Source organism: Nonomuraea sp. CX421, assembly GCF_059358955.1.
In genome coordinates, this window is sequence record NZ_JCADBK010000035.1 from 1 (window position 1) to 53,518 (window position 53,518).

The following is a 53,518-nucleotide window of genomic DNA, read 5'->3' on the forward strand; positions in this document are numbered from 1 at the left end:
CTACGTAGCCCGCGAGCTCTATCGACTCATCACATCAAACGATCAAGAACACGTCGCTTGACATCCATAGGAGCATCCCGCCCGGCGAGGCCCGGTCCCCGCTTCGGGGACCGGGCCTCGCGCCGCGCGACGTCCCCCGGCCTGCCCCTCGGCGGCCGGAGGACGCGCGATCCCGTCACCCCAGGAACAAGGCGGTGACGAACTGCAGCAGGTGCCACGCCACGAACGCGCACAGCGAGCAGAACGCCCATTCCTTGGCCCGTGAGACGCGGGACACCCAGCGGAGCGCCTCCACCGAGTCCCGCCGCGGCCGGACCGTCCTGGCCAGGAAGTACGCCGACACCAGCCAGGCGACGGCCGAGGCCACCGCCAGCCCGAGCGAGAGGGCCAGCAGCGGCGGCGAGGAGGGCATGGCGTCGGCGGGGGAGAGCTGCCGGCCCCACAGGGCCAGCAGTCCGGCGAGCACGGAGAGCGTGATCCGCCGGTCCTTACGGGCCTGGCGCTTCAGCCAGCGCAGGTCTCGGCGCAGTTGGTTCTTGGTCAGTTGGCTCTTGGGGAGCATCCGGATCACCTCCGACGGAGTAGCTGGGACACCAGCTAACGGGAGGAGCCGGGAGGGAATCTGCGACCTCGGGTCGCGAAATCTACGACATTTCGCGGAGTTCGGTGGCCGCCCGCTTCAGCTCGGCGAGGTCGCCCACCTCCTCCAGGATCCGCACCGCCTCGGTCAGGTGCTGCCTGGCCTGCGCGAAGTCGCCGAGGCGGCGGGCGATCAGGCCCAGGGCGCGCAGGGCGCAGCCCTGGTCCCGCCGCGTGCCGCAGGCCAGGTGCACGTCCCTGGCCTGGGTGGCATGGGTCAGCGCCTCCTCCGGCCGCCGCAGGTCGAGCAGGATCATGGCCAGCGTGGTGAGGGCGGCGGCCCAGCGGTCACGGGTGCCCGTCTTGTGCTGCAGCGCGGCCGTCGTCCTGGCGTACTCCAGCGCCTCCTCCGGCCGGCCCGCCGTGTGCAGGGCCTGCGCGATCGAGAGCAGCGCGCTCGCCTCGTTGTCGCGCATCTCCTTCCTGATCGCGAGCGACGCCCTGGCCGCGCGCAGCGCGTCCTTGTGCCGGTCGAGCGACAGGTACGTGTAGGCCAGCGTCTCCTGCACGTCGGCCTCGGCCCGGCGGTTGCCCATGCCCTGGACGATGTCGAGCGCCTCCAGCGCGTACACGAAGGCCACCTGCGGGTCACCCTGGCGGCGCCGGACCCGCGCCAGCCGGTTGAGCATCCGCGCCTCGACGGGCGGGTCCTGGATCACCCGGCTGATGGCCAGAGCCTGGTTCAGGTAGTCGTCGGCGCGCAGGTAGTCGGCCAGCCGCCAGTGCACCAGCCCGATGTCGCCGAGGGTCTCGGCCTTGCCCTGCTCGTGATGGAGCTCCCGCTGCACGTCCAGCGCCAGCTCGTAGTGGTCGAGCGCCTCGTCGTAGCGGGAGCCGTTGCGCGCGATCCGGCCCAGCGTGCACAGGGCCCGGCCGCATCCGTGCTGGTCGCCGGTCGCCGTGTAGCCGGCGAGGGCTCGTTCGGCGTCGCGTTGCGCGTCGTACGGCAGCCGGAGCGTGTCGTAGATCTCGGCCAGGCACAGGAGGGTCTCGGCCTCGGCATGCTCGTCGCCGAGCTCGTGGCAGATCGACAGCGCCTCCAGGCCCTCGGCCAGGGCGGCTTTCGGCGCGCCGAGGTGGTGGCGCACCCTGGCCAGGATGATCAGGCTCTGCGCGGTGCCCCTGCGGTCGCCCAGCCGCTCGCGTACGTCCAGGGCCTGACCGGCGTGGTGCAGGGCGAGTTCGTGGCGTTCCTGCGACAGGTGCAGGCACGACAGGGTGTGCAGGCAGTCGGCGACCCCGGTCAGGTCGCCAATCTCGTGGTACAGCTCCAGGGCCTCGCCCGCGCACTTCAGCGCGTCGTCGTTGTGGCCCGCGATGCCGTGCACCTCGGCCAGCTCGTTGAGCGCGCGGGCGCGCCCCTCCCGGTCGTCCAGCTCGGTGAAGTCCGCCAGCGCCTCGCCGATGTAGCGGGCGGCCTGCGTGGACGGGCCGATGTCGTGGTGGATGGAGCCGAGATGGCTGCGCATCCTGGCGATCGCCCGGCGGTTGCCGATCCGCGCGGCCGAGGTCAGCCCGGCCTGCTGGATCTCCAGGTTGTTCTCGTAGTAGCGCAGCCGTTTGAACGGCTCGAACACGGCCGCCGCGAGCTGCCAGGCGATGCCGTGCGCGTCGGTCTCCTCCGCGAGCCGGACCGCCGAGACCAGCGAGCGCCGCTCGGCCTCGAACCACTCGCGCGCCGTGGCCGGATCCGTGGCCACGGCCAGATAGTGGTCGAGCAGCCGCACCCTGGCCTCCCGCACCCCGGCCTCGGCGTGCCGGCCCAGCTCCCTGGCCAGCCCCTTCACCAGGTCGTGCACGCGGTAGCGCGGCCCGGCGATCGGCTCGACCAGGTACGCCCGGTGCAGCCCCTCCACGGCGATCACGGCCTCGCTCACCGAGCAGCCGAGCGCGGCGGCCAGCACCTCGGGCGTGAAGTCGCGGCCGGGCAGCAGGCCGACATGCCGGAAGGCCCGCCGCTGCGGCGGGCTGAGCGACTCGTAGGCCAGGTCGAGGGCGGACCGGAAGGCCTCCTCGGGATCGCCGGAGAACGGCGGGCGCCGATCGGGCCGGCGCAGCTCCCGCACCCGGGAGGCGACGCTGAGCTCGGGGTTCTCGCTCAGCTTGGCGGCCGAGATCCGCAACGCGAACGGATGGTAGGAGCAGACCCGGGCCAGCTCGGCCAGCGCGTCGCGATCGGCGGCCCGGGGCGAGTCGGCGCCGAGCACGGACACCAGCAGCGCGACGGCGTTGCCCGGGTCCAGCACCGGCAGGTCCATCAGGTCGGCGTGCCCGGTGGCCCGCAGCGGCGCCATCCTGGTCCGGCTCGTCACCAGCACCACGCAGTCCTTGCTGCCCGGCAGCAACGCCCGTACCTGGGCCGGATCGGCGGCGTTGTCCAGGATGAGCAGCAGCCGCCGCCCGGCCAGCCTGCTGCGGTAGAGCAGCATCAGCTCGGCCTCGTCGGAGGCGGGCATGTGCTCACGGACGCCGAGCGAGCGCAGGATCTGCCCGAGCGCCTCGGCCGGGGTCATCGGCGGCTGGCTGGGCGACTGGCCGCGCAGGTCGATCACGATCTGCCCGTCGGGGAACCGCTCCTCGTGCAGGTGTCCCCAGTACGTCGCCAGCGTGGTCTTGCCCACTCCCGGCAACCCCTGGACGACCATCGTGTTGGTCCGGTTGGGCCGCTCCAGCCAGGAGGTGAGCAGGTCGAGGCTGAGCTGCCGCCCAGTGAAGTCGGGCACGGCGGCGGGCAACTGGGCGGGCCTCGGCACCTCGCCCACGGGCAACGGCTCGGCCTGCGCGCCCGGCCGGGTCAGGAACGGCGTGACCTGGCCCTCCCACGGGGCGGAGAGGTGCTCCCAGCCGCCCGCGACGGTGCGCAGGGCGGCGGCGTCCACGATCCGAACCCGCCGGTAACCGGGGCGTTCCAGCCAGCCTCGCCGTACCCACTGGGCGACCTGCCGCTGCACCACGTCGGGCGCGCTGCCGACCAGGTCGGCCAGGGTCTCCACGGACAACGGCGGCGCCGCGTCCGAGGCCAGCCCGTAGCGTCCGTCCAGGTGCAGCAGCCACACGGCCAGCCGGGCCGCCACGGGCGCCCGCGCGAGCGCCTCGTGCCGGCGGGCCGCCAGGTTGCGGGCGAACAGGTCCTGTACGAGTGCGGTGGCCACCGCCGGGTTGGACGAGGCGTGCTCGCGCAGCGCCCGGATGTCGATCGGCCACGCCCGCACCTCGGTCAGCGCGTCGACCCGCACCCGCTCGCCCGCGCTCCAGAAGGCAAGCTCGCCCACGAGATCGCCGCCGGCGCGCAAATCGTGAATGGTCTCGCGTTCGCCCGGCGGTGTGTATTCGCGGGCATAGCCGTGGTCGATCAGGTAAACGCGGTTGGCCGACCGTAACGGTGAACAAATGCAGTCATTACGTCGATACACGCGGGGCCGGGCGGATTCGTCGACCAGCGCTCTGAACAAGCTCACGGAAACACCACCAATCCGGGGGGACGGCGGTGTCCACAGCATGACGGTCAGGGGCGGCGAAGCGCCGATCACGTCACATCAGTGCACCCTGGACTCGGCACCCTGTCAACGGGCTACACGTGAGCGGGGTCCGCGCGATCGGGGACGAAGCGGTAGCCGACATTGCGGACGGTGCCGATGAGCGACTCGTACTCGGTGCCGAGCTTGGCGCGCAACCGCCGCACGTGCACGTCGACCGTGCGGGTGCCGCCGAAGTAGTCGTAGCCCCAGACCTCCTGCAGCAGCTGGGCGCGGGTGAACACGCGCCCCGGGTGCTGGGCGAGATACTTCAGCAGCTCGAACTCCTTGAACGTCAGGTCGAGCACCCGGCCGCGCAGCCGGGCCGTGTAGGTGGCCTCGTCGATCGACAGGTCGCCGCTGCGGATCTCGTCGGGCACGTCCTCGCCGCCGGCCTGCGAGATGCGGCCGGTCGCCATGCGCAGCCGCGCCTCGACCTCGGCCGGCCCGGCGGTTTCGAGGAGAACGTCGTCGGCGCCCCATTCGGCGGTCATCGCGGCCAGGCCGCCCTCGGTCACGATCACCAGCAGGGGGCAGTCGATGCCGGTCGTGCGGATCAGCCGGCACAGGCTCTTGGCCTGTACGAGCTCCTTGCGGGCGTCGACGAGCACGGCGTCGGCCGGTGGCGCGTCGATGAGCGCCGAGGCCTCCGCGGGCGCGACGCGGACCGAATGGAGCAGCAGGCCCAACGCCGGCAACACCTCGGCGGACGGCTCGAGGGCGTTGGTCAGCAGGAGCAGGTTGCTCATTACGGCCTCCTCAAACACGACGGGACCCGGGGGCTACGTCGCCCAGGTCCCGTAGGCGAGGATATCCCACGAGAAGAATGCGTCCATTACGGGTCCACCTGGTGAACAGCGATTCTCCTGAAACACTGACGTTCACGATGTCGCACAATGAAGCGGACTCGATTGTGAGGTTCCCATGGCTAGGGGAAAAGTTAGGTATTGGGCTGCGGCGAAGGAGGCCGCGGGGTTGGCCGAGGAGCCGTTCGAGGCGGCGACACTGGGCGAACTCATGACGAAAATCACACAGGATCGCAGCGATCTGGCCCGGGTCATGAGCCGATCCTCGTTCCTGGTCGACGGCTCCCCGGTGGGCAGACGCGCCCACGACGAGGTGCGACTCCACGACGGCGCGACGGTCGAGGTGCTGCCGCCCTTCGCCGGTGGGTGATCAAGCGGGCTGGTGGGGCAGATGCCATGCATCGATAAGCTCATGACCCCCGCTTGAGACAGGGAGCCCGATGCGCAAACTGGCTGTGTTCCTGATCGTGCTGGCCCTGATCGTCGTCGTCCTCGACCGGGTGGCCGTCGCCGGCGTGGAGCGAGACCTGTCCAACCGGATCGCCGCCGCCGCCGACCTCAGCGGCACCCCGACGGTGACGATCGAGGGCATCCCATTTCTCACACAGGCCATCTCCGGCCGCTATCCCGAGGTACGGTTCGATCTCGGCACGCTCACCTACGGCGGCGTGCCGGTGAAGAACCTGCGAGGTGCCGCCTACGACGTGACCGCTCCCCTGGCCGATGTCATCCAGAACACCGCCGACATCAGGGCCGAGCGGCTGACCGTCACCGGCACCCTGACCAGGGAGACGATCGACAAGTACGCGCCGCGCGGCGTCAAGATCTCGGGGAACGGCCGGCGGCTCGTCGCGTCCGGCGAGGTGAGGGTTGGCGTGAACCAGGTGAAGTTCGACGCGGAGATGCGGGTCGACGTGGCCGACGGCGGCATCCGGCTGCAGGCGGAGAAGATCCAGGGCGTGCCCGACGCGCTGGCCAAGTTCGTCAGCTACACGATCCCCTTCCAGGGCAAGCTGCCCTTCGACGTCAAGGTGACCGGGGTGAAGAGCGTGGCCGACGGATTGGAGTTCTCGGCCGAAGCGACAGACGTGCCGCTTCGTGGATGAGGCTGAACCGGTCGGCCCCGCCGTACGTGAAGAGGGCGTGAGTCCAGCTGGCACCGCCGACGAAGAGCTCGTGCGGACCCTTTTCGACGATCACGCCGGGCCACTCTACGGGTACGTACTGCGACTTACCGGTGATTCCGGACGTGCGGAGGATGTGGTGCAGGAGACGCTGCTGCGGGCGTGGCGGCATCCCGACGCGCTCACCGGGCGGCCGATCCGCGCCTGGCTGTTCACCGTCGCCCGCAACCTCGTCGTCGACCAGCACCGCGCCCGCAAGTCGCGGCCCCAGGAGACGGGAGACGAGGCGCTGGCGGTCGTTCCCGCCGACGACGAGCTGGAGCGGGCGGTCGAGTCGTGGGCCGTGGCCGAGGCGCTGGCCGTGCTGCGGCCCGAGCACCGCGACGTGCTGCTGGAGGTCTACTACCGGGGGAGATCGGTGAAGGAGGCGTCGGCGACGCTGGGCATCCCGCCGGGCACGGTCAAGTCACGCACCTACTACGCCTTGCGGGCGCTCAAGCTCGCCCTGGAGGAGCGGGGGCTGGCGCCGTGACGTGCGAGGAGGTGCGACTCTCGCTCGGCGCCCACGCGTTGGGCGCGCTGGACCAGGAGGAGGCGCTGCAGGTCGATCTGCACCTGGCGACCTGCGAGGAGTGCGGCGCGGAGCTGCTCGACCTCGAAGGGGTCTCGGCGTTCCTCGGCAAGGTCTCCGAGCGTGACGTGGAGCTGGTGGCCAGCCCCCCTCGGCAGGTCCTCGACCGGCTGCTGAACGCGCGGGCCAAGCGCCACCGCAGGGGCCGCGTGCTGCTGGCCGCCGCCGCCTCGGTGGCGGTGCTGGCCGTCGGCGGCACCGTCTGGACGGTCTCCGCGCAGCGCACGGAGGTGGGCACCACCGTCGCCGCGCCCGAGAGGTCCGTTTCCGAGACGTCGGCCGACCCGACCGGCTCAGCGGACGCCTCCGACACGGCCGTCCAGGCCGAGACCAGAATCCTCGCCGAGCCGACCCCCAGCACCCTGCTCAAGTCGGCTCCGCCCGAGGACGCCGGCGGCCGCGAGTTCCCCGGCGCGAACGAGGCCAGGGGCTACTACGCCCACGTGACCGCGTTCCCCGGTGAGAGTGGCACCCAGCTCGCGGTGCGGGTCACCGGGGTGCCCGAAGGCACGACGTGCCGGCTGCTCGTCATCGGCCGGAACGGCGAGCGCGACTACACCGACGCCTGGACGGTCGACCGCGACACCTACCGGAACAAGACCGTCTTCCCGCGCCACACCCGCATTCCGATGACCGACATCGCCAGGTTCGACCTGCTCGACCCGTCGGACAAGGTGCTGGTGCGGGTCAAGGCGCCCGCGCGGAAGTAATCCGGGCCGCCCGTGGTTGCACCCTCCGATGACTGGTGTGTGGGTGGTTCTGGCGACGCTGGCGCTCGGCCTGGCGATCGGGGTGGTGAGGATGCTCCGTGACGGACGCGTGCGCGACCGGCCCGGCGACCGGCTGACCGAGGCGTCTCTCGGGGCGCCGCTGGGGGAGCGGGCGACGCTGCTCCAGTTCTCCACGGCGTTCTGCCAGCCGTGCCGGGCGACGCGGCGGATCCTGGCCGACGTCAGCGCCGTGGTGCCCGGGGTGACGCATGTCGAGATCGACGCGGAGTCGCGGCTGGATCTCGTCCGTGAGCTCGACATCATGCGCACGCCCACGGTCCTCGTCCTGGACGGCGACGGAAACATCGTGAAGAGGGCGTCGGGACAGCCGCGCAAGCAGGACGTCCTCGCCGCGCTCGCCGGAGCGGTGCCTGACCCGGCTTCTCATGCTCCGTCTCACGAATCGGACGAGAAGTGACAGATGTCGAGACGCCTAGTAGTGTCGGGCCCATGAACCCATCGACAGAGCTGCTGACGAAGCGGCGCGCGGTTGATTTCTGCCGCGTGGCCACCGCGCTCTGTCGTGCTGCCTGAGGACGGTCTCGCGCGGATTTCCGATCCGCCCCACATCCGACCCTTCAGGAGCATCCCACGATGCGTGCCGATCCTAGAGCGTTGCGCTTCGGCGCGGCCATCACCGCACTGGTCCTCGCCCTCGTCCTGGTGACGGGGAGCGCCTGGCTGCTGGCCGCCCAGGCAGTGGTGTTCGCGTGCGGAGCCCTCGGGCGTCAGCCGTACGGGATGCTCTTCAAGGCGCTGGTCAAGAGCGCCCCGGAGGAGACCGAGGACGCCCGGCCGCCGCGTTTCGCGCAGGTCGTAGGGCTCGTCTTCGCGGTCGTGGGCCTGGTCGGATTCCTCGCCGAGATCACCCCGCTCGCCCTCGTGGCGACGGCGGCGGCTCTCCTCGCCGCCTTCCTCAACGCAGCCTTCGGATTCTGCCTTGGCTGCGAGATGTATCTGCTTGTTCGACGTCTACTGCCCGCCGCCAAAATGGAGGTTTCGAAATGAGCCGTTCCGCCGCCCTGGTGGACGCTGACTGGGTCGAGGCCAACCTCGACACGCCCAACGTCGTTCTCGTCGAGGTCGACGAGGACACCAGTGCCTATGACAAGGGGCACATCCGTGGCGCCGTGAAGATCGACTGGAAGCAGGACCTGCAGGATCCTGTCCGCCGCGACTTCGTGGACAAGACCGGTTTCGAGACGCTGCTCTCCGAGCGTGGCATCTCCAACGACGACACCGTGGTGCTCTACGGCGGCAACAACAACTGGTTCGCCGCCTACGCCTACTGGTACTTCAAGCTGTACGGCCACGGCGACGTCAAGCTGCTCGACGGTGGGCGCAAGAAGTGGGAGCTCGACTCGCGCGAGCTGGTCAAGGAGGTCCCCGAGCGGGCCAAGACCCAATACACCGCCCAGGACCAGGACACCTCCATCCGCGCCTTCCGCGACGACGTGCTCGCCTCGATCGGCAAGCTCAACCTGGTCGACGTGCGCTCGCCCGACGAGTTCACCGGCAAGCTGCTCGCCCCGGCCCACCTGCCGCAGGAGGCCGCCCAGCGCGGTGGCCACGTGCCCACGGCCCGCAACATCCCATGGTCCAAGGCGGCCAACGACGACGGCACCTTCAAGAGCGACGAGGACCTGAGCGCCCTCTACGGCGAGGCCGGTGTCGACTTCGGCAAGGACACCATCGCCTACTGCCGCATCGGTGAGCGTTCCGCGCACACCTGGTTCGTCCTGCACGAGCTGCTCGGCCAGGCCAACGTGAAGAACTATGACGGTTCGTGGACCGAGTACGGCTCGCTCGTGGGCGTGCCCGTCGAGTTGGGGGAGGCCCGCTGATGACCACCGCGCCAGGGTGCGGAGCACCCGAACAGACGGTCGCGCTGCCGACCGGCATCGACCTGGCCGGTCAGGCCGTGATCCAGGGTGTGGTCACGGGCGCCGGCACCGCCTACGCGCGGCTGCTCGACCGGTCCGGTGAGTTCACCGGTGAGGTCGTGGTGTCCGACGAGGGCGTCTTCCGCTTCTTCGCCGCGCCCGGTGACTGGACCGTCCGCATCATCGCGGGCGGCGGGTTCACCAGGGACGTCCAGGTCGAGGCCAAGCTGGGCGAGGTGTCCCAGCTGGCGGTGGCCGTCTGACCACTGCTCGTCCGAGAGGGCCCGCGCCGGCAACGGCGCGGGCCTCTTCCGTGTCCGCTACCGGCCTTGCCGCGCCGGGTGGCGCATCAGCAGCGTGGCCCGCACCTCTTCGAGGCCGATCGCCCGATAGCCGTGGGGCACGTCCGACCGCCACGCGATGTGGTGCCCCGGCCCGGCCGTGAGCGGCGCCTCCAGCGGCCCGGCGATCAGCGTGCCGCTGAAGACCGTGAGGTGCTCGCTCACCCCCTCGCGGTGCGCCCGCGACGTCTGGGTGGTGCCGGGCGGCACCCGGAGCCGATAGAGCTCGAAGGTCGCCCCCTCCTCCTCGAACACCTCCAGCAGCGCCGCCTCGATCACGGCGCCGCGCACCAGCCTCGGCTCGGGCGGCGTGTCCAGGATCGCGCCGATGGGCACGCCGAGCTGGGCGGTGACCGCCCAGAGCGCCTCCAGCGTGATGTCGCGGGTGCCGGTCTCGACGCCGGACAGCATCGCCTCGCCGATGCCCGCCCGCCTGGCGAGCTCCGACAGCGACACCCCCCGCGCGTGGCGCAGCCGCCGCAGCCGCTCCCCGACCAGGCGAGGGTCGGGGTCGAGCGCGGACAGAGGTTCCATGCCGCCATGGTCCCGCAGGGTTCGCGCCGATGCGCCGGAGGTCCCGGAGATGTGACGGTAGGGATTCCTGACCCTCGTCGGGGCTCCGCCTGCCGCCGTTCGTGGTGGCCGCGGGTTGCCGGTCCGGGCTGCGACAGAACAGGCAGACCGCTACGATTCGGCAAATGTCAGGTTCGTCAGGAGTGGCGGCACCGCCCCGACCGGCGCCCTACTCGGCTCAGAGGATGCCTTCGCCGTTCTCGCTGCCCGCGCACACCCTGCGCCTGCTGGGGAAATGCGCGTTGCCGCTGATCCTGTGGTTCTCCGCCGGCCAGCTGGTGCGCTTCGTGCTGCTGTACGGCGCGACGGAGGTCGCGTACGGAGACTTCCGCCAGGTCCGCCTCGTGGCCACGATGACGCTCCTCACGCTCGTCGTCCTGGCGGCGATGACGGTCGTCACCGGCATGCTGCACAGCCTGCGCGGCGCGCTGTGGGAGATGCGCGCCCGTGCCGCCGACGGCGTGCCCGACGAGCGCTTCTTCCGGGCCCTGGACCGGGTCGCCCCCGCCTTCGCCGCGCTCTACCTGGCCTGGGGCTTCCACGTGGAGGACGCCCGCGATTTCCAGCAGATGGACCTGCTCCACCACTTCCACGACCTGACCGACGCCGCCTGGTTCGGTGAGGAGACGCAGGTCGGCGGCAGTTTGATCGATCTCGACTGGCGGGTGTCCCTGGGCGCGATGGTCGTCGCCTTCGGGTTGAAGACGCTGTTCGCGAAGCTGGTGGAGAAGGGCAGGAGCGGGTTCCACGGCTTCGCGGCGGCCTTCTCCGAGTTCGCCTTCGTCTTCTACGGGCTGAACGCCACGGTCGCCATCGCCGACGCCCGTTCGGAGTGGATGGAGAGCCGCGCCGTCGTGACCGGCACGGAAGAGGTCCTGGCGCAGGCCAAGGAGACCGTCCCCGGCTGGAAGGACGTCGGTGGCGCCATGGGCGAGATCTGGCCGCTGTTCGTCGACGCCGTGGTGATCCCGCTGGCCTGGCTCACCGTGGCGCTGCTGGTCTTCGGCGCCTTCGCCGACGACACCCGCACCCTGGTCAAGGGCACCCGGTTCGAGCGTGGGGTGGATCGCCTGGAGCAGAGCCACGACCTGACCCAGAAGTCGATCGACCGGGTGACCGGCGGTTTCCGGGACCGCTGGGTGCCGCTGGCCAACGCCTTCCGGCTGATCGTCAGGGGTGGCGCGCCCCTGTTCGGCATGATGTGCCTGTGTTACGTGGCCATCGCGGTGGGCGCGCGGTACGCCGATCGGGCGGTCCGGACGCTCATCGGCTCGCAGGTCGACTGGGCCTGGTTCCATCTCGGCCCGCCGATCGACTTCGTCCGCGATCTGCTGGTCACCGTGATCACCATGGCCCTGCTCGCGGCCACGTTCGACCTCGCGGCCACCCGGGCCAGGCTGCGCGGCCAGTCGTTCACCGTCTGAACCTCAGCACCTCGGTGTTCGGCTCCAGCGCCGCCACGGTGTCGCGCTTGAAGAGGTCCTCGGTCGGCGTGTCCGAGCGGTAGGTGCTCGGCCTGAAGGAGAGCTCGACCTCGTCCGCGAGCCGCGCGGGCACGATGGCCACCCCTTCCAGCACGTACTCCTTGCCCACGTCCAGCCGATCCGTCGGCCGGTCCGCGTCCAGCAGCTCCACGGTCCAGGCGCGTCCGGCGCGGTCCTCGAGCTGGATTTCGCCGGGCTCCGCGGTCATGGTCGCGCTGTCCTGGTCGACGACCTTCTCCCTGATGTCGATCTTCAGCCAGGCGACGTCGGCGCCGTGCCTGTTGTCGGCCGGCGGTTGCGTGGGCGCCACCGTGGCCTGCCACTCGATGCCGTGCGCCGTCCCGGCCTGCCCCGGGGCGACGGAGATCAGCCGGGTCTCGTCGGTGGCGACCTTCTCGTAGAAGAGGTAGCCGTCGTACGTGCGGACGGCGACGGCGGCGCCCGCGAGCAGCACCGCCGCCGCGGCGACCAGGAGCGTCCGGCCCCGGCGGCGCGCGGGGGGCGGCGCGGGCGGCTCGGGGGAGACAGGCGGGGGAGGCGCGGTGTCCCGCACCTTCGGAAGCGGCTGGGTGGAGCCGCCGGGCGTCTCCCGCGCCAGGGGCGGCCAGACCTGCTGGTCGGGGCGGGGAGCGTGGGAACGGGAAGGGGGCGGGGTGAGTGGGGGCCAGGCGCCGTCGCGCCGCCGGTCTTTCCTGGGCGAGAACCAGTCGCCGTCGTTCGCGCTCATGTCCCGCTCACTTCTTGACGATCGGGTAGACGTCCTGAGGCTGGGCGGCGAGCTTGCGCGCGCCCTCATCGTCCAGGCCGAGATCGACCTCGACCTCGGGCTGGTACGGCTCGACCAGCGCGGACGGAGGCAGGCCGAACACGATCCGGGCGCCTGGGAGCACCGAGGCCGGCACCTCGAAGAAGAACGCGCCGGTGACCCAGATGTCCGGCTGCACCCAGGCGGCGGCCAGCGTCGAGCCGGGGTCCACCCGGTCCGTGGCGGCGAACCTGCGCTCGTCGCCGGTCAGCAGCACGGGCTGGCCCAGGTGGTAGGGCTTGAGGCTGGACTTCGCCGAGGCGTTGACGATGAGGAACAGGTTGTCGGTCGTGACGGTCTTGGAGCTGCTCCGGATGGCCTTGGCCACGGCGAACGAGTTGAGCCGGACGGTGAAACGACCGGCGTCGACGTTCTTGCCCTTGTCTCCGGTGTACGTCAGCGGGGCCGTGTAGTCGTCCTCCGACAGGTGCAGCCCCTGCAGGCCGATCGCGCCCGCCACGAGCAGCAGGCCGATCGCGCCGTTGAGCAGCCGCGACCCGCCACTCCCGCGCCCCGGCCTCCTGCTCCGCCGGGCGGGTGCCGCGGGTGGCCGCTGCTCGGTGGCGGTCATGCGCCCGCGCCTTCCCGGACGGGCATCGTCACCCGGGCCCTGATCTCGGGGACGAGCCTGTCGCCGACCTCCTGGGAGATCATCGACCACTTCTCCGTGGGATCCTGGAAGCCCGCCTCGTACTCGAACGCCGCCACGTCGAGGGTCACCTTTTCGGGCGGTCGCTCGGTGTCCTTGAGCTCGTACCGGACGATGACCTTGGTGGTGACCCCGGGATGCAGCTGGCGGGTCTCGTCCTGGTCCTTGCTCAGGGCGAACACGAACGGTCCGGCGTCCTCGGGGAAGGCGGGAGCGATCTTGACGAGCGAGCCGGCGAAGAACGAGCTCGTGGCGGCACCCTCCGGTTCGCTGGGCGGCAGGCCGACCGGGGTCGTCTCGTCGCCGAGGTTGGTGACGTCGAAGACCAGCTCCAGAAACCTCTTGTCCTCCGCGAACGTCGACTCGGCCGGCTCCACCCGCACCCGCGACTCGACGAAACGGGTCGAGTAGCGGCCCTGGTCGAGCACCGCGCCCGAGGTGAGCTGAGGCGGGGCCTTGGGGGCGTCCTCGAGACCGCCCAGCAGAGCGGTGACCCCGATGACCGTGACGGCCACGAGGGCCAGCGCGGGCACCACCACCGGCCGTCTGGGCCTGCTGTGGCCGCCGGAGGGTTCCGTCATGGACAAGGATGGTAATAGGTCACGGTTGCCCCATCCGTCGCAATCCTTCCAACAGGCTGGCTGAATTGCCGAGAACCCTGCCGCTGCAGGGGTTCTAGCTCATACGCTGTCACGGAGCGGAGGGACAAGCCCCTACTACTAACGACATATCGCGGCCGGAGGGTCACGTGGTGGACGTGCATCCCGAGCATGCGCAGCTCCAGGCGGACCGCATCTACCTGGGCTGGCAGTACATCCTGCTGCATCCCGACCCCGGCCCCCCGCCGAAGCGCCCCTCGCCCGCCGAGGACGAGCCGGTCCCCGAAGAACCCGACCCCGACCGGATGCGCCGCGCGCGCCTCCAGGAGGACATGCTCAACCGGCCCGTACGGGTCTTCCGGATGCTCATGCTCGTGGTGACCGGGCTGATCGTCGGTGTGGCCGCCGCCGGCTACCTCAACTGGTCCTTCGCCCTGCTCGGCCTGGTCGCGGCCGGAGGCGTGGCTGCGATCTGCAGCTACGCCCTGCTCCAGGGCGACCGGGCGGTCCGCTACCGGGTCTACGAGCAACAGGTCCGAGACGACCGCAGGCGGCAGGAACGTGACAAGGAGCTGTTCCGCGCCCAGGAGGAGCACGCCCAGCGCTACCGCGAGTGGCAGGAGGTCAAGGACCGCCACGACCGCCAGCTGAGCTGGTACGCCGTGGCCGTGCCCGACGAGATCGACCGCATCGACGTGGCCGGCGGCACGCTGCCCGGCTGGTCCGCGCTGATCACCCTGCTCGGCGCGACCCGCCTCTACAGCGGCGGCCACCTGACCGTGCTCGACCTGTCGGAGGGGGCGATCGCCAAGGACCTCATCGAGCTGGCCCGCCGAGGCGGCGACGACCCGCTGGTCTGGGTGCTGCCGGTCGACCTGCCCCGCCTCGACCTGGGCGCCACGCTCAAGCCCGAGGCGTTCGCCGACGTCCTGGCGCACGTGGTGAGCGTGAGCGAGGAGCACCGCTCCACCCGCGACCTCAGCTTCGACAACGCCATCCTGGAGCGGGTGCTCGAAGTGCTCGGCGAGAACGCCACGATCAGCCAGGTGACCGCCGCGCTCCGGGCGCTGGCCCAGGTCGGCGACCCACGCGACGACCTGCGCTACGGGCTCATCACCGCGACGCAACTGGAGCGCATCGGCACCCTGTTCGGGCGCGGGGTGAGCGACCGCGTGGTGATCGAACGAGCCTGGGCGCTGGAGTCGCAGCTGCGCAAGCTGGAGACGCTCGGCACCCAGGCGGTGCGCCTGCCGCCCGCCAGGCTCCGGGTGGTGAGCATGGACCGGCAGGCGGGCGTGTTCGGCAACCGGGTGCTCGGCACCTACGTGGCCACCGCGCTGACCCACATCCTGCGCCAGTCGCCGGCCTCCGACCGGCCCTGGTATCACACGATCATCGTCGCGGGCGCCGACAAGCTCCGCGGCGACGTGCTCGACCGGCTCATGGACGCCTGCGAGACCTCCCGTACCGGACTCGTCCTGACCTACCGGTCGCTGACCCCGGCCGTCCGCGAGCGGCTCGGCCGCGGCCACGCGGCGGTGGCGTTCATGCGCCTCGGCAACGCCGAGGACGCCCGGGTCGCCAGCGAGCACGTCGGCACCGAGCACCGGCTGGAGCTGGCCCAGCTGACCGAGACGATCAGCGACTCGCTCCCCGGGCTCAACGGCGGCTACACCTCCACGATCTCCCAGGTCGAAGGCCGGGAGGAGGCGCACGGCGAGAGCCGCACCGACCTCGCCGAGGACATCACCGAGTCGACCCAGTGGGGCAAGACCGCCGACAAGATCGGCGAGAAGGAGCGGGTGCTGCAGCGCTCCCGGGAGTTCCTGGTCGAGCCGCACCAGCTCCAGCAGCTGCCCACCACGTCCGTCATCGTCACCGACGCCACCGCCAAGGGCCGGCGGGTGCGCCTGGCCGACGCCAACCCGGCCATTCTCACCTTCCCCAAGACCACGCTCGGCGAGCTGGAGGACGTACGCGAAGCCGTCCTCTCGGTCGACGGCCCCAAAGACCCCGAAGGCGACGGAGACCCCCCTCCCAACCTCGGACCGCCACCCGAGCGCCTGGACTGGCGCAAGCAAAGGCAATGACATGGTCAATGTCGAGGTGTCGTCCTGACGGTGGGCGGACTTTACTAAGAGACCGTCGTGGGGGGATGAAATGCAGCCGAGTGTTTCGCTGAGTGGGCCCTGGTACCGGATCCAGTCCATCGCCGCGCCGTCGCGAAGCTCATCGGCGGAGTGGGACTTCGTCACCGTCCTGCCCGCCGTGCTGTCGGCGGCGCAGCGCGACCGGCCGTTCGTCATCGGCTGGCTGTCGCGCGGCTCCGGCGCTCCGCTGGAGCTGATCACCAACGCCGGGCCGCTGTCGCCGCCGCGCCAGCCGCGCCGCTCACCCGACACGCCCGGAGCGCCGTCCGGGCCGCAGCCGCTGCTGTTCCCCGGCGGGGCGCGCGGGGTGCAGCTCGACGAGGAGTACCTCGCCGACCTGGCCGACCTGGTGTGGACGACGTGCCCCGGCCGCCAGGCGCCGCCGCTCGGCGGCCGGCGCGAGTTCGCCGAGCTCGACTCCGACGAGCTCAAGCGGCCCACGTTGTTCGAGTCGACGCTGGTCACGCTCATGTCGCGGCCGTTCGCCTGGCTGGTCGTGGCCGAGCCCACCGACCTGCTCGACGCCGAGGTGGCCCACCTGCGCACCCAGCTGAACGTGCTGCGCCAGTACGGCGACGCCTCCGAACGCTCCCGCTTCGACGCCGAACGGGCCGAACGCCGCATGCAGGAGCTCGACGCCTTCCGCGAGGCCGGGCTGTGGAACGTCCGCGTGCTGGCCGGCGGCGCCACGGCCGACGAGCTGCGCCAGATCGCGCCGGTGCTCGTCGGCTCGGTCGAGATGAGCCATCACCCCTACCGGCTGCGCAGCGCGCAGGGCTCGGTCTACGCCCTGTCGGAGGCGCTGGCGGTCACCATGCAGGACCCGGCCGACGGGGCCGCCGCGCCGTTCGCCGCCACGGCCGGGGCCCTCGCGGCGCTGGCCGGGCTGCCCCGGCGCGAGGTGCCCGGCGTACGCGTGCTCGACTCGGGGTTCTTCGACGTGACCTCCGAGACCGACGGCGGCGAGCTGGAGCTGGGCGAGATCCTCGACGGGCAGGACCGCGCGGTCGGCTCCTTCCGGGTGCCGCTGGCCACGCTCAACCGGCACGCCTTCATCACCGGCGCCACCGGCTCCGGCAAGTCGCAGACCGTCAGGCACCTGCTGGAGCAGCTCAGCCAGGCGCGCATCCCGTGGCTGGCGATCGAGCCCGCCAAGTCCGAGTACGCCGCCATGGCCGGCCGCCTCGCGTCACTGGGAGACCAGCAGGGCCAGGCGCGCGGCCGGCCCGCCAACTCCGTCACCGTGATCAACCCGTCCGCCCCCGGGGGCGTGCCGTTCAGCGTCAACCCCCTGGAGCCCGAGCCCGGCTACCCCGTGCAGGCGCACATCGACATGGTCAGGGCGCTGTTCATGGCGGCGTTCGACGCCGAGGAGCCCTTCCCGCAGATCATGTCGCTGTCGCTGCAGCGGGTCTACGAGGCCAACGGCTGGGACGTGGTCACCGGCGGCGCGGTCCCCGGCTCCAAGGTGCCGCCCAGCGTGCCCACGCTGGAGCAGCTGCAGCACCACGCGATGGACGTGATCAAGGAGATCGGCTACGGCCGCGAGGTGCAGGCCGACGTCGAGGGGTTCATCTCGCTCCGGCTGCGCTCCCTGCGGGTCGGGTCGGCCGGGCGCTTCTTCGAGGGCGGCCACCCGGCCGACATCGGCGGCCTGCTGAAGCGGAACGTGGTGCTGGCGATCGAGGACGTGGCCAACGACGAGGACAAGGCGTTCCTCATGGGCACGCTGATCATCCGCATCGTGGAGCACCTGCGGATGCGCGCCCGGCAGGAGAGGTCCACCGGCCTGCGGCACGTCATCGTGATCGAGGAGGCGCACCGGCTGCTGCGCGACCGCGGCGCCGGCCGGGCCGCGACCCACGCCGTGGAGCTCCTGGCCGGCATGCTCGCCGAGATCAGGGCGTACGGAGAGGGCATCGTGGTGGCCGAGCAGATCCCCACCAAGCTCGTCTCCGACGTGGTGAAGAACACCGCCCTGAAGGTCGTGCACCGCCTGCCCGCCGAGGACGACAGACAGCTCGTCGGCGCCGCGATGAACCTGAGCGTCGAGCAGTCCCGTCAGGTCGTCTCCCTGCAGCCGGGCTCGGCCGCGGTGTTCACCGACGGGATGGACCGGCCGCTGCGGGTCCGCGTGCCGCTGGGCGAGTCCCGTGAGAAGACGCTGCCCGGCCCGCCCCCGCCGATCCGCGGCCGCCGGTCGTCGGCCTGCGGCTCGCAGTGCCGCGCCGGCCAGGCGTGCACGCTGGTCGAGCTGCGCGAGGCCGACGTGCTCGCCGACGCGCCCGACTGGGCCTGGCTGCGCGTCTGGTGCGACACGGTCGTGCTCGCCTTCGTCTGCAACCGGCCGCTGCCCGGCGTGCCCCGCGCTCTGGCCGCCATCTGGTCCGACCTGCCCGTACGCCGCCGCGAGTGCCTGCTCGCCACCCTCGTCGAACGCTCGGTGCGGCGGCGGGCCTGGTCACTGCGGAGCTGGTTCGACCCCGCGCTGCTCACCGAGAAGGCCGCCGAGACCGCCACGCGGCTGCTCGGCGGCGTCGAGGGCGGCGAGCGGCCCGGCCCCACCTGGGTCATCCCGCAGGTGCGCTGGCTGCACGAGGTCGATCGGCTCTTCCCGTACGGCCGGCCCGCCCCCGACCTGCGCAGCCCGGCGCCGCCCATGGACTACGCCCTGTTCCGCCACACGCAGAACGGCGGCGGCCCGACGGAGCCCGCCCAGACCGAGTTGCTCGGCCACCGGGCCAGGGCGCTGCGCCACCATCCCCTGTCGATGGAGATCGAGCACAACCGGGCGCTGGCCTGGCGGGTCATCCTCGGCGACGACGAGAACGAGGGGCTGCAGCGAGACGTCACGACGGTCGCGATCGGCATCGACCCGGCGGCCCGGCTCCGGCACGTCGGCCAGACCATGGGGGCCGGCTGGCTCGAAGGCGTGCTGTCGTGGCCGAGCCGGTTCGTGCTGCCGTTCGACCAGGGCGGCGCGCCGGAGATCACCTTCGCCGATCCGGGCCGGCGCGCGGCGTTTTCCGGTGCGGCCCCCGAGTAGGGAGTGCCGCGGGTCGGAGGGCGACTAGGATCGATGTCCATGACCCAGCTTCCACTGCGGGCTCAGCTCGCGAGCGCCCTGGGACGCAGTGCGGCCACGCTCTCCAGGATGACCGGGCGAGGCGACGGTTCGGTGATCGGCGGACGGGTCGGCCTGATGCTGGAGCCCGATCTGCTCCGCAAGCTGGCCCGTGACCGCAAGCTGGCCCTCGTCAGCGCGACCAACGGCAAGACCACCACCACCCGGCTGATCACCTCCGCCCTGCTGGAGCTGGGCGAGGTGGCCACCAACGCGTTCGGCGCCAACATGCCGGCCGGCCACGTCTCGGCGCTGTCCCAGCACAAGGGCGCCCCCTACGGCGTCCTCGAGGTCGACGAGAAATACCTGCCCGAGGTGCTCGACACCACCGGCGCGGGCGTCGTCTGCCTGATGAATCTCAGCCGCGACCAGATGGACCGCGCCGCGGAGATCTGGCTGCTCGCGCAGAAGTGGCGCCGGGCGCTGTCCGGCAGGCCCACCCACGTCATCGCCAACTGCGACGACCCGCTCGTCACCTGGGGCGCCTCGACGGCGGCCCAGGTCACCTGGGTCGCGGGCGGCCAGCGGTGGAAGGAAGACTCCTGGTGCTGCCCCGAGTGCGGCGGCCCGCTCGACCGCAAGGACGCCGACTGGGCGTGCCGCGAGTGCACCTTCCACCGGCCCGAGCCGCACTGGGTTCTCGACGACGACGCCGTCCTCGACCCGCGTGGCCAGCGGTGGCTGCTCGACATCCAGCTGCCCGGGCTGGCCAACCGCTCCAACGCGGTCATGGCGCTGGCCGTCGCCGAGACGTTCGGGCTGCCGGTCGACCGGGCGCTGCCCAGGCTGCGCGAGGTCACCTCGGTGGCCGGCCGCTACACCACGGTCGAGCGCGACGGCAGGCACGCCCGGCTGCTGCTGGCCAAGAACCCCGCCGGCTGGCTGGAGGCGTTCGACGTCTCCGACCCCCGGCAGCCGATCATCCTGTCGGTCAACGCGCAGGGCCCCGACGGGCGCGACACCTCCTGGCTGTGGGACGTCGACTACCGCATCCTGCGCGGCCGTCCGGTGTTCGTCACCGGGGAGCGCCGCCTCGACCTGGCCCTGCGGCTCGACGTGGCCGACGTGCCGTTCGCGCTCTGCGAGTCGTTCTCCGAGGCGCTGGCCATGCAGCCGCCCGGCCCGGTCGACGTGATCGCCAACTACACCGCCTTCCAGCAGATCCGATCGGAGTTCGGTCGTGCCGTCTGACAGCGCCCTGCGCATCGTGTGGATCTATCCCGACCTCCTGAGCACCTACGGTGACCAGGGCAACGTGCTCGTGCTGGAGCAGCGTGCCCAGCGCCGGGGCATCGCCACCGAGACCGTGCACGTGCGCTCGGCCGACCCGGTGCCCGAGACGGGCGACATCTACCTCATCGGCGGCGGCGAGGACCGCCCGCAGATCCTCGCGGCCGAGCGCCTGCGTCGCGACGGCGGGCTGCGCAGCGCCATCGGCCGGGGCGCCGCGATGCTCGCCGTGTGCGCCGGCTACCAGATTATGGGCAGCACCTTCGGCGGCGAGGAGGGCCAGCCGGTCGACGGCCTCGGCCTGCTCGACATCGCCAGCTCCCGTGGCCCGGCCCGTGCGGTCGGCGAGCTCGTGGCGGAGGTCGACTCGGCCCTCGGGCTCCCCACGCTGACCGGCTTCGAGAACCACATGGGCGTCACCCGGCTGGGCCCCGGGGCCAGGCCGCTGTCGCGGACCATCAAGGGCGTCGGCAACGGCGACGGCTTCGAGGGCTGCTACGCGGGCCACGTCGTGGGCACCTATCTGCACGGCCCGGCGCTGGCCCGCAACCCCGCGCTCGCCGACCTGCTCCTCGGCTGGATCGTCGGCGAGCTGGCGCCCCTCGACGACACCCGCTACGAGCAGCTCCGCCAGGAACGCCTGGGCGCCGTCCTCAGCGCTTGACCGGCACGGAGGGCCGGGGTCAGTAGACCAGGGCCTGGGCGCCGTCGGCCACGGCCTCCTCGACGAAGGCGGGCGCGCCGGCGATGCGCACCCCCTCGATGAGGTCGTCGACCGTGATGTCACGACGGGCCGCGCACTGGGTGCACACCGTGAGCCGCCCGCCCGCGAGCACGGCGTCGAGCAGGTCGGGCAGCGGAGCCGCGTGTGGCAGGCCGAGATCCTTGGCCCGGCCGGGCACGGCGAACCACGACGCCTCCCCGGTCAGCCAGACGGAGACGGAGACCCCGCTCGCCAGCGCGGCCGCCGCGACCGTGAAGGCCTGGTTGCAGCGCTCGGGGTCGTCGGCCCCGGCGGTCACTTTGATCACCAGTGATCGTGCCATGCCCGTACCCTAACGCCCCGCCGAGACCGCTGCCGGGATGGACGGCGGCGGACGTGGACGGCGGCCCGGCGACTAGGGTGGTGACCCATGGAAGAACCTGAGATGCACGCCGATCTCGAGCCCATCGCCTTCCTGCTGGGCCGCTGGGAGGGCGCGGGCGTGGGCGGCTATCCCACGATCGACAGCTTCAACTTCGGCCAGGAGATCGAGTTCACCCACAACGGCAAGCCCTTCCTGTCCTACGTGAGCCGCACCTGGCTGCTCGACCAGGACGGCGACCGGGTCAGGCCGCTCGCCACCGAGTCCGGCTACTGGCGGCCGCAGCCCGAGCGCCAGGTGGAGGTGGTGCTCGCGCACCCGACCGGCATCGTGGAGATCTACGTCGGCGAGGTCGTCTTCCACAAGATCGAGCTGCGGACCGACGTGGTGGCCCGCACGGTCACGGCCAAGGAATACACCGCGGGGCACCGGCTCTACGGGCTGGTCAAGGGCAATCTGATGTGGGCCTACGACATGGCCGCGGAGGGGCAGCCGCTCACCTCGCACATGTCCGCAGAGCTGAAGAGGGTGTCATGAGCAGTCCGTTCACCGCCGAGGCGGTCGAGGCGATCAAGCGCCACATGAACGACGACCACGGCGACGACGCGCTGGTCATCGTCCGAGGGCTGGGCGGCCGGCCGGCCGCGACCCAGGCCACCACGAGCGGCGTCGACGCCGAGGCGATCGAGTTCACGATCGACGGCGACGAGCGGGTCAGGGTGGCGTGGGGCGAGACGCTGACCGAGCGGCAGCAGGTGCGCATGGCGGTCGTACGGCTCTATCGGGAGGCGTGCGCCGCGCTCGGCGTCGAGGCGCGAGGCGAGCATTGAGGGCGAGACGAGCACTGAGCGCGAGGCGAGCACTGAGGGGGCGCTGAAGGCGCTGGGAAAGTAAAAAAAGGGCCCCGGGCGAGCTTCCGCCTGTCGCACAGACGGGCCGGATGGACCATGGTCGGGAAGGGTTCCCGCCCTCCGGCTGCCAGGGGCCCCGGTGGTTGCCTCGAATTCGCCGAACGGCCGAGACTGGAGTCCGCGTCGTCAGCGGACAACCACCTCGCTAGCCCAACTATGAATCACCATTGTTTGGACCACCTCCTTTCCGCGTACTCACGAAGCTATGCGTTCTGCCGCGAAGAGGGCAAGCGATTAACGCTCGGCCGTAGACTCAGGGCATGACGGAGACGCAGTGGCACGAGCAACTCCGCGCCAAGGGCTACCGGGTGACTCCCCAGCGGCAGCTCGTCCTGGAGGCGGTCAAGGAGCTGGAGCACGCCACGCCGGAGGAGATCTGCGTCAAGGTGCGCGAGACGGCGCGCGGGGTCAACATCTCGACCGTCTACCGCACCCTCGAGCTGCTCGAAGAGCTCGGCATGGTGACCCACACCCATCTCGGTCACGGCGCTCCCACCTATCACCTGGCGGCCGTGGCCGACCACGTTCATCTGGTGTGCCGCGGCTGCGGCGTGGTGAGCGAGGTGCGGCCCCAACTGGCCGAGGGGCTGATCAAGGGGCTCGACGACGAGCTGGGCTTCCTGGCCGACGTCCACCATCTGACCGTCTTCGGCCGTTGCCGCGACTGCAGATAACCTGAGGGCATGCGTAGCCCTCTGCTCGATCTCCCCGGCGCCGTCCCCGCCGACGCGCCGGACTCCGACGTAGCCGCGCACTATGGCGACCTCTACGCCGAACAACGCGCGCTGGTCAAGGGCGAGGCGGTCGTCGACCGCAGCAACCGCGAGGTGATCCGGGTCTCGGGAGCCGACCGGCTCAAGTGGCTCAACGACCTGACCTCGCAGAAGCTCGACACGCTGGCCCCCGGCGAGTGGACCCAGACGCTCGACCTCGACCTGCAGGGCCGCATCCTGCACCACCTGACGCTGGTCGACGACGGTGAGAGCGTGCTGGCCCACGTCGAGCCGGGCACCGCCCAGAGTCTGATCGACTACCTCGACCGGATGCGGTTCATGCTGCGCGTGGAGGTGTCGCGGGCCGACGACCTCGCGGTGCTCTCCTCGGCCACCGAAGACTTCCTGGTGCCGCGCGCCGAGCTGGCCGACCACCTGGGCAAGCCGCTGGCGGGCCTGTGGGCGTACGAAGCGCTGCGCATCGAGGAGCACCGGCCGCGGGTCGGCTTCGACACCGACCACAAGACGATCCCGCACGAGATCGGGCTGATCGGCACCGCCGTCCACCTCACCAAGGGCTGCTACCGCGGCCAGGAGACGGTCGCCCGGGTGCACAACCTCGGCCACCCGCCGCGCCGCCTGGTCTTCCTGCATCTCGACGGCAGCGTCGACACGCTGCCGCCGCACGGCGCGCCGGTGATCTTCGAGAGTCAGGAGGTCGGCGTGGTCGGCTCCGCCGCCCGCCACCACGAGCTGGGCCCGATCGCGCTGGCGATGGTCAAGCGCACGGTGCCGGTCGACGCCCCGCTTCTCGCGGGTGGTGTCGCCGCCTCCCAGGAAGTGATCGTCCCGCCCGACGCCGGGCGCAACGTCACGATCGACCCGAGCCTGCGGCGCCGGCTCCGCTGACGCCTCAGACGTCCACGACGAGCGTGATCGGGCCGTCGTTGACCAGGGAGACCTTCATGTCGGCACCGAAGACGCCGGTCTCCACCCGGGCGCCCAGGGCCCGGAGCTCCTCGACCACCGCCTCGACCAGAGGCTCGGCGACCGGCCCTGGGGCGGCCGCCTGCCAGGTGGGCCGGCGGCCCTTGCGAGCGTCGCCGTACAGGGTGAACTGACTGATCACCAGGAGCGGCGCCGCGATGTCGGAGCAGGACTTCTCGCCCTGAAGGACGCGGAGGGTCCAGAGCTTGGCGGCCAGCCTCGCCGCCTCGGCCGCGGTGTCGGTGTGGGTCACGCCGACCAGGACGAGCAGGCCGGGCTCGTCGATCGCGCCGACGGTGCGCCCGTCGACGACCACGGACGCGGAGCTCACTCGTTGTACGACTGCTCGCATGGGATCCCATTCTGGCCCAGCTGGAACGCTCCGTAGACTCGCCCCGAAAGGGGAGGCGATATGTCGCTGGTGGTGGAGGTCGTCCGGTCCGGGTTCGTGGAGTCCAGGCACCAGGCCCGGATGCTGACCTTCGACGCCGACGGGCGGCCGGGTGAGACGCACGGGGCGGTGCACGTTCCGGCGTCGCCGCGGTCGTCGATGAAGCCGTTGCAGGCTCTCGGCATGCTGCGCGCCGGGCTCCGGCTCGATGGTGAGCTGCTCGCGCTGGCCTGCGGCTCGCACGCCGGTGAGCCGTACCACGTCGACGGCGCGCGGAAGATCCTGGCGGGGGCGGGGCTGGACGAGTCGGCGCTGCGATGTCCTGAGGACTACCCGGAGGACCGGGCGGTGACCGAGCGGAGCCGGGTCCGCATGAACTGCTCGGGCAAGCACGCGGCCATGCTCGCCACCTGCGTGGTCAACGACTGGCCGGTCACCGGCTATCTCGATCCGGCGCATCCGCTGCAGCGCGCGATCCGCGCCACGGTGGAGGAGCTGACCGGCGAACGGGTCGCGGCCTCGGGAGTCGACGGGTGCGGCGCGCCGCTCTTCTTCGTTTCGATGGTGGGCGTGGCCCGGGCGTTCCGCACCTTTCCGCTCGCCGCCGATGACTCGTTCGAACGACGGATCTATCACGCCATGACGGCCCACCCGGAGTGGACGTCCGGCACCGGCCGGATGGAGGCCACGCTGATGCGGGCCGTTCCGGGGCTGATGCTGAAGGCGGGCGCCGAGGCGTTCGAGGCGTTCGCGCTCGCCGACGGCCGGGTGGGGGTGGTCAAGGTCGAGGACGGATCGAGCCGGGCCCGCACCCCGCTGACCGTGGCCGCTCTGCGTGCTCTGGGAGTCGACGTCGACCTGCCCGCCACGCCGGTCATGGGCGGTGGCCGCCCGGTGGGCGAGCTGCGCGTCACCGCCTCCTGAGAGCTCCTGAGGGCTGCCCTGGTGCGCGTCGCGCACCGGCCCCTCGGGCGTGGTCCCGCACCGGCCTCTCGGACGTGTCACGGGCCGGCGTCTCGGGCGCGTCGCGCACCGGCCCGGGATGCGACCCGGGTGCCTTCAGGTGCGTCCGGCGCCGGCGGCTCGCAGGAGGTCGGCGATCTCGTGCTGGCCCTTCGCGACCGCGTGCTCCAGCGGTGTGACGCCGACGTTGTCGGCCAGGTCGGGGGCGGCGCCGGCGGCCAGCAGCAGCCGGACGATCTCCTGGTAGCGCTCGGACCCGTCGCCCAGGATGATCGCCTCCAGCAGGCCGGTCCAGCCCAGGTCGTTGACGTGATCGACGTCGATGCCCGTCTTGAGCACCTCGCGCACGTACTCGACGTGGCCCCGCTCGCAGGCGGGGAGCAGCGAGACCCCGCCGTAGCGGTTGCGGACGGTCAGGTCGGGCCCGGCGGGCAGCAGCGCGCGCATCATCGCCACGCTGCCGGTCACCCCGGTCACCAGCCACGGGGTGTCGTGCTGGGCGTCCGGCGCGTCGGGGTCGGCCCCGGCCGAGACCAGGATCTGCGCGACCTCCACGTGGTCGGCCGCCACGGCCAGCAGCAGTGCGGTGCGGCCCCGACTGTCGCGGGCGTCGACGTCGGCGCCTTCGATCACGGCCTCGCGCACAGCGGCGGCGTCGCCGGTCACGGCGGCTGTGAGCAGCTGTTCCTCGAGCACGCCTGATCCTTTCACGCCGGACCGTACGGCTACCCGCAGGACGCTCGTGACACGTCAGAGGGTGCGGAACTGGCGGCTGGCCGAGATCGCGCCCGAGGTCGTCGTGGTGAACGTACGCATCGACCCCGCGAAGTTCGACAGGTCCCACTCGGCCGGCCCGTGGTACCAGTAGAGGTTGTCGGCCTGGTGCCCGTTGCCGGTGACCGAGGCCACCACGCGTGACCAGTGCTCCACCCCGTCGAAGATGACGGCGTACGGCAGGTAGCGGGAGAACAGCTCCACCCGGTGCTGCTCGGGCACCTCGCCCAGCTCTCCGGAGAACAGATACTCGCGAAACCCCAGCGTGTGGGCCAGCGCGGCCGACCCCTTGGCGGTCTTGGCCGGCATGTACTGCCCGCCGACGGCCAGCGCGCCGCCCGCGATGATCACGGCCAGCCCCAGCAGCCCGTACGTGGTGAACCAGGCCAGCGCCACCGTGGCCAGCACGCCCACGCCGATGAGCACCACACCGATCAGCGTCCACCGGGTGCGCTCGGTGTCGGGGCGGCGGGCGAACCAGCCCTGCGTGACCACGTCGCGGTAGAGGGCGTCGCGGACCTCGCCCAGATGGCTGGCGAAGGAGCCCGACAGCTGCGACAGCAGCACGGCGTCACGGCCCTCGAAGATGGCGTCGTAGAGGGCCTGTTCGTACGGCAGCAGCGTGCCGGTCGGCGCTTTGGGCAGCCGTACCAGCATCCAGTCGGGCGCGTCGTAGGTCTGGCGTGGCTGCTCGTCGATCCGCAGGTAGCCGCGGACCGCCAGGTCCACGATGGTCGCCGTCACGTCCACCACGTCGGCCTGTTCGTCCACCAGCGTGCCGATCTGGCCCGGCCGGACCCCGTCGGGCGGGGAGAAGTGCCCGTTCTGCACCGGGTCGATCGCGCCCTTCTCGTGGTCGGCGACCCGGGCGTCGCGGCCGCGCGTCCAGTAGAGCAGGCCCAGGCCGCCGAGCATCAGCACCAGGAGGCCGGCCAGGGCGCCACCGGTGACGGTGTCGAGCGTGAAGGCGCTCGCCAGCGAGAAGCGCCTCTCCAGGATCGGCCCGCCGCCGCTCGCGCCCTTCGGGTAGCCGACGACGACGGTGAGCGCCTGGCCGGCGGCGAGGTTCTCCTGCTCGAAGTCGGCTTCGGTGCCGGTGTGGTTCATGGAGGCCGACGTGCAGCCGATGGCGGAGGTCAGCTCACCGGCGAAGCACGACAGCGCCTGCACCGGGCCCGGCCCGCTCACCTTGACGGTGGCCTTGGTGACGGGGGTGTCCCAGCCGTTGACCGCGAACCAGCGCAGCTCCTCGACGTCGCCCGAGGCGGTCACGGCGCCCTTGACGTCGTACTCGACGGTGGCCGGGGCCGTCACGGTGAGCACGTCGCCGGTCAGCTTGCCGCCCTTGACGTTGGAGATCTGGTAGAGCCGGTCGTTGTCGTCGTCGTAGCGGGTTCGGGTGAGGAACGTCCGCCTGAGCTCGCCCGTGCCTCCGGTGATCTTCTCGACGACGTGCAGCGTGCCACCCTTGCCGAGGGTCAGGGTGATCTCGTCGCTGATGCCGGCCTCAGCCATGGCGGGCGCGATGGAGGTCAGTGCCAGAACGGCCGCGACCAGTCCGGCCAGCGTGAGCCTGATTCCCGTCATGGCCGCAGATCGTAGCGGTTCGTCCCCTGTTGGGGTGAGTGAGCGACAGGTTCGTGATCAGTCGAGCGCGATGCCCACCGCTCGGCGCACGCTCGTCGGGGCGCCTCCCGGCGTTGGCCCGAGCAGCACTGCTTGACGGGCCGCGGTCGGTCGTGGAAGGACGGAGCTGACAGCGCTTCCCTCGCGCCAGGAGACCCGATGAACGAGGCCATCGAAGCGATCAGATCGGGCGACATGCCCACGTTCCGGCGCCTGCTGGCGGAGGATCCCTCGCTAGCGCGCGCCCGGCCCGACGGTCAGCGCACACTCCTCCACACGGCCACCGACTGGCCCGGTCACCTGCCGCACGCCACGGCGACGATCGCCGCGCTGGTGGCGGCGGGCGCCGACGTCGACGCGCCGTTCGCGGGCGATCACGCGGAGACGCCCCTGCACTGGGCGGCCAGCAACGACGACGTGGCCGCCGTCGACGCGCTGCTCGACGCGGGAGCGGACGTCGACGCGCCGGGCGCGATCATCGGCGGTGGCACACCGCTCGCCGACGCGGTGGCGTTCGGCCAGTGGGCGGCGGCCTGCCGCCTCGTCGAACGCGGCGCCCGCGTCGAGCCCCGGCACGCGGCGGCCCTCGGCCTCGCCGACCAGGTCACGGTCACCGATCAGGAAGAGCTCGACCTCTGCTTCTGGTACGCCTGCCACGGCGGCCGGCGCGAGATCGCGGAGCGATTGCTGGCCCAGGGCGCGTCCCTCGACTGGGTGCCGCCCTGGGAGCGGCTCACGCCCCTGGACGCGGCCGAACGTCACGGCTTCACCGACCTGTCGGCCTGGCTGCGTGCCCAGGGCGCCCGCCCGGCGGCCGCCCTGTAGCAACCGCTGTCGGGGGCTACGCGCGAAGGCCTCCTCACGCGGCAGGACGCGCACGTCGATGCGGCGGTCGGCGAGGATCTCGGCGTTGAGCGTCCATGCGATGCGTTGAGCGTTGTTGAGCGTCCGGGTGATGCGTTGAGCGTTTGGTTTCAGCGTCACGGAGCTCTCCCTCTTGCTATCGTCCTGGTGTTCGGATGGCTTGCGAGAACCAGGCCGCCATCCGTGGAAGAAGGTCAAGTCGGCAGCCTAGGACCATCGAGGTGGCCATGCGTGGCTTGGTGTGGCACCCCCTGCTCGCGCCGGTCGCGATTATCTTGGCGATTTGTACGGCTATAGCGGGATGTGCGGCCGATCCCGAGGCCCTGCGTCCGAGCACCCCGGCCGCCCCGTCGGGCCTCTTCACCTCCGGCCCCGTCGCACCCAGCGCCTCTGCCGGCCCGCCCCGATCCGAGGCCGATGTCCCTGGGGCCGGGGCAGGACACTCCGGGCCGTGGCCGGCGCCGGTGATGATGGTGATCGGTGACAGCTTCGCCGTGGGGTCCGGTCCGGTGCCCCGCTGGCAGGCCTACGCGTGCGAGGCCGCCCGTCTGCTCGGCTGGCAGCCGGTCATCGCGGGCGCGGGCGGCACCGGCTATCTCAGCAGGGGGCGCGCCGGCCGTACCTTCCAGGAGTCGTTCGAGGCGGAGCTGGCCTGGCGGCCCGCACCGGACGTGCTGGTCATCTCGGGAGGTCACAACGACCTCCGCTGGGCCACGCCGGACGTGCGCCGCGCGGCCGCGAGGCTGGCCGCCACAGCCGGGGCCCGGTGGCCGCACACGAGGATCGTGCTGATGGGCCCGATCTGGCTGGACACGCCCCCGCGCAAGGCCTATCGGATCCGTGACGCCGTGGCCGAGGCCGCGCGGGAGGCGGGGATCGGCTTCCTCGACCCGCTGGAGCGGCGCTGGATCACCGGCGCCCACGAGAAGGTGCTGCTGCCGGACGGCGTGCACCCGACGCGGTCGGGCCATCTGCTCCTGGCCCGATGGCTGGCAGGGGAGCTGAGCGCCTAGCCGGCTGCTACAGGCGTGGCTACGCGGTGTTCACCAGGGCCCGTAGGGGCCGCTGCTGCTGCCGCCGCGGCCCATGCCCTTGACGGCGGGCTTCACGTCGACGATGTAGATGACGGAGGCGATCACCGCGGCGATGGAGAAGATGCTGACGGCGCCGAGCCCGATGAACTGCGCGCCGCCGATCATCGAGAACGCCAGCAGGAACGACCACGCGCCGGCGCCGGAGAACAGGGTCGCCAGGCCGAGGATGATCAACCAGATGTTCTTCTTCAGCTTGCCCGCGGAGGTGAAGGCGGCCTGGTCCACGCGCAGCGCGTGGACCAGCGCGTAGACGGACATGCCGAAGATGCCGACGGAGAGCAGCAGGAAGAGAAGGTTGAGGCCACCGTTGATGAGGTTCATGTGTTCGCTCCGCCCAATGCTCGCGATGAATCGGCTTCAGCCTAACGGGCGTGCCCGTCCGGCGGGCACACCGGCGACGAAAGGCCCGCCTCCCTCTGGGAGACGGGCCCCACGCGTCGCCGGTCAGGCCTTGGTCTTGGTGGTGCGGGCCGGCTTCTTGACCGGGGTGGCGACGGGCGGCTCGGCGGCCACCGACACCTCCTCCAGCTCCAGCGCGGCCTCGCCGCTCACCTTGCTGACGGCCTTGCGGCCCCGGGAGGCGAAGTCCTCGTAGACCTCGTTGGCCCGGTGGGTGATCTGGTCGGCGTACTCGCGCGCCTTCTCGGGGAACTCCTTGGCGAAGCCCTCGGCCTTGCCGGCGTAGACGCGGGCCTTCTCCGGCAGGTCCTTGGCGAGGTCGGCGCGCCGCGACTGCAGCCTCTGCAGCTGCTCGGGCAGCTCACGCAGCTTCTCGACGGCGAAGTCGCCGACGCCCGCGACGGCGTAGAACGGCTTGGACTCGGTGAGCTTCTTGACTTCGGTGGTGAGCGGCATGGGTTAACCTTCCTTGGTTTCCTGGTTGACGGTGCCGTTGCCCCCGGAAGCCGCGTAGGGCTCAAGAGCGGCGAGGAATTCCTCCGGCAGCGGCGGCTCGTCGTCCGTCACGGAGTCGCCCCGGGGATGAGCCTTCTGGGAGGTCTGCTCGTCTTCGGGGTGCTTCTCCTTGCGGAACGACTCGTAGATATCGATCAGCACCTGACGTTGTCTCTCGGAGAGGTGCGCGTCGGCCCTGATGGCGGTCACCACGTCACTCGGCGTCTCCCGGTCCTCGATGAGGCCCGCCTGCACGTAGAGCGCCTGTGAGGAGATTTGCAAGCCCTTGGCGATCTGGTTGAGGATCTCCGCGCTCGGCTTGCGCAGCCCCCGCTCGATCTGGCTCAGGTAGGGGTTGGAGACCCCCGCCGCTGACGCGAGCTGGCGCAGGGAGATCTTCGCCTGCTGCCGTTGCTCGCGGATGTACTCGCCGATCGAGCCGACCTTCGGTAGTGCCATAGGGCTTATTCTGCCCCGCACTGCTTGCAATTGCAAACGGTCTGGTTAACACCAGCAAGCGTTAAAGCTGGTAGACCCACAGCAGGGACGCGGACGTGACCAATGTCACGGAGCAGGCCAGCAGCATGTAGCGCAGGCCCGGGGCCAGGTCGGGATCGGGCTTGATCAGGCGGTCCACCCGGGCCATGACGTGGTGGGCGTGCAGGCTGATCATGCCCTGGGGCGTCGGCATGGCGCCTGCCGTGCCGAATCTGAGCAGGGCGGTGGCGAGCCGGCGCGGTGAGCAGTAGCGGCGGGCACGGTCGTCGGCGGCCATCTCGACGAGCAGCTCGACCTGCGACTGGGCGTCGCTCACCACCTTGGACCAGGGCAGAGCCCGGCGCAGCGCGGCGAACGGCAGCAGGACGAGGTCGTGACGCTCGCGTACGTGGGCCGCCTCGTGCGCGAGGACGGCCGTCAGCTCGTCCTCTGACAGGAGCTTGAGCGCGCCCTCGCTGACCACCACCTGCGAGCGCAGGCCGGGCACGCAGTAGGCGGCGGCGCTCGGATGGTCGAGCACCCGCACACCCGGCACGACCGGGTTGTCGTGGGAGATCAGCGCGAGCAGCGTGCGGTGGCGCCTGCGCGCCCGCAACGCCTGCACGCCCGCGGTGAGCAGCACCACGACGAGCACGGTCAGGCAGGTGATGCCGGCGACCATGGCCACCAGGTGGGCCAGGTCCCACGGCTCGCCCGGAGCCATGCCCTGGGCGAACGCGAGCAGGCCCGGCAGCACGCCCACCTCGTAGGGCTGGACGGCGTAGGCGAGCATCGCGCCGGTGGTGGCCAGCCCCCAGGTCACGCCGAGGGACTGCCAGAGCAGGATCGCGACCCGGGGGGACCGAGAGGTCCAGCGGGCGGTCGTGAAACGCCAGGCCCCGAGCGCGCACGCCACAGCGAGCGCTGCCAGCGCCGCTGCCGTGATCACTCGTCCTCCAGCTCCGTGAGGGCTCTTCGCAGGATCTCCGCCTCCGGGCCGGACACGGCCTGGGCGAAGCGGGTGAGGGCGGCCGACCGGTCGCCCGTCATGTCCAGTGCTCCCAGCATAAGCTCGGCGACGTACGCGTCGCGGCTCTCCGCCGGAGAGTAGCGCCACGCGCGGCCGTCACGGGTGCGCTGGAGGAAGCCTTTGCGGGTGAGGCGGTCGAGGACGGTCATGACCGTGGTCGGGGCCAGGTCGCGGTCGGCGATGAGCCTGCCGACCTCGCGGGCGGTCAGTGGGGTGTCCTCCGCCCAGAGGATGTCCATGATGCTGCGTTCGAGCTCGCCAAGACCCTTCACACTCTCCAGCGTAGTACTACAACGTGTCGAGCATGCAGCGGGGAGCTGGGAAACCTAGTGGACGGCGGCCCAGGGAAGGGTGATCTCACCCAGGCGCCACCTGGCCACACCGCCGAGCGGCGGGTGCCGGAACACCGGCCACGACCCGCTCAGCGCGCTCACCGACGCCAGCCAGCGCTGCCGCAGCCCGTGAGCGCCGTAGGGGGCGCTGACCGCCCAGGCGTGGTCGAAATCACGCAGGAAGGCGTGGATCCGCTCGCCGGGCACGTTGCGGTGGATGAGCGTCTTGGGCAGCCGGTCGGCCAGGTCCGAGGGCCGTTCGAAGGCGTCGAACCGGGCGGAGAAGGTGATCGTGCGCGGCCCGCCGGGCGACAGGCCCACCCAGACCGCGCGGTGACCCGTCTCGGAGCAGGTGCCCTCCACGAGGGCGCCGCCGGGCGCGAGCCCGCCGCGCAGCACGTCCCACCAGTGCCACGCCTCCGCCTCGCCGTACTGGCGCAGCACGTTGAAGGCGCGCACCAGCGCCGGCGGGCGCGCGACCGGCAGCTCGAAGCCGCCGAGCGCGAAGCTCAGCCCCTCGCGTTCGTACGGCTTCGCCAGCGCGACCCGCTCGGGGTCGATCTCGATGCCCACGACCTCGACGCCGGGCACCACCCGGCGCAGCCGGGTGAAGAGCTCGAGCGTGGTGACGTGGGAGGCGCCGTATCCCAGGTCCACCACGAGAGGGCGTGAGGCGGCGCGGAGCATCGGGCCGTGCACGGCGGCGATCCACCGGTCGGCCCGCCGCAGCCGGTTGTGCGCGGTCGTGCCCCGGGTGATCGAGCCGGCCGGTCTAACCACTGACGCGGTGCACCTTGTGCTGGGCGGCCTGGGCGCGGGGGCGCATCACCACGCGGTCGATGTTGACGTGGGCGGGCCGGGTCACGCACCAGGCGATGGCGTCGGCCACGTCGTCGGAGGTCAGCGGGTCGGGCACGCCCTCGTAGACGCGGGAGGCGGCCGTGGCGTCGCCGCGGAAGCGGGTGACGGCGAACCCCTCGCTGCGCACCATGCCGGGCGCGATCTCCACGACGCGCACCGGCTCGCCGACCAGTTCCAGCCTGAGCGTGCCGGCCATCGAGGACTGGGCGTGCTTGGCCGCGACGTAGCCGCCCCCGCCCTCGTAGGGGGTGAAGCCGGCGGTCGAGGTCAGCAGCACCAGCACCCCGTCGCCGGAGCCGATCAGCCTGGGCAGCAGCGCCCGGGTCATGCGCAGCGTGCCGAGCACGTTGGTGTCGTACATCCGCTGCCAGTCGTCCACCCGGCTCTCGGCGACCGGCTCCATGCCCAGCGCGCCGCCGGCGTTGTTGACCAGCACGTCGCAGCGGTCGAGCGAGGCAGCGAGCGCGTCGACGGACTCCTGGGAGGTCACGTCGAGCGTGAAAGGCGTGATTGAGGGCACTTCGGCGGCGAGCTTGTCGAGGCGTTCGCGCCGTCTGGCGCCCGCCACCACGTGGTAGCCCTCGGCGGCCAGCCGGCGGGCCGTAGCCTCGCCGATGCCGCTGCTCGCGCCGGTCACCACAGCCGTCTTCGTCATGGCCTCCATCCTGCCAGGCCGTCCCAGAGCCACCCCCGCTGTCACCACATATCGGGAATGTCGAAAAGATCTGTGTAGTTGTAAGTCGCTTGGAGGTGGTGTCGGGTGAGGCGACGACGGGTCGACCGGGTCGCGACCATCAGCATGCACACGTCACCGCTGGAGCAGCCGGGCACCGGCGACGCCGGCGGGATGAACGTGTACATCGTCGAGTCCGCGAAACGGCTCGCCCAGCTGGGCGTCGAGGTGGAGATCTTCACCCGGGCCACGGCCAGGGACCTGCCACCGGTCGCCGAGCTCGCCCCCGGGGTCCTGGTCCGCCACCTGACCGCCGGGCCGTACGAGGAGCTGGACAGGGGCGACATGCCCGGTCAGCTGTGCGCGTTCCTGTCAGGGGTGCTGCGCACCGAGGCCATGTACGACCCCGGACGCTACGACGTCATCCACTCGCACTACTGGCTGTCCGGCCAGGTCGGCTGGCTGGCCAAGGAACGCTGGGGCGTGCCGCTGGTGCACACCATGCACACCATGGCCAAGGTCAAGAACCAGCTGCTCGCCCATGGCGACAAGCCCGAGCCGCAGGCCCGCGTGGTGGGCGAGGAACAGGTCGTGGAGATCGCCGACCGGCTCGTGGCCAACACCACCGACGAGGCCCGCGAGCTCATCGACCTGTACGGCGCCGCCGAGGAGCGCGTCGCGGTCGTGAACCCCGGTGTCAATCTCACCGTTTTCCAGCCCGCTTCACAGGCCATCGCCCGGCGACGGCTCCGGCTGCCGAGGGACGCCCGCGTCCTGCTGTTCGTGGGCCGGATCCAGCCGCTGAAGGCGCCCGACGTGCTGCTGCGCGCCGCCTCCCGGATGCTCATCGACGACCCCTCGCTGCGCGGCCGGCTGGTCGTCGCCTGCGTGGGCGGCCCCTCCGGCAACGGCCTGGCCAGGCCGTCCATCCTCACCGAGCTGGCCGCCGAGCTGGGCATCTCCGACGTCGTCCGGCTGGTGCCGCCGGCGCCGCAGGCCGAGCTGGCCGACTGGTACCGCGCCGCCGACGTGACCGTCGTGCCCTCCCACAGCGAGTCGTTCGGCCTGGTGGCCCTGGAGTCCCAGGCCTGCGGCACCCCGGTCGCCGCGGCGGCCGTCGGAGGGTTGCGCACCGCCGTACGGGATGGAGTGTCCGGCGTGCTGGTCGACGGCCACGACTCCGACGCGTGGGCGAGCGTGCTGCGCCGCTTCGTCACCTCGCCCCGCTGGCGCGACAGCCTGTCGACGGGCGCCCGCGCGCACGCGGCCGGCTTCGGCTGGCAGGCCACGTCCGCGCACCTGCTGGAGGTCTACGCCGACGCCGTCGCCCACCTCCGCCCGGTGCCCGTCGCGATCAGCTCGTAGGCTGTACGTCATGCGCGAAGTCGTCGAAGCCGCGCTCAAGGCCGCGGACGTCTCCTACGACGAGCCGCGACCCGGGGCGTTCCTGGCGAAGCTGCCCGGCCAGCACAAACTGGCCACCATGACCTGGCTGATCGTCGGCGAGCAGGCGCTGCACATCGAGGCGTTCTTCTGCCGCCAGCCCGACGAGAACCACACCGAGTTCTACCGCTGGCTGCTCGGCAAGAACGGCGGCATGTACGCCGTCCACTTCTCGCTCGACGCCGTCGGCGACGTCTACCTGGTCGGCCGGCTGCCGCTCTCGGCCATCACCGAGGACGAGATCGACCGCGTCCTCGGCTGCGTGCTCACCTACTCCGACGAATGGTTCGACCGGGCGCTGGAGCTGGGCTTCGCCTCCTCGATCAGGCGCGAGTGGGAGTGGCGGGTCAAGCGCGGCGAGTCGCTGGCCAACCTCCAGGCGTTCGCGCGCTTCGCCGACCCCGACCGCCCCTGACCGACACGAACCATAGGATTGGGCCCATGGCGACTTTGGTGCTGCTGCGACACGGCGAGAGCGACTGGAACGCGAAGGGCCTGTTCACCGGCTGGGTGGACGTGAGCCTGTCGGCCAAGGGCGAGGACGAGGCCCGCAGGGGCGGCGACCTGCTGGTCGAGGCCGGGGTGCGGCCCGACGTGGTGCACACGAGCCTGCTGACCAGGGCCATCCAGACGGCCCAGCTCGCGCTGGGCGAGGCCGGCCTGGAGTGGCTGCCGGTGCACCGCTCCTGGCGGCTCAACGAGCGCCACTACGGCGCGCTGCAGGGCAAGAACAAGGCGCAGACGCGCGAGGAGTTCGGCGAGGAGCAGTTCATGCTCTGGCGGCGCTCCTACGACGTGCCGCCGCCCCCGATCGCCGACGACGACGAATACTCCCAGGCGGGCGACCCCCGCTACGCCCTGCTGCCCCCGGAGCTGATGCCCCGCACCGAGTGCCTCAAGGACGTCGTCGACCGCATGCTGCCCTACTGGTACGACGCGATCGTCCCCGACCTGGCGGCCGGCCGCACCGTGCTCGTCGCGGCCCACGGCAACTCCCTGCGGGCCCTGGTCAAGCACCTCGACGGCATCGGCGACGAGCAGATCGCCGGGCTCAACATCCCGACGGGCATCCCGCTGCGCTATGACCTCGACGCCGACTACCGTCCGCTGCGGCGGGGCGGCGAGTACCTCGACCCCGAGGCCGCCAAGGCGGCCATCGAGGCGGTGGCCAACCAGGGCCGCTGAGCGGCCTCAGACCCTGTCGGCGGGGCGCGAGCCGGTCACCATGTAGACGACCGACTCCGCGACGTGCACCGCGTGGTCGGCGTAGCGCTCGTAGTAGCGGCCGATCAGCGTGATGTCGATGGCCGGCTCCACCCCGTGCTGCCACTCCTTGGCCAGGATGTCCTTGAACAGCCGGCGGTGCAGCCGGTCCATGGCGTCGTCGTCCTGGTCGAGCTCCATGGCCGACTCCACGTCCCGGGACGCCACGCAGCTGCCCGCCTTGGTGACCAGGTTCTCGGCGATCTGCCCCATCTGCACGATCGTGGAGCGCATCTCCGGAGGGATCGCCGAGTCGGGGTGCCGCAGCCGCGCGACCTTGGCCACGTGCACGGCCAGGTCGCCCATGCGCTCCAGGTTGGTGGCCATCCGCAGCCCGGTGATGACCATCCGCAGGTCCACCGCCACCGGTTGCTGCCGGGCCATCAGGTCGAAGATGGACGTCTCGATGTCGTCGAAGACCGCGTTCACCACCTCGTCGCGCGAGATGACGCTCTCCGCGAGCTGGAGATCGGCGTCGAGCAGAGCGGTCGTGGCCCGGGAGATGGCCGAGCGGACAAGCCTGGTCATCTCCACCAGCTTGTCGGTCAGGGAGTCGAGTTCCTCGTGGTACGCGTCGCGCATGCCGCCACCGTATTCGCGGGTCGATGAACGAACTTCGACACCAAGATGAACTTTGCGGGAAAGCCCCCTTCATCCCCTGGTGAGAGGTCTGTCGCCGACAAGCAGCCGCCTACCATCGAAGACATGAGTGAGATGGCCATGAGCTTCGCGGCCCTGGCCGGCTTCGTCGTGGGCGCCCTGGCTGTTCTCTTCTACCGCAACCAGATCGAGGCCCCCCGCCGGGCCGAGACGCCCGGGGAGACCGACCCCGCCGTGCTGCCGCAGGGCATCGCGTCGGTGCTCGCCGTGCTGCCGTCCTCGGCCGTGGTGCTCGACGCCCACGACCGCGTGCTGCGCGCCAGCTCGGCCGCCCGCGCGTTCGGTCTGGTCAAGGGCGACCGGCTGATGGCCGCCGAGCTCCTCGCCCTGGCCCGGCAGGTACGAAGAGACGGCGAGATCCGCGAGACCGAGATCGACGTGGCCGGCCACAAGTTCGGCCAGGAGACCACCAACTTCGCCGTCCGCGTGGCCCCCCTCGGTAGCCACGGCCAGGTGCTGGTGCTCGCCGAGGACCAGACCGAACGCCGCCGCGTCGAGGCCGTGCGGCGTGACTTCGTGGCCAACGTGAGCCACGAGCTGAAGACCCCGGTGGGCGCGCTCAGCCTGCTCGCCGAGACGGTCCAGGACGCCGCCGACGACCCCGAGGCGGTCACCCGCTTCGCCGCCCGCATGCAGCACGAGGCCGCCAGGCTCACCTACCTCGTACAGGATCTGATCACACTGAGCCGGATCCAGGGCGCCGAGGCCATCCCCACCCCCGGCCAGGTGCCCATCGACGAGGCCGTCCACGACGCCATCGACTACTGCAACACCCGCGCCGGCGCCAAGGACATCACCCTCGTCAGCGGCGGCACCGAGGGCCTGCGCATCTGGGGCGACGAGGAGCTGCTCGTCACCGCGCTGCGCAACCTCATCGACAACGCCATCGCCTACAGCCCCGAGCACACCCGGGTCGTCATCAGCACCAGGCCGGCGGGCGACTCCGTCGAGATCAGCGTCAGCGACCAGGGGATCGGCATCCCCGAGGAGGCGCTGGAGCGCATCTTCGAGCGGTTCTTCCGCGCCGATCCGGCCAGGTCGCGCGCCACCGGCGGCACGGGCCTCGGGCTCGCCATCGTCAAGCACGTCGCCGCCGCCCACGCGGGCGAGGTCTCTGTCTGGAGCAAGGAAGGCTCCGGCTCCACCTTCACGCTGCGGCTGCCCGCCTTCGGCGGCACCGCGGTGGCCGTACCACCCTCGATCTCCCTGGAGGCCGCCCCATGACCCGAGTGCTCGTCGTGGAGGACGAGGAGTCCTTCTCCGACGCCCTGTCCTACATGTTGCGCAAGGAGGGCTTCGAGGTCTCGGTCGCCGCGACGGGGCCCGAGGCGCTCGAGACGTTCGACCGCAACGGCGCCGACCTGGTGCTGCTCGACCTCATGCTGCCCGGCCTGCCCGGCACCGAGGTGTGCCGCTCGCTACGCCAGCGTTCCAAGGTGCCCGTCATCATGCTGACCGCCAAGGACAGCGAGATCGACAAGGTCGTGGGCCTCGAACTGGGCGCCGACGACTACGTCACCAAGCCGTTCTCGTCACGCGAGCTGGTCGCCCGCATCCGCGCGGTGCTGCGCCGCCAGGGCGACGCCGTGGAGGAGGTGGAGAGCGCCGTGCTCGCGGCCGGGCCCGTCCGCATGGACGTCGACCGCCACGTCGTGGCCGTGCGGGGCGACCAGGTGCAGCTGCCGCTGAAGGAGTTCGAGCTGCTGGAGGTGCTGCTGCGCAACGCCGGCCGGGTGCTCACGCGCGGCCAGCTCATCGACCGTGTCTGGGGAGCCGACTACGTGGGCGACACCAAGACCCTCGACGTGCACGTCAAACGGCTGCGCGCGAAGATCGAGTCAGACCCGTCCAACCCGCGCTGCATCCTCACCGTGCGGGGGCTCGGCTACAAGTTCGACGCCACCGACGGCTGACGGACCCCTGTTCCGGGCGCGGCTCACGCCGGGCCCGGAACAAGCGTTTCGGCGGGTCAGTGGGCGGTCTCCTCGGCGTGCTCGGCCGACGGCGTGGGCGTGGGCGTCGGGGCCGGGGTGGCGCCGGGGGCCGCGGGATACTCCGCGAACTCGCGGCTCCGGGTGACCACAGGGACGTTCATCGACACGCGCCCGGCGTTGGCGAAGTGGAGGTCCAGTTTGACGCTCTCGCCGCCTCTGAGGCTCTTGGAGAGGCCCTCCACCATGATCTGGGGCGTCGGCTTGCCCGTGTTGACGAGCTCATTGACGGGGAGCTGGATGGGCGCCGTCACCTTCACCGTGCCGAGGTCGCCGGCCGAGACCGCCTGCAGGGTGTCGGCCTTGTCCGCGGTGTTGAGGATGTTGAGGTAGATCGGGGCCGAGCCGCGCCACGCGAGCTGCGCGCCGGAGTCGGGGCCCAGGATGAAGGCCTGCGGGATGTGGATGTCGCGGGCGCCGTAAACGCCCGCCTCGATGAGCACGCCGGCCTCGTTGGGGGCGTACGCCTTGTTGGTGTCGGCGTCGAATCCCGCCGAACAGCCGGCGACTACGGGGGCCACCAGGAACGCGGCGGCGGCGACAATCCAACGACGGCTGGTCACGGGCGGGTTCTCCTTGGTTCGCGCGTGCGTGTTCGGGCAGCGCCTACCATATCGACCCGTTTCCATGGTCATATCCGTGCCCCCGCAGGTCATTAGGTATGTCCGCATATGCGATTCATAGAGTTGACCGCTTGTCAACCCCTAATATGCCGCTTTGACCTGCAGTTATGGTGATTTCACTGTTCCGGGAGCCTGTGGATGCGTGGTACTCTGGAGTACAGCGGAAGGGGTACTTGTCACATGACTTTCCAGGTCGGCGACACTGTCGTCTACCCCCACCATGGGGCTGCTCGGATCGAAGCAATCACGAAGCGATCCATCAAGGGTGAGGAAAAGACCTACCTGGTGCTCAAGGTCGACAAGGGCGACCTTACCGTCCAGGTGCCGGCGGAAAACGCGGAACTTGTCGGCGTGCGCGATGTTGTCGGTCAAGAAGGCCTTGAGCGGGTTTTCGACGTCCTTCGCATGCCGCACACGGAGGAGCCGACCAACTGGTCCCGTCGTTACAAGGCAAATCTGGAGAAGCTCGCCTCGGGCGACGTCAACAAGGTCGCCGAAGTCGTTCGGGACCTGTGGCGGAGAGACCGCGAGCGCGGTCTGTCCGCGGGTGAGAAGCGCATGCTCGCGAAGGCGCGGCAGATTCTGGTGAGCGAGCTCGCCCTCGCCGAGAAGACCAATGAGGACAAGGCCGAAGCACTACTCGACGAGGTCCTCAACTCCTGAATACGAACTTTCCACGGGTGGGCGTCGGTGTTGACGTCCACCCGTTCGCTTCCGGTCGTGAGCTCAACCTCGCCGGTCTGCACTGGCCCGGTGAGATCGGCCTCGCGGGCCATTCCGACGGCGACGCCGCCGCCCACGCGGCCTGCGACGCCCTGCTCTCCGCCGCCGGTCTCGGCGATCTGGGCGGCCTGTTCGGCACCGCCGATCCGCGCTGGGCGGGCGCCTCGGGCCTCACGCTCCTCAAGGAGACGGCGCGCCAGGTGCGTGCCGCCGGTTTCGAGATCGGCAACGTGGCGATCCAGGTGATCGGCAACCGGCCGAAGCTCGCGCCACGCCGGGTCGAGGCCGAGCTGGCGCTCGGCGCCGCTCTGGGGGCCTTCGTCAGCCTCAGCGCGACCACCACCGACGGGCTCGGGCTGACCGGGCGCGGCGAGGGGATCGCGGCGATCGCGACCGCGCTCGTGGTCAACCTTCCCGCGTCCTGAGGCGTCCTTTTCAGGGATGCGTTGAGGGTGTCCCGGCGGGTGCCGCCTCCGGCCCGCCAAGCAATGGGGCGACGGTCCGTCACTGGCGCGGTACGGACCGTCGCCTTCCTCATGCGTAGTGTGGTGATTTGTCGGGTACTTCCCTTTAGGCAGCAACGTCTCGGGGGGAGTACACATGATCGGCGCGATTGTCTCCGCCATCATCATCGGCGCCATCGTCGGCGCGCTGGCACGGCTGCTCGTGCCGGGCAAGCAGCACATGTCCATCGGCCTGACGCTGATCGTCGGCATCGTGGCAGCGCTGATCGGCACTCTGATCGCCCATGCGTTCGGCCTGGCCGACACCAGGGGCATCGACTGGATCGAGCACCTGCTTCAGCTGGGGCTGGCGGTGATCGGCGTGGTGCTCGTTGTCCGGATGGGCATCAGCCGAGCGGGCAGAACACGACGAACCGATACCTGACCTGCCATTTTATAGGACAGTCGCATAATCGTCTGTTACGGGGTACTGACCTTTCCGTGAAGGTGAACGGCTCACCCTCATGGGGAGGTTTCGTACCATGACAATCCAGTCCATCCTTGGCGCCATCGTTATCGGCGCCGTCGTTGGCGCCATCGGTCGTCTGCTGCTTCCCGGCCGGCAGGCCATCGGGTGGATCCTCACCATCGTCGTCGGCATCGTTGCCGCCCTGCTGGGCACGCTCATCGCACAGGTTATGGGAGTCGAGACGACCTCGGGCATCGACTGGATCGAGCTGGTCATGCAGATCGTTCTCGCGATCGTCGGCGTCGGCCTCGTCGCCGGGCTCAAGCGCGGTAGCGGCACACGAGCCTAGATCCTCCGAGACACCTGGTTCTCACCAAGACACACGAAAGACCCGCCCGGGTGACCGGGCGGGTCTTCGCGCTGCCTCCCTGGGAGCTAGGGCTGCTCATTCCTCCGGAGGGAGCGGCGTGCTGCGGAGGCGGCCGGCGGGCGCGTCGGCCGTCGACCGGTCGGGCCCGTCCGTGTCGTGGATGACCGGGTGGGGAGCGGTGTCCTCCATGTCGCTGCCGCGTAGCCCGCCCTCGGTGGTGTCGGCGGCCTCCGGGCCGTGCTCAGGATCGGCGTCGCCCGTCTCCCCGGCCGGCTCGGTGAGCACGCGTACGGGCTGGGTGTCGACATCTCTGTCGGCCGGGGTGCGCGGGTGCACCAGGACGTCGGTCGGCTTCACCCGATCGCCCCACCGCACCGGGCGGCGCTCCCGCGGCTCCTCGGCCGCCGAGGGCGCGTCCTCGGCGGGCCCGTCCTGCGCCGCGTCGGCGTGCGCTGTCGAGGATGGGTCCTCTGCCGCGCCGGCATAAGCCTCCGTGGGCAGGCCCTCTGTGGCGCGGGCGTGCGGCTCCGGGTGCGGATGCTCCGCCTCGGCGGCGGGCTCCGGCGTCGGCAGCTGCCCCGACGTGCCCCCGTGCTCTGTCGCGGCGGAGTGCTCCGGCCCGGCCTTCGCCGCCGGGGTCCGTCCGCCCAACGGCACGGTGAGCTCTCGGGTCTCGCGGGTCTCGGGCTCGGGCGGGCTCTCGGGCGCGTACGCGGCCTCAGGGGAACGTACGGCGGGCTCTGAGGCGTCGCCGATACGCGCGGGCTCCGAGGTGGGCCAACTCGTCACGCGCTCGGAGATGGGCGGAGTCTCGGGGGCCGCCGTGGGGCCGACCACCGGTGTGGGCTCCAGCACCGGCTGGGCCGTGGGGACGAGCGGGGGAGGCGCCTCGGCGCCGCCGCCCCGGTGGAACGGCACCAGATCGTGCTCCGCCGTACGGTCGTCATCGTGCTTGACGGAGCCGCGGCGGTCCTGGACGTGCTTGATGAGCAGTAACCACAGCCACAGGGCGAGAGCCAGCATGACCCACGGCGCGACGGCCACGCCCACGGTGGCCGGTCGGGTCGCGACGTCCAGCCTGAGCGCGGTCGTGACGTCGACCGCGGCGGCGGCCACGATGAGCAGGACCAGCACGGTCGCCGTCTGGACCCGCACCAGCAGCCGGGCCGAGCGCAACAGCAGCAGGCTGATCAGCGCGACCACCAGGAGCGCGTCGAAGGCCGCCGGATAGAGATAGGCGAGGTCGGCGCGGGCCTCGCCCCGGATGGCGAGCGCCCGGAGGTCGTCGAAGGAGAGCGCGCACGCGGCCCCGGTGAGGGCGGCGACGGCGACGCCGGCCAGGGCGATGCCCAGGCGGCGCAGGGTGGTGGGGGGAGTCACGTCCATGGCGGTTCGAGCCTACAGAACAATGGAGGCCAGGACCGATCAAGGAGGAAGAGATGGCCGAGCTGTCCGAGGATGTCCGGGCACTGTTCGATGCCCCCAACTACGCCACGGTGACCAGCCTCAACCCGGACGGCGGACCACAGAACACGGTGGTGTGGGTGCGCACCGACGGCGACGACGTGATCTTCTCCACCACGGCGGGGCGGCAGAAGCCGCGCAACTACGAGCGCGACCCGCGGACCAGCCTGCTGATCATCGACCCGGCCAATCCCTACAGGTACGCGGAGGTGCGCGGCAGCGTCACGCTGGAGGACGACCCGGAGGGCGACCTGATCCAGGAGCTCTCGCTGAAGTACACCGGAAAGCCGTGGGAGGACAAGCCGGGGGTCAAGCGGCTGATCGTCCGGGTCAAGCCCGAAAGGGTCACCCTGCGCGGGTGATTATCAGGCATGCGAGCGCGGCTGAGGCGTTAGCCTTTGGTACGTGAGCCTGCACATCTACGACACCAGCGCGCGCGCCATCCGCGAATTCGTTCCGGTCGAAGCCGGCCGGGCGTCGATCTACCTGTGTGGGGCGACCGTGCAGGCTCCCCCGCACATCGGGCACATCCGCTCGGGTGTCAATTTCGACGTCCTCCGGCGTTGGCTGACGCGTTCCGGATATGACGTGATGTTCTGCCGCAACGTCACCGACATCGACGACAAGATCATCAGGATCTCCGCCGCGGAGAGCGTGCCCTGGTTCGTGGTGGCCGAGCGCAACCAGCGAGCCTTCACCTGGGCCTACGACACCCTCGGCTGCCTTCCGCCGACCGTCGAGCCGCGCGCGACCGGCCACGTGCCGGAGATGATCACGCTGATGGAGCGGCTGATCGAGCGGGGCCACGCCTACGCCTCCGGCGGCGACGTCTACTTCGACGTCCGGTCCTACTCCGACCAGTACGGCAAGCTCTCCAACCAGCTGCTGGAGAACATGCGGCCGGCCGCCGACACCGACGACGAGTCGTGCAAGCGCGACCCCCGTGACTTCGCACTGTGGAAGGGCGCCAAGCCCGGCGAGCCCACCTGGCCCACCCCGTGGGGCCCCGGCCGCCCCGGGTGGCACCTGGAGTGCTCGGCGATGGCGACCAAATACCTCGGGCCGACGTTCGACATCCACGGCGGCGGCATCGACCTGATGTTCCCGCACCACGAGAACGAGATCGCGCAGTCCCAGGCGGCGGGCGACGGCTTCGCCCGCTACTGGATGCACAACGGCATGCTCAAGATCGGCGCCGAGAAGATGAGCAAGTCGCTCGGCAATTCCCTGCTGATCCCCGAGATGGTGCAGAAGGTCCGGCCCGTCGAGCTGCGCTACTACCTGGCCGCGCCGCACTACCGTTCCTCGATCGAATACTCCGAAGAGGCGTTGCAGGAGGCCGCGGCCGCCTACCAGCGCATCGAGGGGTTCGTGACGCGGGCCGCCGAGGTCATCCACGACGTCGACGCGCACGCGCCGCTGCCCCAGGCGTTCGCCGACGCCCTCGACGACGATCTCGGCACCCCGCAGGCGCTCGCCGTGGTGCACGAGGTGGTGCGCGAGGGCAACGTCGCCCTGGCCCACGGTGACAAGGAAGCGGTGGCGCGGCTGCTGGCCGAGACGCAGAACATGCTCGACGTGCTGGGTCTCGACCCACGTTCGCCGCAGTGGCGTTCGGCCGGCTCCGACCTGAAGCCAGTGGTCGACACGCTGGTCGCGGTCGCGCTGGAGCAGCGCAAGGCCGCCCGTGAGCGTAAGGACTACGCCGCGGCCGACGCCATCAGAGACCGGCTGGCGACAGCGGGCATCACGGTCGAGGACACCCCGCACGGGGCCCGGTGGGAGCTCACCCGCTAGTCGACCGGGGCGAAGGCACGACGTTCGAGGGTCGCGTACGAACGGCCGAGCACGGCTGCCGGCAGCCTGGTGACCAGCCCGGCGTGGCGCTGGAGATGGCGCCGCTCCTCGGGGGTCGCGAAGCGAGCCCGCCACGGGAGCGCCCAGGTGACGCGCTTCAGCCAGCCGGTTCGCGGCATGCGCCGCTTCGCGCACGCGTAGCATGCGGCGCCCACGTACTCGGCGACCAGGGGCAGCACGTCCCGCTCCTGGTAGCGGAGATGCTCTTCGATTTTGCGACTGAGCACGCGGAGTACGGCCGCGAACGCTTTGACACCGGCGGTGGGGGTGGCGGCGAAGTCGTTCGCGACGGCGCGCAGGTCTTCGAGCAGCGGCACCACGGTCGCGTGCTCCGCGAAGTGGGACCGCAGATCGATGGCCTCACCCGCCAGCTCGCCGACGAGCGGCCACAGCACCTCGGCCTCCCAGTCGTGGTGGCGGGCGAGCTCCTCGCTGAGGAGCTTGACGTAGTCGCGGACCGCCATGGCCTGGTCCTTGTCGACCGTCGTGGGGCTCTCGTCGAGCTCCCGGGCGAGGAGGGCCAGCCTGCGAAGATCGTCACGCAGTGCCCGATGAACGACCCGGACCCCGGTGAGGTCCGGGAACGGCTCGTCGGTGCGGCGGCGTCCGGCGTCATGCGCACACGCCCTTCGGCGGGAGTCGTCCATTCGCTGGTCCTGCCAGGTTGATGGGGTCGTCCGGCCGATGCTCCGGTGAGTCGCCGGTGTCTGTTCGTGCGGGTGCATGTCTATTCCTGTCCTCCGGTGAGGTGAGCGGTGAGCAGGTTGAGCGCGCCACGTACGGCCCGCTCGAACGGCTCCGCCGTGCCCGCCGACATGGCCAGCACGTAGCCGCCCTGCACCACGGCGGTGATGGCGCAGGCGGCATCCGCGGGAACGAGAGCCTCGGAGAACTCTCCGCGCTCGCGTCCCTCCACGAGCAGTTCCCGGATGCGGTCGTTCAGCCAGGCGAAGGTCTCCTCCAGCGGTGCGCGCAGGGTGGGGCTGGCGACGATGTCGGGGTCGGCGGCCAGCCGGCCGATCCTGCAGCCGCGCAGCACGTCCCGCTCGCGCAGCAGGTAGGCCGCGATGCGCTCGTAGGAGGTGCCGGGCGAGGCAAGGCGTTCGGCAGCCTCGGAGCACAGCTGTTCGGCGCTGCGGCGGATGGCCTGGAGCGCGAGGTCCTGCTTGCCGGTGAAGTGGTGGTACATGCTGCCCTGACCGGCCTCGGCCCGTTGCTGGATGGCCTTAGGGCTGGTGCCGACGTATCCGCGCTCCCAGAGCAACTGCTGCGTGCTCTGGATCAGTCGCTCGGCGGTGTTCATCTCGCTATCGTACCTACTAGTAGGTACAAAAGGCTAATTTGCTATAAAACGGGCGATACTCCCCGGACTTGAGGCTGTCGATGATCCGTGATGACCTGCCGCCTGGCCGTGGCGCCGCCTGGCGCGGTCGCGCCGGCCCTCGGCTCGAAGGGCGTGAGGGGGGTGGCGGCCCGAGTACCCTTGATGCCATGGCAGCTGGGGGTAGGGCGTCGGGCAGACCCGCGAAGAAGAAGGGCCCGTCCAAGGGCACCGGAGGTCAGGGACGCCGGGGGCTCGAGGGCAAGGGGTCGACCCCGCCCGCGGAGATGCGCCACTGGTACAAGGACAAGGCGCGCACCGAGCGGGTCGCCCGCGAGGAGCGAGGCGGTCGCCGTCCCGCGCCCACGCGGCAGAGGCGCTCCGAGGACGCCCCCGAGTACATCGGCGGGCGCAACCCCGTGCTGGAGGCGCTGCTCGCCGGCGTGCCCGCCAACGCCCTCTACGTCGCCCAGCGCATCGACAACGACGACCGCGTCCGCGACTCCATCAAGATCGCCACCGAGCGTGGCATCGCCCTCCTGGAGTCCAGCCGCGACAAGCTCGACCGGCTCACCGAGGGCGCCATTCACCAGGGCATCGTCCTGCAGATCCCGGCCTACGACTACGCCCACCCATCCGAGCTCGTCGAGCTGGCCCACGACGCGGCCGAGACGCCGCTCGTTGTGGCCCTCGACGGCGTCACCGACCCCCGCAACCTCGGCGCCATCGCCCGCTCGGCCACCGCCTTCGGCGCCCACGGCCTGCTCATCCCGTCCCGCCGCGCCGCGGGAGTCACCGGAGGCGCCTGGAAGACGTCCGCGGGGACCCTCGCCAACCTCAGGGTGGCGCGCGCCGCCAATCTCACGGCCGCACTCCGCGAATACCGCGATGCCGGGCTGTTCGTCGTGGGCCTCGACGGTGACGGCACCATCGACATCGGTGACGCCGACCTGCTCAACGAACCGCTGGTCGTCGTCGTGGGCTCCGAGGGCAAGGGGCTGTCGCGGCTGGTGCGGGAGCAGTGTGACGTGCTGGTACGCATTCCGATGCAGGCGACCGCGGAGTCGTTGAACGCGGGAGTGGCTGCTGGGGTGGCGTTGTACGAGGTCGCTCGTCATAGGCGTCGGTGACCGTCTAGACTTGTGGCCGCGCCGACGTAGCTCAATCGGCAGAGCATCTGTCTTGTAAACAGAAGGTCAGGGGTTCGATTCCCCTCGTCGGCTCTGCAGTAGAAGCCCCTGAACAGCACTGATCTGTTCAGGGGCTTCTCGTTTGTCAGGACAATCTTGAGATTTTGCTAACAGGAGACTCCGTGACCCTGGAAGAGCAACCCGGCACATGGACCTACGATCCTGAGGCGGGAGGCCACATACATCTACCTGCGGGGTCCGATCGCGCCCGGTGGCGTGGCGCGGATGGTTACGGTGGACAGTCCCATAGTGAACCTCGGCCTGGACGAGAGCGGCAGGGGGATCGGTATCGAGATTCTCGCCGCGTGGCCAGGAGAATAGGAGAGGAGGGCCATCCCGAGCTGAGAGAGCCCTCTCACCTGGCGTGGATCTTCAGGCAGCGTTCTTGACGGCGTCGGCGAATACGTCCGCGGCTGTCGCCGCTTGCTCGTTGACGACATGCGCATAGACGCGGAGCGTGATGGCTGGGTCAGCGTGACCCAGTCGAGTCGCGACGACGTGGACGGGGCCCCCGCCGGGAGCAGCGTCGTCGCGTGGATGTGGCGAAGGTCGTGCAGGCGGGCGTGGGGGAGCCGGTTCCCTGGAGCTGATCGACAAGGCGTCTGCACTCCCCTCGTGATGAAGGGAAGAAGATGGGGTGTGGGACCCTTCATGCTATTTCGCGCGTATGGTCACCTCTGCTCGTCGGGCTTGAAAGGCCAGACGCAGTGTGAAGGTGCCCAATGTGAACAGATCGGCACCGTTCCAATCGAATTGTTCGACTTGTCCAGCAGGAGCGGCAGGCTGGGCGGTCACGCAGGTATGACCTTCCCGGTCCTCACGCCACTCGACAAGGTGAACATCCTCGAACCGGAAGACCACGACAGGGGTCTCGGTCAGCTCGGACGGAGTCCACTGCGGATCGTAGAGGAACTCCAGCCACAACACCGGCGGCCTGCCGGGCTGATAGGTCAGACACTTGAAGTCGGTGTCGTGGAGGTAGACATGAGCGTTCTTCTCGGTCCAGAACTCGTACAGCCCTGATTTGGGGGTGACGCCACGATCCTTGTCCCCAGTCACGCCGGCGAACTCGGTCACTGACATGAGGACATGGTCCTACAGACGAGAACGACGCCAGCAGGCCCCAAGCGGTGACAGCAGCGCCGGCAGTGGTACCCATTTACCACCAGAACGGGAGGTTGGATCGGCGGTCCTGCACGTCGTCGTAAACCGCACGCAGCCATGGCTGACGAACCTCTGGCAGGCGTGCCAGTGCGTGGAGGAACAACTGCCGGTCGAGCCGGAACGGGCTGGACGGCAGCGGCGGTGGCAGGTCATCGCGGTAGACACCGTCGGATAGCCCGCCCGACGCGGGACGGAGCCGCCGATTGCGGCTGAAGGCCATATACATCCATACATCGGCAGCCAGCGGCACCGCCACCTCCGTGGCGGACGACCATGTCTCCCCAGTTTGCGGGTGCTGCGGAACCAAAGCGATGTCCGTGACGGTGCCGGGCAGGCCCGGCCCTGCCCGGCCAGGGCTAGGCTCCTCGTCGGTGGCTCGGCCGGGAGCAGGGCATCGAGCGCCGGACGGAACGCATCGGCGACAGAGCCATTAGGAACCACGACCCGTGCACCGCCCGACGCGGCCAGCAGGTGGGCCAGCGCCACCGAGACCGCTGCCTCCCACACTGGGCTCCACGCCCCGATCGGCTCAACCGGCGGTCTCTCCGGCTGTTTCCCTAGTTCCTCCCAGCTGAGCACTCGGCGGACGGGCGCATCAACGTCGAAGAGACGTACTGCGCGCGGGTCCAGCTATACCCCCTGCCAGTACGAGCAGTCGTCGATGAGGGTGGCCACGGCATGCCCGCACTGCGCGCACGACAGGTTCGGACCGTCCCTGCCATCCAGACCGCAGCAGTAGCCGTCGCATCGCTCCGGAATCAGAACGGTCCCACAGACGTCACCCAGCGCGACCGCGACCGCTCCCGGCGGGCACGTTGGCCAGGAGCGTCCGTATCTCAGGTGTCAGGCCCCCGCAGTGGATGAGGATAAATGGCGGCTCGCAACCCGGCCAGGTCCGAGGAGACATAAGAAAGCCGCATGCCGTCCCGGAGGCGGCGATGGGCCAGCCGATCTTGCTAACCCATCCTGATCACCTCGGACACCGCTGTACGCACCTGGAAGCTGATCAAGCCACAGAAGCCGCTAAGCAGGAATGTCCAACAGTGGTAGACAGCCGTGGACGGCCTCAAGTCCCTGTAAATAGAAGATCAGGGGTTCGATTCCCCTCGTCGGCTCCCAGGTAGAAGGCCCTCGCGATCTTGGCGATGGCCTCTTGTTTCCACATGGCGAGCTTCATTTGGTCTCCTCCCAGTGCGCTGTCGCCTCTGGCGGCTATCCTCGCGGTATGAGCGCTCAGCCTGTTCATTCACAAGTTCCTCGGGAACCTCAGGTAGCGCGTACCGTCGACGGGATCGCCGCCGCGCTTCAAGGTGGCCGGCGGATGGAGTTCTACCGCGAGCTTGGTACGGCACAGCTGGATCAGGCTGAGGCGATCCTGCGCCGGTGGTGGTGTGAGGCGATGCTGGACACCGACCCCGAGGCGGAGCAGATTCGCCGGGCAGCAATGGACGGCACCTTGCCGGTCGTCACGATGGAGGACATCCTCGCTCGCCGTGAGCGGCAGGCCCAGCCTCTTGAGTGAGTGTGAAGAGGAGGGGTGGCCCTCTTACTTCTCCGAGAGCGTTGCGGAGCTGTTGGCGGATCCCTAGATCAGCCCAGCGTTGTTCTCGGCGATCGCCGCGTTGTCCGTTGAGATCAACGAGACGAGAGGCGGGGTCCCCGGGCACACTGCTTCGCCCCAGTGGACACAGCAGCGGAGGGTTCCACTCGGCACGGATGGGATCCTGGGTGTCGCCGAGTACGTCGTCGTGGCGGACGCAGAGGACCGCACTGCGTCATCACCCGCGTTCAGGTGTACTAAGCGAGTGGAACCCCAACCGATCTGGCTAACGGATTTGCTAACTGCGGCTCTGGATGATCATGGACAGCCAAAGAATCCCCGGAGCTGGGGGGAAACCCCTCCCACGCAGGCGCCGAAGTCAGTCTCGGACGACCGTGGACGAGCTGGAACCCTGAGCACTTTTCATCCTGAGTAGCGGCCTTCTTCGATGAGCTGCAGGACGAGGATGGCCTGCACGATCGTGGTGGCGCGGTGCGGGCAGCAGCGTAGCCGGGTCAGGACCTTCCAGGTCTTCAAGGTGGCAATGGCGCGTTCTCCGCAGGCGCGGATGCGCGCGTGTGCGCGGTTGACCGAGCGCTGGTGGCGCGACAGCGGCGGCCGGAGCCGATGGCCTTTGAACGGCGTGCGGATGCTGCCGCCCGCGCCTTGATATCCCTTGTCGGCGAAGGTCTTCACTCCTGCGGTGGTCAGCGCGTCGATCAGGCCGGTGGCGCGGGCTGCGGTCAGGTCATGCGTGGCACCGGGCAGCGCCGGTGAGGCCCATACGAGCCGGCCGGCTGGATCGGCCAGGACCTGCACGTTCACGCCGTGGCGTCGGTGTTTTCCGGAGTAGTACGGCCGACTGGGACACCCCGATCCGTCGGCTGGCGCGCATGTCGGGGGTGAGCCGGGTGTCTGACCGAAGATGCCAGCTCCGGGATGTGAGGTTCTGGTCGGAGTACGGGCTCCAGCGCAGTAGCTGCGAGTAGGTGCCTTGGATGATGTCCCACAGAGTGGTGTAGTTCTTCAGCTCGTCCGAGATCATGTGACTCTGGGCAAGCCAGGACCGCCGCGTACGCGACGTACGAGTTCGTCGGCGGCCTGCGGCCACTGAGCATGTTCGAAGGTGAAGCCCGCCTCGAGCAGGCGGCCGGGGACGACCCTACGGCTTTTCAACAGGAGTTCGGTGTCCGAGCGCAGCACGAACGCGCCGAGCTTGGCCATCCACTTCGTTGCGGGAAGTCCCATTGGAACACCCCACGCGGCACGCAGCACGCGCATGAACGTGCGCTGTGGCAGAGGAGCGGGGGCTGCGAGGTTCACCGGGCCGGTGAGGTCGTCCCGGTCGGCCAAGAACTGGACGGCGTTGGCGAAATCGCGGTCGTGGATCCAGGACACGTACTGGGCGCCACCCGCGACCGGGCCGCCAAGGCCGAGCCGCGTCAGTCGCAGCAAGGTGTCGAAGACGCCGCCGCGATCGGGACTCATCACCATGGCACAGCGCATGCTGACCTTGCGCGTGTGCGGGGTTTCGGCTCGCTCCTGCGCCTGCTCCCAGGCTTTCGCGATGTCCACGCTGTAGGCCCAGTAGCCCGGAACACCGGATTCGGTGCCACCGAGCACACCGATTGCCTCGTCGTTGGGCGCGTCGAAGCGGTGGGAGTAGATAGTGGCAGTGCTCATCTGTAACCAGACCCGGGGAGGCCGCGCGGCGGCTGCGATCGCCTCACCCACGACCCGGGCGGAGTGCACACGCGAATCCATCATGGCCCGCAGATTGGCTGCGGTGTAGCGGCAGTTGACGCTTCGGCCGGCCAAATTGACCACGATGTCGCTGCCGTCGATCTCCTCCGCCCATGCCCCCAGGGTCTCGCCGTCCCAGCCGACTTCTCGGTCGCGCAGCGGCCGTCTGGTCAGGATCACAACTTCATGGCCTGCGGCGGTAAGTGCCCGTTTGAGTATCGTGCCTACCTGCCCGGATCCCCCAGGTATCACTATCTTCATCAGGTTTCCCCTAATTGTGTGGGACGAGCTTAACGCGAAGTTGAACGCGTTCAAAAGGGGAGTCGATCGAGGAAACCTTCCCCCTGCGGCTGTCGACCGGGCCGAGGTCCGGAAGCGGCGCTAGCCCTGACGTACCGAATCAGCCAGTTGGTCGACCGTCGCAGCGGGGCGATGTTCGGCCTGTACCCCGTCGGCGAGAACCGCCTGTACTGGTTCACCGACTCCGTGCTGCAGGGCATACCGCCCGGCGCGGAGGAGGCCCGCCGGCAGATGCTTTCCCTGATGGCCGACTGGCACCCGCTCGTCCGCACTGATCGAGACCACCTCGCCCACCGACATCTACGTCGACCCGATCACCAGCCTGATGCGGGCGGCGTCTTGGCAATCGCGGCTGACCTCCCAGACCGGTGTCGCCGCATGGCTACGCGATGCGTTGCTGCGCGTCATACCGTCCCGGTTGGCCACCCGGCAGCTTGCCGCCGGGTGGCCAACGTTAAGGGGCGTATCCGGTCAATCATGAACGAGATCGGTGGCCGCCTCAGTGCGGCATGGCCCGTGCGTGCTGTGCCGAAAGGGCCGCCCATCGCTCAACAGCGCGTACCTGGACACCACCTGGTGGCCATGCTGAATGTCCGCTCACCTGAACATCCCTCCAGCCGCCGTCGTTCGCCTCAGGCACGGGAAGTTCCGCACCACCGCGTTCGACGAGCACCAGGGCCGTCGCGATGAAGCCCTCCATGAGGGAACGCAGGATCGGATGGTTCGAACGCTCGTAGCGCGCGATGAGCACACCCACGAAGGCCGCGAAGGCGGCCAGGTCGATCTCGCATTCGTCGTTCTTCATGGGACCGAGACCCGTCGGCGACCCCGTCTCGGGGGCGAGCGCCTCCGCTGATCGCAGGAACAGGCCGGCGACTCCGTTCGACGGGTTCCAGAGGACTTGATCGCCGACCTGGAAATACTGGCTCATGCTGTCCTCGTCCGATGTTCCTCGG

At 70.4% G+C, this 53,518-nt stretch carries 61 protein-coding genes, 1 tRNA gene and 1 pseudogene; 35 read left to right on the forward strand and 28 right to left on the reverse strand.

Features of this window, described 5'->3' with window-relative positions:
* Window positions 1–175: 175 nt before the first annotated feature.
* From AC5L3X_RS36335 to AC5L3X_RS36345, 3 genes are all read right to left on the reverse strand, one after another.
* Complete coding sequence (locus AC5L3X_RS36335) at window positions 176–562, reverse strand: hypothetical protein (RefSeq protein WP_494863131.1); 387 nt, start codon at window positions 560–562, stop codon at window positions 176–178.
* Window positions 563–644: 82 nt separating this feature from the next.
* The gene (locus AC5L3X_RS36340; RefSeq protein ID WP_494863133.1) at window positions 645–4,097 is read right to left on the reverse strand and encodes a tetratricopeptide repeat protein; all 3,453 of its coding nucleotides are present in this window, start codon (window positions 4,095–4,097) and stop codon (window positions 645–647) included.
* Window positions 4,098–4,210: 113 nt separating this feature from the next.
* On the reverse strand, window positions 4,211–4,903 hold the full coding sequence (locus tag AC5L3X_RS36345; RefSeq protein ID WP_189124403.1) for a response regulator transcription factor: 693 nt from the start codon (window positions 4,901–4,903) through the stop codon (window positions 4,211–4,213).
* Window positions 4,904–5,078: 175 nt separating this feature from the next.
* Here AC5L3X_RS36345 and AC5L3X_RS36350 point away from each other — a divergent pair, with 175 nt between their 5' ends.
* The 9 genes from AC5L3X_RS36350 (at window position 5,079) to AC5L3X_RS36390 (ending at window position 9,631) form a co-directional block, all read left to right on the forward strand.
* On the forward strand, window positions 5,079–5,330 hold the full coding sequence (locus AC5L3X_RS36350) for a MoaD/ThiS family protein (RefSeq protein WP_189124402.1): 252 nt from the start codon (window positions 5,079–5,081) through the stop codon (window positions 5,328–5,330).
* Window positions 5,331–5,400: 70 nt separating this feature from the next.
* The gene (locus tag AC5L3X_RS36355) at window positions 5,401–6,066 is read left to right on the forward strand and encodes an LmeA family phospholipid-binding protein (protein ID WP_494863136.1); all 666 of its coding nucleotides are present in this window, start codon (window positions 5,401–5,403) and stop codon (window positions 6,064–6,066) included.
* Between the two features lie 37 nt (window positions 6,067–6,103).
* Entirely contained in the window at window positions 6,104–6,616 is a 513-nt protein-coding gene (locus tag AC5L3X_RS36360; protein ID WP_494863137.1) for a sigma-70 family RNA polymerase sigma factor, read from the forward strand.
* Entirely contained in the window at window positions 6,613–7,425 is an 813-nt protein-coding gene (locus tag AC5L3X_RS36365) for an anti-sigma factor family protein (RefSeq protein WP_494863139.1), read from the forward strand. Before AC5L3X_RS36360 ends, AC5L3X_RS36365 begins: the two co-directional genes overlap by 4 nt.
* 28 nt (window positions 7,426–7,453) lie before the next feature.
* Window positions 7,454–7,903, forward strand: a complete 450-nt coding sequence (locus AC5L3X_RS36370) for a thioredoxin family protein (protein WP_189124398.1) — start codon at window positions 7,454–7,456, stop codon at window positions 7,901–7,903.
* 32 nt (window positions 7,904–7,935) lie between these two features.
* Entirely contained in the window at window positions 7,936–8,019 is an 84-nt protein-coding gene (locus AC5L3X_RS36375) for a putative leader peptide (protein WP_350668905.1), read from the forward strand.
* 60 nt (window positions 8,020–8,079) lie between these two features.
* Window positions 8,080–8,493: a DUF4395 domain-containing protein gene (locus AC5L3X_RS36380; RefSeq protein WP_189124397.1), complete on the forward strand. Its 414-nt coding sequence runs from the start codon at window positions 8,080–8,082 to the stop codon at window positions 8,491–8,493.
* Window positions 8,490–9,329 carry a sulfurtransferase gene (locus AC5L3X_RS36385; protein ID WP_494863140.1) on the forward strand — a complete coding sequence of 280 codons (840 nt, stop codon included), beginning with the start codon at window positions 8,490–8,492 and terminating at the stop codon, window positions 9,327–9,329. Before AC5L3X_RS36380 ends, AC5L3X_RS36385 begins: the two co-directional genes overlap by 4 nt.
* Window positions 9,329–9,631, forward strand: coding sequence for a DUF1416 domain-containing protein (locus AC5L3X_RS36390; protein ID WP_189124395.1), 303 nt, complete (start codon window positions 9,329–9,331; stop codon window positions 9,629–9,631). The genes AC5L3X_RS36385 and AC5L3X_RS36390 overlap by 1 nt, the downstream gene beginning before the upstream one ends.
* Before the next feature lie 57 nt (window positions 9,632–9,688).
* Here AC5L3X_RS36390 and AC5L3X_RS36395 read toward each other — a convergent pair whose 3' ends face one another.
* Window positions 9,689–10,243, reverse strand: coding sequence for a helix-turn-helix domain-containing protein (locus tag AC5L3X_RS36395; RefSeq protein WP_494863142.1), 555 nt, complete (start codon window positions 10,241–10,243; stop codon window positions 9,689–9,691).
* Window positions 10,244–10,467: 224 nt separating this feature from the next.
* On the opposite strand from AC5L3X_RS36395, the gene AC5L3X_RS36400 reads away from it, so the two are divergent.
* Window positions 10,468–11,706: a hypothetical protein gene (locus AC5L3X_RS36400; protein ID WP_494863144.1), complete on the forward strand. Its 1,239-nt coding sequence runs from the start codon at window positions 10,468–10,470 to the stop codon at window positions 11,704–11,706.
* Here AC5L3X_RS36400 and AC5L3X_RS36405 read toward each other — a convergent pair.
* The 3 genes from AC5L3X_RS36405 to AC5L3X_RS36415 are packed head-to-tail and all read right to left on the reverse strand — an operon-like array spanning window position 11,696 to window position 13,801.
* Window positions 11,696–12,493 carry a hypothetical protein gene (locus AC5L3X_RS36405; RefSeq protein ID WP_494863146.1) on the reverse strand — a complete coding sequence of 266 codons (798 nt, stop codon included), beginning with the start codon at window positions 12,491–12,493 and terminating at the stop codon, window positions 11,696–11,698. The two genes, AC5L3X_RS36400 and AC5L3X_RS36405, sit on opposite strands and share 11 nt — an antisense overlap.
* A 7-nt stretch (window positions 12,494–12,500) precedes the next feature.
* Complete coding sequence (locus AC5L3X_RS36410; protein WP_494863148.1) at window positions 12,501–13,142, reverse strand: hypothetical protein; 642 nt, start codon at window positions 13,140–13,142, stop codon at window positions 12,501–12,503.
* On the reverse strand, window positions 13,139–13,801 hold the full coding sequence (locus AC5L3X_RS36415) for a hypothetical protein (RefSeq protein ID WP_494863149.1): 663 nt from the start codon (window positions 13,799–13,801) through the stop codon (window positions 13,139–13,141). The genes AC5L3X_RS36410 and AC5L3X_RS36415 overlap by 4 nt, the downstream gene beginning before the upstream one ends.
* 167 nt (window positions 13,802–13,968) lie before the next feature.
* Between AC5L3X_RS36415 and AC5L3X_RS36420 the strand changes: the two genes are divergently transcribed.
* The 4 genes from AC5L3X_RS36420 to AC5L3X_RS36435 all read left to right on the forward strand — a co-directional run bounded on the left by AC5L3X_RS36420 (window position 13,969) and on the right by AC5L3X_RS36435 (window position 20,987).
* A complete protein-coding gene (locus AC5L3X_RS36420) occupies window positions 13,969–15,909 on the forward strand; it encodes a hypothetical protein (protein WP_494863150.1) in 1,941 nt (646 codons plus the stop codon).
* Between the two features lie 70 nt (window positions 15,910–15,979).
* Window positions 15,980–19,015, forward strand: coding sequence for an ATP-binding protein (locus AC5L3X_RS36425; protein WP_494863151.1), 3,036 nt, complete (start codon window positions 15,980–15,982; stop codon window positions 19,013–19,015).
* A 39-nt stretch (window positions 19,016–19,054) separates the two neighbouring features.
* Window positions 19,055–20,284, forward strand: coding sequence for a MurT ligase domain-containing protein (locus AC5L3X_RS36430; protein WP_494863153.1), 1,230 nt, complete (start codon window positions 19,055–19,057; stop codon window positions 20,282–20,284).
* Entirely contained in the window at window positions 20,274–20,987 is a 714-nt protein-coding gene (locus AC5L3X_RS36435) for a type 1 glutamine amidotransferase (protein WP_189124386.1), read from the forward strand. The genes AC5L3X_RS36430 and AC5L3X_RS36435 overlap by 11 nt, the downstream gene beginning before the upstream one ends.
* 19 nt (window positions 20,988–21,006) lie before the next feature.
* Here AC5L3X_RS36435 and AC5L3X_RS36440 read toward each other — a convergent pair whose 3' ends face one another.
* On the reverse strand, window positions 21,007–21,369 hold the full coding sequence (locus AC5L3X_RS36440; protein WP_494863154.1) for a DsrE family protein: 363 nt from the start codon (window positions 21,367–21,369) through the stop codon (window positions 21,007–21,009).
* An 87-nt stretch (window positions 21,370–21,456) separates the two neighbouring features.
* Between AC5L3X_RS36440 and AC5L3X_RS36445 the strand changes: the two genes are divergently transcribed.
* From AC5L3X_RS36445 to ygfZ, 4 genes are all read left to right on the forward strand, one after another.
* Entirely contained in the window at window positions 21,457–21,945 is a 489-nt protein-coding gene (locus tag AC5L3X_RS36445) for a heme-binding beta-barrel domain-containing protein (protein ID WP_494863155.1), read from the forward strand.
* Entirely contained in the window at window positions 21,942–22,238 is a 297-nt protein-coding gene (locus AC5L3X_RS36450; RefSeq protein WP_494863157.1) for a DUF2470 domain-containing protein, read from the forward strand. The genes AC5L3X_RS36445 and AC5L3X_RS36450 overlap by 4 nt, the downstream gene beginning before the upstream one ends.
* 341 nt (window positions 22,239–22,579) lie before the next feature.
* On the forward strand, window positions 22,580–22,993 hold the full coding sequence (locus tag AC5L3X_RS36455; RefSeq protein ID WP_189124382.1) for a Fur family transcriptional regulator: 414 nt from the start codon (window positions 22,580–22,582) through the stop codon (window positions 22,991–22,993).
* A gap of 9 nt (window positions 22,994–23,002) precedes the next feature.
* Window positions 23,003–23,941, forward strand: a complete 939-nt coding sequence (ygfZ, locus tag AC5L3X_RS36460; protein ID WP_494863159.1) for a CAF17-like 4Fe-4S cluster assembly/insertion protein YgfZ — start codon at window positions 23,003–23,005, stop codon at window positions 23,939–23,941.
* Window positions 23,942–23,945: 4 nt separating this feature from the next.
* Here ygfZ and dtd read toward each other — a convergent pair whose 3' ends face one another.
* Window positions 23,946–24,371 (reverse strand): D-aminoacyl-tRNA deacylase, encoded by a 426-nt coding sequence (gene dtd, locus AC5L3X_RS36465; protein ID WP_494863161.1) that lies wholly within the window; start codon window positions 24,369–24,371, stop codon window positions 23,946–23,948.
* A gap of 60 nt (window positions 24,372–24,431) precedes the next feature.
* Between dtd and AC5L3X_RS36470 the strand changes: the two genes are divergently transcribed.
* Window positions 24,432–25,334 carry an asparaginase gene (locus AC5L3X_RS36470; protein WP_494863163.1) on the forward strand — a complete coding sequence of 301 codons (903 nt, stop codon included), beginning with the start codon at window positions 24,432–24,434 and terminating at the stop codon, window positions 25,332–25,334.
* A gap of 135 nt (window positions 25,335–25,469) precedes the next feature.
* Here the strand turns inward: AC5L3X_RS36470 and AC5L3X_RS36475 are convergent, their stop codons facing one another.
* Together AC5L3X_RS36475 and AC5L3X_RS36480 are read right to left on the reverse strand one after the other, a co-directional pair.
* Window positions 25,470–26,069 carry an ankyrin repeat domain-containing protein gene (locus AC5L3X_RS36475; RefSeq protein WP_494863164.1) on the reverse strand — a complete coding sequence of 200 codons (600 nt, stop codon included), beginning with the start codon at window positions 26,067–26,069 and terminating at the stop codon, window positions 25,470–25,472.
* A gap of 54 nt (window positions 26,070–26,123) precedes the next feature.
* Complete coding sequence (locus tag AC5L3X_RS36480; protein WP_494863166.1) at window positions 26,124–27,734, reverse strand: DUF2207 domain-containing protein; 1,611 nt, start codon at window positions 27,732–27,734, stop codon at window positions 26,124–26,126.
* Window positions 27,735–27,932: 198 nt separating this feature from the next.
* On the opposite strand from AC5L3X_RS36480, the gene AC5L3X_RS36485 reads away from it, so the two are divergent.
* A complete protein-coding gene (locus AC5L3X_RS36485) occupies window positions 27,933–28,598 on the forward strand; it encodes an ankyrin repeat domain-containing protein (RefSeq protein ID WP_494863168.1) in 666 nt (221 codons plus the stop codon).
* A 512-nt stretch (window positions 28,599–29,110) separates the two neighbouring features.
* Window positions 29,111–29,650, forward strand: coding sequence for an SGNH/GDSL hydrolase family protein (locus AC5L3X_RS36490; protein ID WP_494863170.1), 540 nt, complete (start codon window positions 29,111–29,113; stop codon window positions 29,648–29,650).
* A 30-nt stretch (window positions 29,651–29,680) separates the two neighbouring features.
* Here the strand turns inward: AC5L3X_RS36490 and AC5L3X_RS36495 are convergent, their stop codons facing one another.
* From AC5L3X_RS36495 to AC5L3X_RS36525, 7 genes are all read right to left on the reverse strand, one after another.
* A complete protein-coding gene (locus AC5L3X_RS36495; RefSeq protein ID WP_494863172.1) occupies window positions 29,681–30,052 on the reverse strand; it encodes a DUF2516 family protein in 372 nt (123 codons plus the stop codon).
* 123 nt (window positions 30,053–30,175) lie between these two features.
* Window positions 30,176–30,586, reverse strand: coding sequence for a hypothetical protein (locus AC5L3X_RS36500; RefSeq protein ID WP_189124373.1), 411 nt, complete (start codon window positions 30,584–30,586; stop codon window positions 30,176–30,178).
* Between the two features lie 3 nt (window positions 30,587–30,589).
* Window positions 30,590–31,084 carry a helix-turn-helix domain-containing protein gene (locus AC5L3X_RS36505; protein WP_189124372.1) on the reverse strand — a complete coding sequence of 165 codons (495 nt, stop codon included), beginning with the start codon at window positions 31,082–31,084 and terminating at the stop codon, window positions 30,590–30,592.
* A 61-nt stretch (window positions 31,085–31,145) separates the two neighbouring features.
* Entirely contained in the window at window positions 31,146–32,051 is a 906-nt protein-coding gene (locus AC5L3X_RS36510; protein WP_494863174.1) for a M56 family metallopeptidase, read from the reverse strand.
* On the reverse strand, window positions 32,048–32,404 hold the full coding sequence (locus AC5L3X_RS36515; RefSeq protein ID WP_189124370.1) for a BlaI/MecI/CopY family transcriptional regulator: 357 nt from the start codon (window positions 32,402–32,404) through the stop codon (window positions 32,048–32,050). Before AC5L3X_RS36515 ends, AC5L3X_RS36510 begins: the two co-directional genes overlap by 4 nt.
* Window positions 32,405–32,458: 54 nt before the next feature.
* Entirely contained in the window at window positions 32,459–33,244 is a 786-nt protein-coding gene (locus AC5L3X_RS36520; protein WP_494863176.1) for a class I SAM-dependent methyltransferase, read from the reverse strand.
* Complete coding sequence (locus AC5L3X_RS36525) at window positions 33,237–33,980, reverse strand: SDR family NAD(P)-dependent oxidoreductase (RefSeq protein WP_189124368.1); 744 nt, start codon at window positions 33,978–33,980, stop codon at window positions 33,237–33,239. Before AC5L3X_RS36525 ends, AC5L3X_RS36520 begins: the two co-directional genes overlap by 8 nt.
* Before the next feature lie 105 nt (window positions 33,981–34,085).
* Here AC5L3X_RS36525 and mshA point away from each other — a divergent pair, with 105 nt between their 5' ends.
* The 3 genes from mshA to AC5L3X_RS36540 are packed head-to-tail and all read left to right on the forward strand — an operon-like array spanning window position 34,086 to window position 36,626.
* A complete protein-coding gene (mshA, locus tag AC5L3X_RS36530; protein WP_494863178.1) occupies window positions 34,086–35,363 on the forward strand; it encodes a D-inositol-3-phosphate glycosyltransferase in 1,278 nt (425 codons plus the stop codon).
* A gap of 10 nt (window positions 35,364–35,373) precedes the next feature.
* Complete coding sequence (locus tag AC5L3X_RS36535; RefSeq protein WP_189124367.1) at window positions 35,374–35,856, forward strand: type III secretion system chaperone family protein; 483 nt, start codon at window positions 35,374–35,376, stop codon at window positions 35,854–35,856.
* Window positions 35,857–35,882: 26 nt separating this feature from the next.
* Window positions 35,883–36,626, forward strand: a complete 744-nt coding sequence (locus AC5L3X_RS36540; protein ID WP_494863180.1) for a phosphoglyceromutase — start codon at window positions 35,883–35,885, stop codon at window positions 36,624–36,626.
* A gap of 6 nt (window positions 36,627–36,632) precedes the next feature.
* Here AC5L3X_RS36540 and phoU read toward each other — a convergent pair whose 3' ends face one another.
* On the reverse strand, window positions 36,633–37,286 hold the full coding sequence (phoU, locus tag AC5L3X_RS36545; RefSeq protein WP_494863181.1) for a phosphate signaling complex protein PhoU: 654 nt from the start codon (window positions 37,284–37,286) through the stop codon (window positions 36,633–36,635).
* A gap of 132 nt (window positions 37,287–37,418) precedes the next feature.
* Between phoU and AC5L3X_RS36550 the strand changes: the two genes are divergently transcribed.
* A complete protein-coding gene (locus AC5L3X_RS36550) occupies window positions 37,419–38,588 on the forward strand; it encodes a sensor histidine kinase (RefSeq protein ID WP_494863223.1) in 1,170 nt (389 codons plus the stop codon).
* Window positions 38,585–39,277, forward strand: a complete 693-nt coding sequence (locus AC5L3X_RS36555) for a response regulator (RefSeq protein WP_494863182.1) — start codon at window positions 38,585–38,587, stop codon at window positions 39,275–39,277. The genes AC5L3X_RS36550 and AC5L3X_RS36555 overlap by 4 nt, the downstream gene beginning before the upstream one ends.
* A 56-nt stretch (window positions 39,278–39,333) precedes the next feature.
* Here AC5L3X_RS36555 and AC5L3X_RS36560 read toward each other — a convergent pair whose 3' ends face one another.
* A complete protein-coding gene (locus tag AC5L3X_RS36560; RefSeq protein ID WP_494863183.1) occupies window positions 39,334–39,918 on the reverse strand; it encodes a copper chaperone PCu(A)C domain-containing protein in 585 nt (194 codons plus the stop codon).
* 240 nt (window positions 39,919–40,158) lie between these two features.
* Between AC5L3X_RS36560 and AC5L3X_RS36565 the strand changes: the two genes are divergently transcribed.
* The 4 genes from AC5L3X_RS36565 (at window position 40,159) to AC5L3X_RS36580 (ending at window position 41,962) form a co-directional block, all read left to right on the forward strand.
* The gene (locus AC5L3X_RS36565) at window positions 40,159–40,641 is read left to right on the forward strand and encodes a CarD family transcriptional regulator (RefSeq protein WP_043624891.1); all 483 of its coding nucleotides are present in this window, start codon (window positions 40,159–40,161) and stop codon (window positions 40,639–40,641) included.
* Between the two features lie 17 nt (window positions 40,642–40,658).
* Window positions 40,659–41,126, forward strand: coding sequence for a 2-C-methyl-D-erythritol 2,4-cyclodiphosphate synthase (ispF, locus tag AC5L3X_RS36570; RefSeq protein ID WP_189124363.1), 468 nt, complete (start codon window positions 40,659–40,661; stop codon window positions 41,124–41,126).
* A 175-nt stretch (window positions 41,127–41,301) separates the two neighbouring features.
* Window positions 41,302–41,589, forward strand: a complete 288-nt coding sequence (locus AC5L3X_RS36575) for a GlsB/YeaQ/YmgE family stress response membrane protein (protein ID WP_494863184.1) — start codon at window positions 41,302–41,304, stop codon at window positions 41,587–41,589.
* Between the two features lie 97 nt (window positions 41,590–41,686).
* Complete coding sequence (locus AC5L3X_RS36580; protein WP_189124361.1) at window positions 41,687–41,962, forward strand: GlsB/YeaQ/YmgE family stress response membrane protein; 276 nt, start codon at window positions 41,687–41,689, stop codon at window positions 41,960–41,962.
* Window positions 41,963–42,058: 96 nt separating this feature from the next.
* Here the strand turns inward: AC5L3X_RS36580 and AC5L3X_RS36585 are convergent, their stop codons facing one another.
* Entirely contained in the window at window positions 42,059–43,369 is a 1,311-nt protein-coding gene (locus AC5L3X_RS36585) for a DUF2637 domain-containing protein (RefSeq protein WP_494863185.1), read from the reverse strand.
* 53 nt (window positions 43,370–43,422) lie between these two features.
* Here AC5L3X_RS36585 and AC5L3X_RS36590 point away from each other — a divergent pair, with 53 nt between their 5' ends.
* Together AC5L3X_RS36590 and cysS are read left to right on the forward strand one after the other, a co-directional pair.
* Window positions 43,423–43,809 (forward strand): PPOX class F420-dependent oxidoreductase, encoded by a 387-nt coding sequence (locus AC5L3X_RS36590; protein WP_494863186.1) that lies wholly within the window; start codon window positions 43,423–43,425, stop codon window positions 43,807–43,809.
* A gap of 43 nt (window positions 43,810–43,852) precedes the next feature.
* Window positions 43,853–45,244 carry a cysteine--tRNA ligase gene (gene cysS / locus AC5L3X_RS36595; protein ID WP_494863187.1) on the forward strand — a complete coding sequence of 464 codons (1,392 nt, stop codon included), beginning with the start codon at window positions 43,853–43,855 and terminating at the stop codon, window positions 45,242–45,244.
* Here the strand turns inward: cysS and AC5L3X_RS36600 are convergent.
* Entirely contained in the window at window positions 45,241–45,951 is a 711-nt protein-coding gene (locus AC5L3X_RS36600; protein ID WP_494863188.1) for a hemerythrin domain-containing protein, read from the reverse strand. The genes cysS and AC5L3X_RS36600 overlap by 4 nt on opposite strands.
* An 80-nt stretch (window positions 45,952–46,031) precedes the next feature.
* Window positions 46,032–46,607: a TetR/AcrR family transcriptional regulator gene (locus AC5L3X_RS36605; RefSeq protein ID WP_494863189.1), complete on the reverse strand. Its 576-nt coding sequence runs from the start codon at window positions 46,605–46,607 to the stop codon at window positions 46,032–46,034.
* Between the two features lie 188 nt (window positions 46,608–46,795).
* Between AC5L3X_RS36605 and rlmB the strand changes: the two genes are divergently transcribed.
* Together rlmB and AC5L3X_RS36615 are read left to right on the forward strand one after the other, a co-directional pair.
* Window positions 46,796–47,755: a 23S rRNA (guanosine(2251)-2'-O)-methyltransferase RlmB gene (gene rlmB / locus AC5L3X_RS36610; RefSeq protein ID WP_494863190.1), complete on the forward strand. Its 960-nt coding sequence runs from the start codon at window positions 46,796–46,798 to the stop codon at window positions 47,753–47,755.
* A 20-nt stretch (window positions 47,756–47,775) separates the two neighbouring features.
* A tRNA-Thr gene (locus tag AC5L3X_RS36615) sits at window positions 47,776–47,848 on the forward strand.
* A gap of 621 nt (window positions 47,849–48,469) precedes the next feature.
* Here the strand turns inward: AC5L3X_RS36615 and AC5L3X_RS36620 are convergent.
* Together AC5L3X_RS36620 and AC5L3X_RS36625 are read right to left on the reverse strand one after the other, a co-directional pair.
* Window positions 48,470–48,898 (reverse strand): hypothetical protein, encoded by a 429-nt coding sequence (locus tag AC5L3X_RS36620; protein WP_494863191.1) that lies wholly within the window; start codon window positions 48,896–48,898, stop codon window positions 48,470–48,472.
* A 76-nt stretch (window positions 48,899–48,974) separates the two neighbouring features.
* Window positions 48,975–49,229 carry a hypothetical protein gene (locus AC5L3X_RS36625; protein ID WP_494863193.1) on the reverse strand — a complete coding sequence of 85 codons (255 nt, stop codon included), beginning with the start codon at window positions 49,227–49,229 and terminating at the stop codon, window positions 48,975–48,977.
* Between the two features lie 1,071 nt (window positions 49,230–50,300).
* Here AC5L3X_RS36625 and AC5L3X_RS36630 point away from each other — a divergent pair.
* The gene (locus AC5L3X_RS36630; RefSeq protein WP_494863195.1) at window positions 50,301–50,501 is read left to right on the forward strand and encodes a hypothetical protein; all 201 of its coding nucleotides are present in this window, start codon (window positions 50,301–50,303) and stop codon (window positions 50,499–50,501) included.
* 441 nt (window positions 50,502–50,942) lie between these two features.
* Here the strand turns inward: AC5L3X_RS36630 and AC5L3X_RS36635 are convergent.
* The 3 genes and pseudogenes from AC5L3X_RS36635 to AC5L3X_RS36645 form a co-directional block, all read right to left on the reverse strand.
* Window positions 50,943–51,380: pseudogene (locus AC5L3X_RS36635) on the reverse strand (transposase family protein); the annotation flags it as partial.
* A 180-nt stretch (window positions 51,381–51,560) separates the two neighbouring features.
* Window positions 51,561–52,523 (reverse strand): TIGR01777 family oxidoreductase, encoded by a 963-nt coding sequence (locus AC5L3X_RS36640; RefSeq protein ID WP_494863225.1) that lies wholly within the window; start codon window positions 52,521–52,523, stop codon window positions 51,561–51,563.
* Between the two features lie 538 nt (window positions 52,524–53,061).
* Entirely contained in the window at window positions 53,062–53,493 is a 432-nt protein-coding gene (locus tag AC5L3X_RS36645) for a DUF6086 family protein (protein ID WP_494863197.1), read from the reverse strand.
* Between the last annotated feature and the right edge of the window lie 25 nt (window positions 53,494–53,518).

Bases quoted from the DNA above. Each gene is read 5' to 3' on its own strand.
- AC5L3X_RS36505 (WP_189124372.1), bottom strand. From the start codon at position 31,084: ATGGCACTACCGAAGGTCGGCTCGATCGGCGAGTACATCCGCGAGCAA.
- AC5L3X_RS36415 (WP_494863149.1), bottom strand. From the start codon at position 13,801: ATGACGGAACCCTCCGGCGGCCACAGCAGGCCCAGACGGCCGGTGGTG.
- AC5L3X_RS36450 (WP_494863157.1), top strand. From the start codon at position 21,942: ATGAGCAGTCCGTTCACCGCCGAGGCGGTCGAGGCGATCAAGCGCCAC.
- AC5L3X_RS36600 (WP_494863188.1), bottom strand. From the start codon at position 45,951: ATGGACGACTCCCGCCGAAGGGCGTGTGCGCATGACGCCGGACGCCGC.
- AC5L3X_RS36440 (WP_494863154.1), bottom strand. From the start codon at position 21,369: ATGGCACGATCACTGGTGATCAAAGTGACCGCCGGGGCCGACGACCCC.
- AC5L3X_RS36580 (WP_189124361.1), top strand. From the start codon at position 41,687: ATGACAATCCAGTCCATCCTTGGCGCCATCGTTATCGGCGCCGTCGTT.
- AC5L3X_RS36410 (WP_494863148.1), bottom strand. From the start codon at position 13,142: ATGACCGCCACCGAGCAGCGGCCACCCGCGGCACCCGCCCGGCGGAGC.
- AC5L3X_RS36395 (WP_494863142.1), bottom strand. From the start codon at position 10,243: ATGGAACCTCTGTCCGCGCTCGACCCCGACCCTCGCCTGGTCGGGGAG.
- AC5L3X_RS36565 (WP_043624891.1), top strand. From the start codon at position 40,159: ATGACTTTCCAGGTCGGCGACACTGTCGTCTACCCCCACCATGGGGCT.
- AC5L3X_RS36585 (WP_494863185.1), bottom strand. From the start codon at position 43,369: ATGGACGTGACTCCCCCCACCACCCTGCGCCGCCTGGGCATCGCCCTG.
- AC5L3X_RS36500 (WP_189124373.1), bottom strand. From the start codon at position 30,586: ATGCCGCTCACCACCGAAGTCAAGAAGCTCACCGAGTCCAAGCCGTTC.
- AC5L3X_RS36385 (WP_494863140.1), top strand. From the start codon at position 8,490: ATGAGCCGTTCCGCCGCCCTGGTGGACGCTGACTGGGTCGAGGCCAAC.
- AC5L3X_RS36335 (WP_494863131.1), bottom strand. From the start codon at position 562: ATGCTCCCCAAGAGCCAACTGACCAAGAACCAACTGCGCCGAGACCTG.
- AC5L3X_RS36400 (WP_494863144.1), top strand. From the start codon at position 10,468: ATGCCTTCGCCGTTCTCGCTGCCCGCGCACACCCTGCGCCTGCTGGGG.
- AC5L3X_RS36540 (WP_494863180.1), top strand. From the start codon at position 35,883: ATGGCGACTTTGGTGCTGCTGCGACACGGCGAGAGCGACTGGAACGCG.
- AC5L3X_RS36390 (WP_189124395.1), top strand. From the start codon at position 9,329: ATGACCACCGCGCCAGGGTGCGGAGCACCCGAACAGACGGTCGCGCTG.
- AC5L3X_RS36480 (WP_494863166.1), bottom strand. From the start codon at position 27,734: ATGACGGGAATCAGGCTCACGCTGGCCGGACTGGTCGCGGCCGTTCTG.
- AC5L3X_RS36350 (WP_189124402.1), top strand. From the start codon at position 5,079: ATGGCTAGGGGAAAAGTTAGGTATTGGGCTGCGGCGAAGGAGGCCGCG.
- AC5L3X_RS36645 (WP_494863197.1), bottom strand. From the start codon at position 53,493: ATGAGCCAGTATTTCCAGGTCGGCGATCAAGTCCTCTGGAACCCGTCG.
- phoU (WP_494863181.1), bottom strand. From the start codon at position 37,286: ATGCGCGACGCGTACCACGAGGAACTCGACTCCCTGACCGACAAGCTG.
- dtd (WP_494863161.1), bottom strand. From the start codon at position 24,371: ATGCGAGCAGTCGTACAACGAGTGAGCTCCGCGTCCGTGGTCGTCGAC.
- AC5L3X_RS36495 (WP_494863172.1), bottom strand. From the start codon at position 30,052: ATGAACCTCATCAACGGTGGCCTCAACCTTCTCTTCCTGCTGCTCTCC.
- AC5L3X_RS36445 (WP_494863155.1), top strand. From the start codon at position 21,457: ATGGAAGAACCTGAGATGCACGCCGATCTCGAGCCCATCGCCTTCCTG.
- AC5L3X_RS36630 (WP_494863195.1), top strand. From the start codon at position 50,301: ATGGAGTTCTACCGCGAGCTTGGTACGGCACAGCTGGATCAGGCTGAG.
- AC5L3X_RS36455 (WP_189124382.1), top strand. From the start codon at position 22,580: ATGACGGAGACGCAGTGGCACGAGCAACTCCGCGCCAAGGGCTACCGG.
- AC5L3X_RS36525 (WP_189124368.1), bottom strand. From the start codon at position 33,980: ATGACGAAGACGGCTGTGGTGACCGGCGCGAGCAGCGGCATCGGCGAG.
- AC5L3X_RS36555 (WP_494863182.1), top strand. From the start codon at position 38,585: ATGACCCGAGTGCTCGTCGTGGAGGACGAGGAGTCCTTCTCCGACGCC.
- AC5L3X_RS36640 (WP_494863225.1), bottom strand. From the start codon at position 52,523: ATGAAGATAGTGATACCTGGGGGATCCGGGCAGGTAGGCACGATACTC.
- AC5L3X_RS36485 (WP_494863168.1), top strand. From the start codon at position 27,933: ATGAACGAGGCCATCGAAGCGATCAGATCGGGCGACATGCCCACGTTC.
- AC5L3X_RS36575 (WP_494863184.1), top strand. From the start codon at position 41,302: ATGATCGGCGCGATTGTCTCCGCCATCATCATCGGCGCCATCGTCGGC.
- AC5L3X_RS36470 (WP_494863163.1), top strand. From the start codon at position 24,432: ATGTCGCTGGTGGTGGAGGTCGTCCGGTCCGGGTTCGTGGAGTCCAGG.
- AC5L3X_RS36370 (WP_189124398.1), top strand. From the start codon at position 7,454: ATGACTGGTGTGTGGGTGGTTCTGGCGACGCTGGCGCTCGGCCTGGCG.
- AC5L3X_RS36430 (WP_494863153.1), top strand. From the start codon at position 19,055: ATGACCCAGCTTCCACTGCGGGCTCAGCTCGCGAGCGCCCTGGGACGC.
- AC5L3X_RS36425 (WP_494863151.1), top strand. From the start codon at position 15,980: ATGCAGCCGAGTGTTTCGCTGAGTGGGCCCTGGTACCGGATCCAGTCC.
- AC5L3X_RS36590 (WP_494863186.1), top strand. From the start codon at position 43,423: ATGGCCGAGCTGTCCGAGGATGTCCGGGCACTGTTCGATGCCCCCAAC.
- AC5L3X_RS36620 (WP_494863191.1), bottom strand. From the start codon at position 48,898: ATGTCAGTGACCGAGTTCGCCGGCGTGACTGGGGACAAGGATCGTGGC.
- AC5L3X_RS36405 (WP_494863146.1), bottom strand. From the start codon at position 12,493: ATGAGCGCGAACGACGGCGACTGGTTCTCGCCCAGGAAAGACCGGCGG.
- AC5L3X_RS36380 (WP_189124397.1), top strand. From the start codon at position 8,080: ATGCGTGCCGATCCTAGAGCGTTGCGCTTCGGCGCGGCCATCACCGCA.
- AC5L3X_RS36375 (WP_350668905.1), top strand. From the start codon at position 7,936: ATGAACCCATCGACAGAGCTGCTGACGAAGCGGCGCGCGGTTGATTTC.
- AC5L3X_RS36535 (WP_189124367.1), top strand. From the start codon at position 35,374: ATGCGCGAAGTCGTCGAAGCCGCGCTCAAGGCCGCGGACGTCTCCTAC.
- AC5L3X_RS36550 (WP_494863223.1), top strand. From the start codon at position 37,419: ATGGCCATGAGCTTCGCGGCCCTGGCCGGCTTCGTCGTGGGCGCCCTG.
- AC5L3X_RS36345 (WP_189124403.1), bottom strand. From the start codon at position 4,903: ATGAGCAACCTGCTCCTGCTGACCAACGCCCTCGAGCCGTCCGCCGAG.
- ygfZ (WP_494863159.1), top strand. From the start codon at position 23,003: ATGCGTAGCCCTCTGCTCGATCTCCCCGGCGCCGTCCCCGCCGACGCG.
- AC5L3X_RS36355 (WP_494863136.1), top strand. From the start codon at position 5,401: ATGCGCAAACTGGCTGTGTTCCTGATCGTGCTGGCCCTGATCGTCGTC.
- AC5L3X_RS36605 (WP_494863189.1), bottom strand. From the start codon at position 46,607: ATGAACACCGCCGAGCGACTGATCCAGAGCACGCAGCAGTTGCTCTGG.
- rlmB (WP_494863190.1), top strand. From the start codon at position 46,796: ATGGCAGCTGGGGGTAGGGCGTCGGGCAGACCCGCGAAGAAGAAGGGC.